This window comes from Pseudomonas sp. GW823-FHT04A03 (assembly GCF_058796615.1).
Map to the genome: position 1 here is coordinate 114818 of NZ_JBXAIV010000013.1, position 57671 is coordinate 172488.

General features: G+C 60.7%; 49 protein-coding genes and 1 tRNA gene (2 of these 50 running past the window's edge). 22 read left to right on the forward strand and 28 right to left on the reverse strand.

Annotated elements, in window-relative coordinates:
• The 9 genes from pqqF to rpsU all read right to left on the reverse strand — a co-directional run.
• Positions 1 to 2032, reverse strand: partial view of a pyrroloquinoline quinone biosynthesis protein PqqF gene (gene pqqF, locus AC1Q9F_RS25145; RefSeq protein ID WP_492621171.1) — the 5' portion only. 395 nt of this gene lie to the left of the window's left edge; the window shows 2032 of its 2427 coding nt (coding positions 1–2032); its start codon is at positions 2030 to 2032; the stop codon falls past the left edge of the window.
• Positions 2033 to 2070: 38 nt separating this feature from the next.
• Positions 2071 to 2865, reverse strand: a complete 795-nt coding sequence (locus tag AC1Q9F_RS25150; protein ID WP_179693490.1) for a carbon-nitrogen hydrolase family protein — start codon at positions 2863 to 2865, stop codon at positions 2071 to 2073.
• 12 nt (positions 2866 to 2877) lie between these two features.
• Entirely contained in the window at positions 2878 to 4560 is a 1683-nt protein-coding gene (locus tag AC1Q9F_RS25155) for a flavin monoamine oxidase family protein (RefSeq protein ID WP_492621172.1), read from the reverse strand.
• Positions 4561 to 4706: 146 nt separating this feature from the next.
• Positions 4707 to 5168, reverse strand: a complete 462-nt coding sequence (locus AC1Q9F_RS25160; RefSeq protein WP_007959884.1) for an Lrp/AsnC family transcriptional regulator — start codon at positions 5166 to 5168, stop codon at positions 4707 to 4709.
• A gap of 56 nt (positions 5169 to 5224) precedes the next feature.
• Positions 5225 to 5301 (reverse strand) — tRNA-Ile (locus tag AC1Q9F_RS25165).
• A gap of 15 nt (positions 5302 to 5316) precedes the next feature.
• Positions 5317 to 9063 (reverse strand): bifunctional diguanylate cyclase/phosphodiesterase, encoded by a 3747-nt coding sequence (locus tag AC1Q9F_RS25170; protein WP_127800234.1) that lies wholly within the window; start codon positions 9061 to 9063, stop codon positions 5317 to 5319.
• Positions 9064 to 9189: 126 nt separating this feature from the next.
• Positions 9190 to 11037 carry an RNA polymerase sigma factor RpoD gene (gene rpoD, locus AC1Q9F_RS25175; protein WP_207984132.1) on the reverse strand — a complete coding sequence of 616 codons (1848 nt, stop codon included), beginning with the start codon at positions 11035 to 11037 and terminating at the stop codon, positions 9190 to 9192.
• A 67-nt stretch (positions 11038 to 11104) separates the two neighbouring features.
• The gene (gene dnaG / locus AC1Q9F_RS25180) at positions 11105 to 13072 is read right to left on the reverse strand and encodes a DNA primase (protein WP_207984131.1); all 1968 of its coding nucleotides are present in this window, start codon (positions 13070 to 13072) and stop codon (positions 11105 to 11107) included.
• 480 nt (positions 13073 to 13552) lie between these two features.
• Positions 13553 to 13768, reverse strand: a complete 216-nt coding sequence (gene rpsU / locus AC1Q9F_RS25185) for a 30S ribosomal protein S21 (protein ID WP_002551877.1) — start codon at positions 13766 to 13768, stop codon at positions 13553 to 13555.
• A gap of 199 nt (positions 13769 to 13967) precedes the next feature.
• On the opposite strand from rpsU, the gene tsaD reads away from it, so the two are divergent.
• Positions 13968 to 14993, forward strand: a complete 1026-nt coding sequence (gene tsaD / locus AC1Q9F_RS25190) for a tRNA (adenosine(37)-N6)-threonylcarbamoyltransferase complex transferase subunit TsaD (protein ID WP_039768071.1) — start codon at positions 13968 to 13970, stop codon at positions 14991 to 14993.
• A gap of 23 nt (positions 14994 to 15016) precedes the next feature.
• On the opposite strand, the gene plsY is transcribed toward tsaD, so the two are convergent.
• Complete coding sequence (gene plsY / locus AC1Q9F_RS25195) at positions 15017 to 15586, reverse strand: glycerol-3-phosphate 1-O-acyltransferase PlsY (protein ID WP_492621173.1); 570 nt, start codon at positions 15584 to 15586, stop codon at positions 15017 to 15019.
• Between the two features lie 74 nt (positions 15587 to 15660).
• On the opposite strand from plsY, the gene folB reads away from it, so the two are divergent.
• Positions 15661 to 16017 (forward strand): dihydroneopterin aldolase, encoded by a 357-nt coding sequence (gene folB, locus AC1Q9F_RS25200; protein WP_064380331.1) that lies wholly within the window; start codon positions 15661 to 15663, stop codon positions 16015 to 16017.
• Positions 16008 to 16526: a 2-amino-4-hydroxy-6-hydroxymethyldihydropteridine diphosphokinase gene (gene folK / locus AC1Q9F_RS25205; RefSeq protein ID WP_007959899.1), complete on the forward strand. Its 519-nt coding sequence runs from the start codon at positions 16008 to 16010 to the stop codon at positions 16524 to 16526. Before folB ends, folK begins: the two co-directional genes overlap by 10 nt.
• Before the next feature lie 39 nt (positions 16527 to 16565).
• Here folK and AC1Q9F_RS25210 read toward each other — a convergent pair whose 3' ends face one another.
• The 11 genes from AC1Q9F_RS25210 to AC1Q9F_RS25260 form a co-directional block, all read right to left on the reverse strand.
• Positions 16566 to 17795 (reverse strand): multifunctional CCA addition/repair protein, encoded by a 1230-nt coding sequence (locus tag AC1Q9F_RS25210; protein WP_492621174.1) that lies wholly within the window; start codon positions 17793 to 17795, stop codon positions 16566 to 16568.
• Positions 17796 to 17858: 63 nt separating this feature from the next.
• Positions 17859 to 19430: a SpoVR family protein gene (locus AC1Q9F_RS25215; RefSeq protein ID WP_007959904.1), complete on the reverse strand. Its 1572-nt coding sequence runs from the start codon at positions 19428 to 19430 to the stop codon at positions 17859 to 17861.
• On the reverse strand, positions 19427 to 20698 hold the full coding sequence (locus AC1Q9F_RS25220; RefSeq protein ID WP_007959907.1) for a YeaH/YhbH family protein: 1272 nt from the start codon (positions 20696 to 20698) through the stop codon (positions 19427 to 19429). Before AC1Q9F_RS25220 ends, AC1Q9F_RS25215 begins: the two co-directional genes overlap by 4 nt.
• Positions 20699 to 20903: 205 nt before the next feature.
• Positions 20904 to 22826, reverse strand: a complete 1923-nt coding sequence (locus AC1Q9F_RS25225; protein WP_007959909.1) for a PrkA family serine protein kinase — start codon at positions 22824 to 22826, stop codon at positions 20904 to 20906.
• 297 nt (positions 22827 to 23123) lie between these two features.
• Positions 23124 to 23453: a thiosulfate sulfurtransferase GlpE gene (gene glpE / locus AC1Q9F_RS25230; protein WP_007959911.1), complete on the reverse strand. Its 330-nt coding sequence runs from the start codon at positions 23451 to 23453 to the stop codon at positions 23124 to 23126.
• Positions 23454 to 23486: 33 nt separating this feature from the next.
• Positions 23487 to 24368, reverse strand: coding sequence for a symmetrical bis(5'-nucleosyl)-tetraphosphatase (locus tag AC1Q9F_RS25235; RefSeq protein ID WP_492621175.1), 882 nt, complete (start codon positions 24366 to 24368; stop codon positions 23487 to 23489).
• On the reverse strand, positions 24368 to 24748 hold the full coding sequence (apaG, locus tag AC1Q9F_RS25240; RefSeq protein WP_064380341.1) for a Co2+/Mg2+ efflux protein ApaG: 381 nt from the start codon (positions 24746 to 24748) through the stop codon (positions 24368 to 24370). The genes AC1Q9F_RS25235 and apaG overlap by 1 nt, the downstream gene beginning before the upstream one ends.
• Before the next feature lie 116 nt (positions 24749 to 24864).
• Positions 24865 to 25683 (reverse strand): 16S rRNA (adenine(1518)-N(6)/adenine(1519)-N(6))-dimethyltransferase RsmA, encoded by an 819-nt coding sequence (gene rsmA / locus AC1Q9F_RS25245; protein WP_492621176.1) that lies wholly within the window; start codon positions 25681 to 25683, stop codon positions 24865 to 24867.
• Positions 25680 to 26669: a 4-hydroxythreonine-4-phosphate dehydrogenase PdxA gene (pdxA, locus tag AC1Q9F_RS25250; protein WP_492621177.1), complete on the reverse strand. Its 990-nt coding sequence runs from the start codon at positions 26667 to 26669 to the stop codon at positions 25680 to 25682. Before pdxA ends, rsmA begins: the two co-directional genes overlap by 4 nt.
• Positions 26666 to 27982, reverse strand: a complete 1317-nt coding sequence (surA, locus tag AC1Q9F_RS25255) for a peptidylprolyl isomerase SurA (RefSeq protein WP_492621178.1) — start codon at positions 27980 to 27982, stop codon at positions 26666 to 26668. Before surA ends, pdxA begins: the two co-directional genes overlap by 4 nt.
• Entirely contained in the window at positions 27963 to 30761 is a 2799-nt protein-coding gene (locus AC1Q9F_RS25260) for an LPS-assembly protein LptD (protein WP_207984123.1), read from the reverse strand. The genes surA and AC1Q9F_RS25260 overlap by 20 nt, the downstream gene beginning before the upstream one ends.
• Before the next feature lie 130 nt (positions 30762 to 30891).
• Between AC1Q9F_RS25260 and AC1Q9F_RS25265 the strand changes: the two genes are divergently transcribed.
• The 3 genes from AC1Q9F_RS25265 to AC1Q9F_RS25275 are packed head-to-tail and all read left to right on the forward strand — an operon-like array spanning position 30892 to position 33348.
• Positions 30892 to 31911 carry an aminoglycoside phosphotransferase family protein gene (locus AC1Q9F_RS25265; RefSeq protein ID WP_492621179.1) on the forward strand — a complete coding sequence of 340 codons (1020 nt, stop codon included), beginning with the start codon at positions 30892 to 30894 and terminating at the stop codon, positions 31909 to 31911.
• Positions 31908 to 32579, forward strand: coding sequence for an N-acetylmuramate alpha-1-phosphate uridylyltransferase MurU (murU, locus tag AC1Q9F_RS25270; protein WP_492621180.1), 672 nt, complete (start codon positions 31908 to 31910; stop codon positions 32577 to 32579). The genes AC1Q9F_RS25265 and murU overlap by 4 nt, the downstream gene beginning before the upstream one ends.
• A 1-nt stretch (position 32580) precedes the next feature.
• A complete protein-coding gene (locus tag AC1Q9F_RS25275) occupies positions 32581 to 33348 on the forward strand; it encodes a TerB family tellurite resistance protein (RefSeq protein WP_207984121.1) in 768 nt (255 codons plus the stop codon).
• A gap of 64 nt (positions 33349 to 33412) precedes the next feature.
• On the opposite strand, the gene AC1Q9F_RS25280 is transcribed toward AC1Q9F_RS25275, so the two are convergent.
• A complete protein-coding gene (locus tag AC1Q9F_RS25280; RefSeq protein WP_492621181.1) occupies positions 33413 to 34402 on the reverse strand; it encodes an alpha/beta hydrolase family protein in 990 nt (329 codons plus the stop codon).
• 73 nt (positions 34403 to 34475) lie between these two features.
• On the opposite strand from AC1Q9F_RS25280, the gene AC1Q9F_RS25285 reads away from it, so the two are divergent.
• The 10 genes from AC1Q9F_RS25285 (at position 34476) to trpE (ending at position 46715) form a co-directional block, all read left to right on the forward strand.
• Positions 34476 to 36872, forward strand: a complete 2397-nt coding sequence (locus AC1Q9F_RS25285; protein ID WP_492621182.1) for a PAS domain-containing sensor histidine kinase — start codon at positions 34476 to 34478, stop codon at positions 36870 to 36872.
• An 85-nt stretch (positions 36873 to 36957) separates the two neighbouring features.
• Positions 36958 to 37587 (forward strand): response regulator, encoded by a 630-nt coding sequence (locus tag AC1Q9F_RS25290; RefSeq protein ID WP_179693504.1) that lies wholly within the window; start codon positions 36958 to 36960, stop codon positions 37585 to 37587.
• A 218-nt stretch (positions 37588 to 37805) separates the two neighbouring features.
• Positions 37806 to 38930 (forward strand): ABC transporter ATP-binding protein, encoded by a 1125-nt coding sequence (locus AC1Q9F_RS25295; protein ID WP_207984118.1) that lies wholly within the window; start codon positions 37806 to 37808, stop codon positions 38928 to 38930.
• A 48-nt stretch (positions 38931 to 38978) separates the two neighbouring features.
• The gene (locus AC1Q9F_RS25300) at positions 38979 to 40022 is read left to right on the forward strand and encodes an ABC transporter substrate-binding protein (protein WP_207863696.1); all 1044 of its coding nucleotides are present in this window, start codon (positions 38979 to 38981) and stop codon (positions 40020 to 40022) included.
• A gap of 197 nt (positions 40023 to 40219) precedes the next feature.
• A complete protein-coding gene (locus AC1Q9F_RS25305) occupies positions 40220 to 41467 on the forward strand; it encodes an ABC transporter permease (protein WP_007959935.1) in 1248 nt (415 codons plus the stop codon).
• A gap of 12 nt (positions 41468 to 41479) precedes the next feature.
• Positions 41480 to 42304: an ABC transporter permease gene (locus AC1Q9F_RS25310; protein WP_085688449.1), complete on the forward strand. Its 825-nt coding sequence runs from the start codon at positions 41480 to 41482 to the stop codon at positions 42302 to 42304.
• A 108-nt stretch (positions 42305 to 42412) separates the two neighbouring features.
• A complete protein-coding gene (locus tag AC1Q9F_RS25315; RefSeq protein ID WP_492621183.1) occupies positions 42413 to 43561 on the forward strand; it encodes an iron-containing alcohol dehydrogenase in 1149 nt (382 codons plus the stop codon).
• 114 nt (positions 43562 to 43675) lie between these two features.
• Positions 43676 to 44350 (forward strand): ribulose-phosphate 3-epimerase, encoded by a 675-nt coding sequence (gene rpe / locus AC1Q9F_RS25320; RefSeq protein WP_007918813.1) that lies wholly within the window; start codon positions 43676 to 43678, stop codon positions 44348 to 44350.
• Positions 44347 to 45165, forward strand: a complete 819-nt coding sequence (locus AC1Q9F_RS25325) for a phosphoglycolate phosphatase (protein ID WP_085688443.1) — start codon at positions 44347 to 44349, stop codon at positions 45163 to 45165. Before rpe ends, AC1Q9F_RS25325 begins: the two co-directional genes overlap by 4 nt.
• Before the next feature lie 71 nt (positions 45166 to 45236).
• Positions 45237 to 46715, forward strand: coding sequence for an anthranilate synthase component I (gene trpE / locus AC1Q9F_RS25330; RefSeq protein ID WP_492621184.1), 1479 nt, complete (start codon positions 45237 to 45239; stop codon positions 46713 to 46715).
• 69 nt (positions 46716 to 46784) lie between these two features.
• Here the strand turns inward: trpE and estP are convergent, their stop codons facing one another.
• Entirely contained in the window at positions 46785 to 48695 is a 1911-nt protein-coding gene (gene estP, locus AC1Q9F_RS25335) for an esterase EstP (protein ID WP_492621185.1), read from the reverse strand.
• Positions 48696 to 49098: 403 nt separating this feature from the next.
• On the opposite strand from estP, the gene AC1Q9F_RS25340 reads away from it, so the two are divergent.
• The 4 genes from AC1Q9F_RS25340 (at position 49099) to AC1Q9F_RS25355 (ending at position 52379) form a co-directional block, all read left to right on the forward strand.
• On the forward strand, positions 49099 to 49692 hold the full coding sequence (locus AC1Q9F_RS25340) for an aminodeoxychorismate/anthranilate synthase component II (protein ID WP_085612915.1): 594 nt from the start codon (positions 49099 to 49101) through the stop codon (positions 49690 to 49692).
• Between the two features lie 9 nt (positions 49693 to 49701).
• Positions 49702 to 50751: an anthranilate phosphoribosyltransferase gene (gene trpD / locus AC1Q9F_RS25345; RefSeq protein ID WP_007956310.1), complete on the forward strand. Its 1050-nt coding sequence runs from the start codon at positions 49702 to 49704 to the stop codon at positions 50749 to 50751.
• Entirely contained in the window at positions 50748 to 51584 is an 837-nt protein-coding gene (gene trpC, locus AC1Q9F_RS25350) for an indole-3-glycerol phosphate synthase TrpC (protein WP_492621186.1), read from the forward strand. The genes trpD and trpC overlap by 4 nt, the downstream gene beginning before the upstream one ends.
• A 96-nt stretch (positions 51585 to 51680) precedes the next feature.
• Entirely contained in the window at positions 51681 to 52379 is a 699-nt protein-coding gene (locus AC1Q9F_RS25355; protein ID WP_492621187.1) for a lipoate--protein ligase family protein, read from the forward strand.
• A gap of 10 nt (positions 52380 to 52389) precedes the next feature.
• Here AC1Q9F_RS25355 and crp read toward each other — a convergent pair whose 3' ends face one another.
• The gene (gene crp / locus AC1Q9F_RS25360; protein ID WP_007956313.1) at positions 52390 to 53034 is read right to left on the reverse strand and encodes a cAMP-activated global transcriptional regulator CRP; all 645 of its coding nucleotides are present in this window, start codon (positions 53032 to 53034) and stop codon (positions 52390 to 52392) included.
• 236 nt (positions 53035 to 53270) lie between these two features.
• On the opposite strand from crp, the gene AC1Q9F_RS25365 reads away from it, so the two are divergent.
• Entirely contained in the window at positions 53271 to 53693 is a 423-nt protein-coding gene (locus tag AC1Q9F_RS25365) for an OsmC family protein (RefSeq protein WP_186620984.1), read from the forward strand.
• A 237-nt stretch (positions 53694 to 53930) separates the two neighbouring features.
• Positions 53931 to 54725, forward strand: coding sequence for an adenosylmethionine decarboxylase (speD, locus tag AC1Q9F_RS25370; RefSeq protein ID WP_007956315.1), 795 nt, complete (start codon positions 53931 to 53933; stop codon positions 54723 to 54725).
• A 61-nt stretch (positions 54726 to 54786) separates the two neighbouring features.
• Here speD and coq7 read toward each other — a convergent pair whose 3' ends face one another.
• The 4 genes from coq7 to AC1Q9F_RS25390 all read right to left on the reverse strand — a co-directional run.
• The gene (gene coq7, locus AC1Q9F_RS25375; protein ID WP_007956317.1) at positions 54787 to 55434 is read right to left on the reverse strand and encodes a 2-polyprenyl-3-methyl-6-methoxy-1,4-benzoquinone monooxygenase; all 648 of its coding nucleotides are present in this window, start codon (positions 55432 to 55434) and stop codon (positions 54787 to 54789) included.
• Positions 55435 to 55541: 107 nt separating this feature from the next.
• On the reverse strand, positions 55542 to 55880 hold the full coding sequence (locus tag AC1Q9F_RS25380; protein WP_007956318.1) for a histidine triad nucleotide-binding protein: 339 nt from the start codon (positions 55878 to 55880) through the stop codon (positions 55542 to 55544).
• 81 nt (positions 55881 to 55961) lie between these two features.
• Positions 55962 to 56750, reverse strand: a complete 789-nt coding sequence (locus AC1Q9F_RS25385) for an SDR family NAD(P)-dependent oxidoreductase (RefSeq protein WP_207984114.1) — start codon at positions 56748 to 56750, stop codon at positions 55962 to 55964.
• Between the two features lie 61 nt (positions 56751 to 56811).
• Positions 56812 to 57671 carry the 3' portion of a DUF805 domain-containing protein gene (locus AC1Q9F_RS25390; protein ID WP_492621188.1) on the reverse strand. It continues 91 nt past the right edge of the window, so the window shows 860 of its 951 coding nt (coding positions 92–951); its start codon lies beyond the right edge, outside the window — the gene reads right to left on this strand; it ends in the stop codon at positions 56812 to 56814.

Here is a 57671-nt window from a genome sequence, read left to right on the forward strand (position 1 = left end):
TGCCGCTGAATACCGCATAGCCGAGTTGCAGTTCGACTCGCAGGCGTTGGTAGAACGGCGTCTGGCACAGGTGGGCGAGCAGGCGCCACGCGGCTTCGTCGGCGATTTCGTGGCTGGCGGTCGGGCAGAACAGCAGCAAGGCGTGTTCGCCGGAATTGCTGCCGATCTGACTCCACCGGAATCCGGCGTTGATGACAGACGATGGGGGAATTTGATTGTCCGGGACGCCGGGGATACGGCTCAGGGCCAGGCCCATGGCTGACTGGGTTTGTGGGCTTAACCCCAAAGCCAGACCGTCCCAGCGGGAAGTTGTCCACAGGTGCGCGGCGTCATCGGATTCGCCTACCGCTGGCAGACACTTTTCCGGCAGTACTTTGAGCAGTTGGCGGATCGGTATCAGCGCAGGTTGCGGCTCGCCTTTCGCGGAGTCGGCGCCCACTTGAGTCAGGGATTTCAGCGCGTGCTCCAGCACAATGGGCAGCGTGTCCTGCAGGCCGGTGAGTTTCAGCAGCCACTGATGACCCGTGGCGCTGAAGGACAATTCGACCCCGGCCTGACGCGCGTCGTCAGAAACCTCCCGCAGACTGCGTTGCAGTTTCGCTTGCAGCTCGGCCGTGGCTGCCGCTTCCGTCTGCCAGCGCACATACACCGCACCTTCGTCACCGTTATCCGGCAGCGCCTGGCTGAATTGCATCGGCGAACGTTCGCGGCGAGTGCGCGAGCGATCCTGAGCAAACGTGCGCAGACCTCGGTGAGCGCTGGTCTGGCCGCGGATGAGGCCGGCGTTGGCCAGCGGTTCGGTAGCGCGCAGGAAAGGATTGGCGGCGGGCAGATGCCAGTGGCTGCTGAAGTTATCCACAGTGCCGATTTTGCCGAGGATTGCTTTGAGCGCCGCAACGACCTCTTCGGAAATTTCATTCTCGAGTTGTTCGCTGTTGAGTCGGGCTAACTGCAATGCACCACTGACCTGCTGCTGTCGTTCAAGCAGCGTTGCGTACTCCTGACGCAACGCCGGCCAGTCCTGCTGCGCTGCGAAGAAACTCAACCAATCCAGGCAATGCTCGCGAATGAGGTCGAGCGAGTCGGAAACTGAGGTGAGCTGAAGATGCAGCAAGGCTTGCCTGCCGAACTGGTACTGCACGCTAGCTTGCAAGACGTCAGCGAGCCCCTGCTGCCGCAAATGCGCGAGCAACCCACCGGGTTTGGCGCTGTTCAGCCAGTGACAAAGAAACGCCAGCGCCTCGGCCGACGACTCCGGCAAGTCCTCCAGTGCGAACAGCAGATTGCCGTGCCGCTCGCCAGCCTGTTGATAACTTTCCTCTGCGTTGCCCATCAAGCGAACGGGGGCAATCTGTGCAGTTTTATCCCCAGGCGTCAGCGCGGCGGCAAACTGTTCGGCCAGCGTGCGCAGTTCTTCAACACTCTGCGGCCCGACCAGACTCAGAGTCATCTGCCCGGTGCGGTAAAACTGCTGATGAAAGTCTTTCAACGCCTGCTGAAAATCCGCTTGTTCTACCGGCAGGCTCTCGCGGTTCCCGGCATGAAATCCGCGCAACGGATGCGCTGCCGACAATCCCTCGAACAGCGCCTCTTTCTGCTGAGCCGCAGCATCCTGCGACCACGCGACAAACTCCGCCTGCAACACTTCCCGTTCCCGCAACTGATCGTCCGGATTCATACGCGGATGAGCGAGCATGTCCGACAGACGCTCCAGTCCACCGCTGAAGGACGCTGGCGGCAACTCAAAGAAGAAATCGGTGGTGCGCTCGCGGGTGCTGGCATTCACCTGGCCGCCGTGACCTTGCACGTAGGCCATCAGCCCTTGCTGTGCAGGAAAACGCTCAGTGCCGAGAAACAGCAAATGCTCAAGGAAATGCGCCAGTCCCGGCCACGCCAACGGCACGTCATGGCTACCGGCAGCCACCCGCAACGCAGCGGCACTGCGCTTCAGACCGGGCACGTGACGCAGGGTCACGTGCAAGCCGTTGGCCAGGGTTTCGGTGTGGGGGCGGGGATGAGTCGGCGCAGGCATGGGCACTTCCAGAACAGTGAAGTGCCAATGCTAGCGGATTAGCGCTTGTTGAGCGCGTCGTAAAGTTCGGGGCGGCGGTCGTTGAAGTAGCGGTTGGCGCTGCGCGAGTCGGCCATCAACTGGCGATCCAGCTCGCCGACGATCAGGGCTTCGTCCAGTCCGGCCTGGGCGATGCGGCTGCCATCCGGCGCGGCAATGCTGCTTTGCCCGCAGTAATGAATGTCGCCTTCGTGGCCGCAGTAGTTGGCGTAAGCCACGTAGCACTGGTTTTCGAACGCGCGGGAGCGCACGGAAACATCGGCAATGAAATCGAAAGGAATCATGTTGGCGGTCGGCACCAGAATCAGCTCGGCGCCTTCAAGGGCCAGGCGCCGGGCGTTTTCCGGGAACTCCAGGTCGTAGCAGATCAGGAAACCGAGCTTCCAGCCGTTGAGCTCGACGATGGGAAATTCACCATCGCCGGGGCTGAACATCGAACGGTCCAGATCACCGAACAGATGCGTCTTGCGGTAATTGCACAGGCGTTCACCGTTCGAATCGATCAACTGCACGGCGTTGTAGATCTGTCCTTCGGCGGTGCGCTCCGGGTAACCGTAGAGAATCGCCAGACCGGCAGCCTTGGCGATTCGTCCTACTTGCTGCGCCCACTCACCGTTGTAGACCTCGGCCAATGTCGCGACCGCCTCCTTGCCGATGTTGTAGCCGGTCAGGAACATCTCCGGCACCACCAGCAGGTCGGCGCCTTTGGCCTCCATCGCCAGTTGTTGCAGGCGCTGGAGGTTGGCGGCGGGCTCCAGGGGCAGCGGTGGACATTGGTAAAGGGCTACACGCATCGAAGATTCCTCTTACTCGGGCAGGGCGATCGGGCCGATGTCGTTGAACACATCACCCGGGCCAGGGTTCTCGTTATGTGTGGACCCGCCGAAGTGCTTCATGATTCCCCACACCGCGTTGAGCGAGGTCTGTACCGCGCCCTCGACCCACGCTGGCGTCCACGACACGTCGTCGCCGGCGATGAAAATCCCGCGCTGCTCCGGCGGCATGTCGTCCTGCATGAAGTGCGCGTACATGCGCTGGTTGTAGCGATAATGGCCGGGCAGGGCGCCCTTGAACGCGCCGAGGAAATGCGGGTCGGCTTCCCACGACACGGTGATCGGATCGCCGATAATCCGCGCGGCGATGTCGACTTTCGGGTAGATCTTCTTCAACGCATCCAGCGCCAGTTTCACGCGTTTTTCCACCGGGTGCGGAAGCATCTTCAAGGCGTCGCTCATCCACGAGTACGACAGGCAGATCACGCCCGGCTTGTCGTCGCCGTTGTCGAACAGATAAGTGCCACGGGTCAGGCGATCGGTGAGGGTCATGCTCATCAGGTCGCGGCCGGTTTCAGGGTCCTTGTCCTTCCAGAACGGGCGGTCAACCATCACGAAGGTCTTCGACGATTGCATGTAGCGAGTGCGGTCCAGCGCCATCCACATCTTCTGCGAGAACAGGCTTTCGTCGCACTCGATCTGGGTGGTCAGCAACCAGCTCTGGCAGGTGGTCAGTACGGCCGCGTATTCGCGGGTGTCGCCGTTGTTGTCGGTGACCGCGAAACGTCCGTCAGGCGCGTGGGCGATTTTCTTCACCCCGGAACGTGGCGCGCCGTGGTGCAGCGACTTCAGGCTGGTGCCTTGCGGCCAGTGCACGCAGCGTTCCGGCGCATGACGCCAGATGCCTTGTGGCACTTGTTCCACACCGCCGACCACCAGATGCTGGTGATCGTCGCAGTTGGTCATCACCACGCGGAAGATTTCCAGCATCGAGTTGGGGAAGTCAGAGTCCCAGCCACCGGTACCGAAACCGACCTGGCCGAACACTTCGCGGTGATGGAACGACAGTTTGGCGAAGGCTTTCGACGTGGCAACGAAGTCGTAGAAGGTGCGGTCGTCCCACAGCGGTACGAGGGTGTTCCACAGTTCTTTGAGGCGTGGCACGTCACGGTCGCGAATCGCTTGCTGGATGTCGGAGAACTGCGAGCCGGCCTCCAAGGCGTCGGCCCAGGCGTCCGCTACTTCCTGGAACAGTGCAGGAAGATCCTTCAGGCTCTGTGCGTAATGTGTTTTGCCTTCCAGGTCGATCACGGTGCTGCCGGAGGCCGGCGTCAGCGGGTTGGGGAAGGGCTTGGTCTCGAGGCCGAGTTTGTCGACGTAGTGATAGAACGCAGTGGAGGACACCGGGAAACGCATGCCGCCGAGCTCGGCGACGATGCCGTCAGTGCCGTTAAAGGCTTGGGAGCGCAGACGGCCGCCAAGCTTCGAGGCCTCATAAACGACAGGTTTCAGGCCGAGCTTCATCAGCTCATAAGCCGCCACCAGACCGGCGATGCCAGCACCGACGATTGCCACCTCTGCACCGTGGCTGTGCTCGGGAATACTGCCCAGACCAGCCGGGTGTTCGATCCAGTCGTCGAAGGCGAAAGGAAAGTCCGGGCCGAAAATGGTAATCGGTTTCTTACCGTCTGCAGGATGGCGATTGTTCTTGTTCATGGCTGACCTTGCTGGCGACCCGACGCGGAATGCGCGTCTGAGTATAGGAAAAGATGCCAGCCATTCTAGGGAGCGTAGAACACGATAATAAGACGCAGAGTGTCGTCGTTTTGAGCGTTAATGCTGCAATCTGACGATATTTTTGGTCAGACTGGATGTCCGCGATCAATCTTGCTGCTGAGGATGATGGACGTCGTGGTCTTTTCCACACCGTCTACGCTGCCGATCTGATCCAGCAACTGGTCAAGCTGCTCCGGTGAGTCCGTCCGCAGCCACGCCACATAATCAAACTCGCCACTCACCGCGCACAATTGCTGTACCTGAGCCATTGCGCTCAAACGGCGCAACACCTCCTTGCCGGAACGTGGCTGCACCTTGATCCCGACATAAGCCTGCAAACCGCCATCCACTACACGCTGACCCAGTCGTACGCCGTAGCCGGTAATGACCTTGGCCTTTTCCAGCCGCGCCAGTCGCGAAGTCACGGTCGTGCGGGCGATCCCCAATTGCCGGGCCAGCATCGCCACGCTTTCGCGGGCGTTGATTTGCAGGGCAGCGATCAGTTGGCGGTCGATTTCATCGAGCACGGGTGGGCGGATGTCGGGCAAGGGACTTCTCCACGCAGGTACGAAAAAGCCGCACATAAGCGCGGCTTTTTCATGTTTGGTGGGCCCACACGGACTTGAACCGTGGACCAAAGGATTATGAGTCCTCTGCTCTAACCAACTGAGCTATAGGCCCTCAGTAGGCCGCGGATTATAGCGACGGTTTCTCGGCTGTGCTATCCGAAAAATCTGATACGGCTATACGAAGAAACGTCGCGGCAAATTCCTCTGGCGGTAGCGGCAGGCTGACGATGTAGCCCTGGATCTGTTCACAGCCTTCGGCGGCGAGGAATTGTTGCTGGGCCTGGGTTTCCACGCCTTCGGCGATCACGGTGAATTGCATGCTGCGGCCCAGGGCGATGATGGCGCGGACAATCGCCGCGTCGTGCGGGTCGTCGGGCAGGCCACGGACGAAAGACTGGTCGATCTTGAGGATGTCCAGTGGCAGGCGCTTGAGATAACTCAGCGAGGAATAGCCGGTGCCGAAGTCGTCGATGGCCAGTTGCACGCCCAGGTGTTTGAGCTGGTGCAGCACCGCCAGTGCTTCTTCAGCCTGGCTCATGATGAAGTTTTCGGTAATTTCCAGTTGCAGTAATTCCGGCCGCAGGCGGTTGTCCTTGAGCAGTTGCTCGATGCGTCCCAGCAGGTTCGGTTGGCGCAGTTGTGCGCCGGCGAGGTTCACCGACAGAGGGCCGAGGGATTCGTAGATCTGGCCCCACTCGAACATTTGCCGGCAGGCGGTTTCCAGCACCCAGTCGCCGATTTGCAGAATCATGCCGTTCTCTTCCGCCAGCGGGATGAAGTGCTCTGGCGGTACGTCGCCGAAGTTCGGATGACGCCAGCGAATCAGGGCTTCGGCGCCGACCAGGCTGTGATCGTCGAGACTGATTTTCGGTTGGTAATAGAGGTACAGCTCCTCACGCTCGATGGCCCGGCGAAGTTCGTGCTCCAGCGCCACACGCTCGCTGGCCTGAGCGGTGAGGTCGCGGGTGTAGCTTTCGACCCGGTTGCGGCCCTTGGCCTTGGAGCGATACATCGCTGCGTCCGCGTTCTTGATCAGGGTCGCGACATCGCAGCCGTCGCGCGGGTAAAGGCTGGTGCCGATGCTGGCGCTGATAAAGAACTCATGCTCACCGGCCTGGAACGGCGCGCCAAAACAGTTCAGCAGTTTGGTGGCGATGTTATCGGCATCGCCGGGCTGCTGCAGGCCGGGCAGCAGAATGATGAATTCGTCGCCACCCAGCCGCGCTACGGTGTCGATGTCGCGCAGTTGCTCCTTGAGGCGCACGGCGATGCCTTTGAGCAGCAGATCGCCGACCGGGTGACCGAGGCTGTCGTTGATGTGCTTAAAACGGTCGAGGTCGAGGAACAGCACTGCGCCCTGACCGCCGTTCTCCTGCTGGCTGTTGAGTGCCATCAACAGGCGACTTTCGAACAGCGTGCGGTTTGGCAGGCCGGTGAGCGGGTCGTGATGCGCCTGATAGTCGAGTTTGGCCTGGGCGTGCTTGAGGCTGGAGATATCGGCAAACACCGCAACGAAGTGGGTGATGAACTTGTCGCGGTTGCGCACGGCGCTGATGGTCAGCCAGCTCGGGTACAACTCACCATTTTTGCGCCGGTTGGAGATTTCGCCCTGCCAGTGACCTTCGTCGGTCAATTGATGCCACATCGCCGCGTAGAACGCGCTGTCGTGCAGGCCGGACGCCAGCAAGCGCGGGGTGTGGCCCAGCGCTTCGCTTTCGCTGTAACCGGTGATTTCTGTGAAGGCCCGGTTCACGGCGCTGATGTGTTGCTGGGTGTCGGTGATCAGCACGCCTTCGGCAGTGCTCTCGAACACGGTCGCAGCCTGTTGCAGTTTTTCCTGCATCAGGTGGCGCTCGGTGATGTCTCGGGCGATGGTCAGCATGCAGTCTTCGTCGCCGATCGGCAGCGGACGGCTGGACACCTCGCAGAGGCGGATCTGCCCGTCGCTGCGGCGGATATGGCAGCTGAAGTCGCGAACGAACCCGTCGCGGTGCAGCAGATCAAGCATTTGCTTGCGTTCGTTGAGGTTGACCCAGATTCCCAGGTCCAGCGCCGAGCGATCCACCGACATGGCGCTGTTGAAACCGGTGATGCGACTGAAACCTTCGTTGACCTCCAGCAGCAGACCATCGCTCTGACGCGACAGCAGCAGACCGTCCGGCGAGGCGTGGAAGGCCTTGGCGAACTTTTCTTCGGAGGTTTGCAGTTGCTGCTGGGTTTCCTTGAGCTGGGTAATGTCGCGCACCACCACGACCAGCGCCGGAGTGGTGTCGAGCTCAAAGGGTTCGGCGGAAATCAGCCCGGTAAACACCTGGCCATTGTTGCGGCGAAAGGGCATCTCCAGGTTGCGAATGCTACCGGCCTGCAGGCGCTGAAGCAGGCCAGGGCCAACCCCGGGAATGCCCCAGATATTGAGTTCGGTGGCGGTCTGGCCAATCACTTCTTCAGCCTTGAGCCCGATCTGTTCCTCAAAAGCTTCGTTAACTTCTAGTAGGCAGCCGTCCGAGAGCCGGGCGATGACCAAGATGTCCGGGCATTGCTGGAACACTGATGCGAACTTCTGTTCCGACAGGCGCAACGCCTCTTCGGTGCGCTTGGTCTCGCTGATGTCGATCATCAGGCCGCGCATCACCGGTTCGTGGCCGTGTTCGATCAGGCTGACGATGTCACGCACCCACAAGCAACGACCGTCAGCGGTGATCACTCGGTAATCGAGGCTGTGATCGCGTCCTGCCAGCACTTCGTGATCGCAAAAACTCTGGGCACGGGTGAGATCCGCCGGGTGAATAATGTTGCGCCAGAAGCCCGGGATCAGCCAATGGGACAGCGGATAGCCGAGCAGATCTTCGGCGTGGGGCGAAACATAGCTGTAGGTGAAATCGCTGATCCGCGCTTCCCAGGCGATGGCCGAGAGACTCTCCACCAGCCCGCGATAGTGGTATTCGCTGCTGCGCAGTTCCTGTTCGAGGTCGATGCGTCGGGCGATTTCCGAGCTCAGGCGCCGGTTGATGCGGATCACCACCGCCAGCACGATGACCAGAAGCGATAGACCTGGTAATCCGTAAATCAGCAGATCCGACCAGAATGTCCGGTGATCGAGGACGTTGCCGACCCAATGCTCCTGAATGCTGCTGATTTCTTCCGGGGACATGTCTGCCAGCACCTTGTCGAGAATCCCCACCAGCATTTTGTTGTCCCGAGGGACGCCCATTGCCAGTTGGTAGCGATAAGGGGTTTCGCCGCTGACGTACAAACCATCCAGCTTGAGCTGGCGCAGGCTCCAGACACTGGAGGCCAGATCGCCGACCACCGCGTCGACTTCATCGGTAGCCAGGGCCTGCAATGCGGAGCTGACGTTGGGCATCGCCACCAGGTTCAGGTCGGGGTGATGGGTGCGCAACAGTTCATGGGGCGCGTAGTTCTCGACCACGGCGATCTTCAGGCCGTAAAGATCCTCGAGTTTGCGCGGTTGCGGGCCGCCGACGTGGGCGAGGATAACGATCGGAAAGTCGAGATAAGGGCGGGTGAATGACAGGTAACTCTGGCGTTCCGGGGTGGACATGATCCCCGGCAGCAAATCGATCGTGCCGTTTTTCGCCTGTTCGAGCACGACCGTCCAGCTCACCGGCTCGATGGGGGTGAGTTTGATCGCCAGGCGTTGGCGAATCACATCGATATAGTCCGCTGCCAGGCCCTGATAGCGGTTCTGGTCGTCGCGGAACTCGAAGGGCGGCCACGACGCATCCACACCCAGGCGCAAGTCCGGGTGAGCCGCCAGCCAGCTACGTTCTTCATCGGTCAGAGTCAGCGCGTCAGCCGTTGCGGTCCAGATCATCAGTGACAGCAAAAAAAGCACGGACGCCAGTCTGGGCATAACGGTCTCGTTATGGCTCGGGGGAATGTTTCGAGTGTAGACGGGCTGTGCGCGGGGGGAGGGTGGTGCGAGGTATTTAATCTGCCGTAAAAACAAAACCCCCGGCCTGGGCCGGGGGTTCTGGTGTCACTCGTCGAGGAAGGAGCGCAGATGCTCGCTTCGCGTCGGGTGGCGCAGCTTGCGCAGCGCCTTGGCTTCGATCTGACGTATCCGCTCACGGGTCACGTCAAACTGTTTGCCGACTTCTTCGAGCGTATGGTCGGTGTTCATGTCGATACCGAAACGCATGCGCAGTACCTTGGCTTCACGGGCAGTAAGGCCGGACAGCACTTCGCGGGTCGCTTCTTTCAGGCTCTCAACAGTGGCGACATCGATTGGCGACTGCATGGTCGAGTCTTCGATGAAGTCACCCAGATGGGAGTCTTCGTCATCACCGATCGGGGTTTCCATGGAGATCGGCTCTTTGGCGATCTTCAATACCTTGCGGATCTTGTCCTCAGGCATTTCCATGCGTTCACCCAGCTCTTCCGGGGTCGGTTCGCGACCCATTTCCTGCAACATCTGGCGGGAAATACGGTTGAGCTTGTTGATCGTCTCGATCATGTGCACCGGAATACGGATGGTGCGGGCCTGGTCGGCGATCGAGCGAGTGATCGCCTGACGGATCCACCAGGTGGCATAAGTCGAGAACTTGTAACCACGACGGTATTCGAACTTGTCCACCGCTTTCATCAGACCGATGTTGCCTTCCTGGATCAGATCGAGGAATTGCAGACCACGGTTGGTGTACTTCTTGGCGATGGAGATCACCAGACGCAAGTTCGCTTCAACCATCTCTTTCTTCGCGCGGCGGGCTTTCGCCTCACCGATCGACATGCGACGGTTGATGTCCTTGATCTCGGCGATGGTCAGGCCGGTCTCGGTTTCCAGCGCGGTCAGCTTCTGCTGGCAACGGATGATGTCCGGTTGCACGCGACCAATGGCTTCGGCGTACTTGCTCTTGCCTTTGGCCAGGGCGTCGGACCAGCTTTCGTCGACTTCGTTGCCAGGGAACTGACGCAGGAAGTCGGCGCGTGGCATACGTGCATCACGTACGCACAGTTGCATGATCGCGCGCTCTTGCTGACGCAGACGATCCAGGGCGCTGCGAACACGCTCGACCAGGGCTTCGAATTGCTTCGGCACCAGTTTGATCGGCATGAACAGCTCGGCCAGGGCCAACAGTTCGGCAATTGCCGCCTTGTTGTTACGACCGTGCTTTTTCAGGGCCTTGCGGGTGATTTCCATCTGGTCGGCGACAGCACCGAAGCGCTGTGCGGCAATGACCGGATCCGGACCGCTTTCGGCTTCTTCTTCGTCATCGGAAGCTTCGGCGTCGTCGTCTTCGGAGTCGTCGTCCGCTTTCGCTGCTTTCGCGTCGATCGGTGGCGGTACTTCGGCGGCAGGCGGCGTAATGCCGTCGTCCGGGTCGATGTAACCACTCAGAACGTCGGACAGGCGACCACCTTCGGTGGTGACGCGAGTGTACTCGGAGAGAATATGGTCAACCGTGCCAGGGAAGTGCGCGATGGCGCTCATCACTTCACGGATGCCTTCTTCGATACGCTTGGCGATTTCGATTTCGCCTTCACGAGTCAGAAGCTCGACCGTACCCATCTCACGCATGTACATGCGCACCGGGTCAGTGGTGCGACCGATATCGGTCTCCACCGCCGCCAACGCAGCGGCTGCTTCTTCCGCAGCGGCCTCGTCGGTATCGGCGTCGGCCAGCATAAGGGCGTCCGCATCCGGAGCACTCTCGTGTACGGGGATCCCCATGTCGTTAATCATGCGGATGATGTCTTCCACCTGCTCCGGATCTGAAATATCCTCGGGCAGGTGGTCGTTGACCTCGGCGTAAGTCAGATACTTCTGCTCACGACCCAGTTTGATCAACTCAATAATACGAGACTGCTGTTGCGCTTTTCCGGACATAACACCCTATCCACTGAAGGTCTTGGCGGGCAAAAAACAAGCCGAGGATTATACCTGAGCTATGACCTCACGCGCCAGTTGAGGTCGGGTTTGATGCGGAAACATTGCGACTTAAAAGGTCGCGCAGTTGATTTTTCTCATCGATGCTCAGTTCGCTTTGACGCGCTTTCCTGAGCAGTTGTTCCAGATTTCGCTCGCGTTGGCGGGCTGACAAGCTAGTAATGGTGTCGAAAAACTGTTGTTCAAGGTTGTCTCCGTCAATCAGCCATTCCTTTTCCGCCAGCGCCTTGAGCAGGCGACCCTGTTCGGTTCCGTGCCATCGCGCGATCAACTGAAATGAGTTTAGCTTGGGATTCTTCTGTACGGCTTCGAGCAGTGCCACCAGCAGCTGTGCGTTGGTCTGATTCTCGTCCGCGAAGTGCCCGGCGTCCTCGACCTTTTCCGCCAGTTGCGGGTGATGCAGCAAGGTTCTCAGGGCGGCCAGGGTCGGTGGTTCGACGGCGGCCGGCACGCGTGGGGCACGGGGCTGGTCGCGATCGCCGCCACGCTTGCCATTCTTGTCCCACGGTTTCTTGTCCCATTTTTTGCCGCCGGCGCCGGATTTCTTCGGCGTCCATTCCTGCTGCGGCACATACATGTCCTGTGCCTGCGGCTGATGGTAGTCGCTGTAGTCCGGCATGGCGTCGTAATCGATGCCCGGGTCGTAGGCCGGCGGTGCTTCCTGAGGAGCGCTCTGGGCCAGTTGGCTGACGCTTTCGCTGCTCAGGCCGGTGATCTCGCTTAGGCGCTGGCGCATCAGGATGCGCAGGTTGGCGCCGGGGACCTTGTCGATCAGCGGTGCTGCGAGCGTGGCCATGTGGGCCTTGCCCTCCAGTGAGCGCGGGTCGGCCTCTTCGGTCAGTTGCTGGAAGAAGTAGTCCGCCAGCGGCTGTGCGTGCTGATTGATCCGCGCGCGGAAGGCGTCAGTGCCCTCGGCGCGAATCAACGTATCCGGGTCTTCGCCTTCGGGCAGAAACAGGAAGCGTGCACGCCGCCCGTCCTGCAGGCTGGACAGTGTTGCTTCCAGTGCACGCCAGGCGGCATTGCGGCCGGCCTGGTCGCCGTCGAAGCAAAACAGCACGTTCGGCACGACGCGAAACAGGCGTTTGAGGTGTTCTTCGCTAGTGGCGGTGCCCAGTGTCGCAACGGCATTGCGCAGGCCTTGCTGGGCGAGGGCGATGACGTCCATATAGCCCTCGACGACGATGATTTCGTCGAGGTTGCGATTGTTCTTGCGTGCTTCATAGAGGCCGTAGAGTTCCTGGCCTTTATGGAAAACCGGAGTCTCCGGCGAGTTCAGGTACTTTGGCTTGTCGTCGCCGAGCACTCGGCCGCCGAAAGCGATGATCCGTCCACGGGTGTCGCGGATCGGGAACATCACGCGATCGCGGAAGCGGTCATAGCGTTTGCCGGTTTCGGCGTTCTCGATCAGCAGGCCGGCGTCGATCATGGCTTTCTGCTGCAAGGTGTCGCTGCTCAAGTGTTTGAACAGGTTGTCCCAGCCCGGCGGTGCAAATCCGAGACCGAAGTCCCGGGCGATCTCGCCGGTCAGGCCGCGACCCTTGAGGTAATCCACTGCTGCCTTGCGTGCCGGATGGCTCTTGAGCGCCTGCCGGTAAAAGTCGGCAGCGGCGGTGAGCAGCGGGTACAGCGGTGAATCGGTCGGCTGGCGCGGTTTGTTCGAGCGGCCGCCTTCTTCACGCGGCACTTCCATGCCGGCGGCTTTGGCCAGATCTTCGACGGCCTGGGGAAAGTCCAGGTTGTCGTGATCCATGAGAAAGCCGAGGGCGTTACCGCCGGCGCCGCAGCCGAAGCAGTAGTAGAACTGCTTGTCTGGGCTGACGCTGAACGACGGGGTTTTCTCTTTATGGAACGGGCAGCAGGCGGTGTAGTTCTTGCCGGCCTTCTTCAATTGCACGCGCGAACTGACCACGTCGACGATGTCGGTGCGGTTCAGAAGGTCGTCAATGAAGCTCTGGGGAATCAGCCCGGCCATGGCGTTCTCGTCTGCGCTGTAATGGATCCGATGCGAAAGGCAGCCGGACGCGGGTCATTGAGTGATGCGCGCACGTGGGGCGGCTCGACCGGTGTCGTTTGCGTAATCGCTGTCGGGAAGTGTATCTGCCGAAAATCCACTGACGTTAGTACTCATCAGTCTTCGACTATTCGAAAATGTTGCGCTGAATCCGCTGACGGCCTGTAATCGGCCTCGGATAGCTCATGAAGCGGGCACGCAAGCAGGTGCCTTGGGCTGATCGTCGTGAGAGGAATCAGTGGGTGTGCTCGTCAGTAGCCTTGAAAGGCTCGTCAGAAAAGACGTGCACCGCTGGCAAAAGAGCCAGGCCTGACGCGGTGAAGCGGGTTTGTCTCGGTCGCATCTGCGGCTTCGACGGTGAAGCATCAAGCGTTTTACGCAAATGCCATTAGCCCGGCTGAGGGCCGGGCTTGGCAGAAGCTTGCTACGATCGTCTGTGTATTAGTACAGACGAACGGCGCGGCGCTGTTCGCGCTGAACTTTCTTGGCGTGACGCTTAACAGCAGCAGCTGCCTTGCGCTTACGCTCAGAAGTTGGCTTCTCGTAAAATTCGCGGCTACGAACTTCAGCCAGTACACCGGCTTTTTCGCAGGAGCGCTTGAAACGACGCAGAGCTACGTCGAAGGGTTCGTTCTCTTTAACTTTGACGGCTGGCATCCAGAGCTACCTTCATTCATTACCGGGGTCAACATCCTCGCGGCAAAAGAGCACTTGAAGACGTCGGTTTTTAAGGGTTGCGGATGTTAACCCCTCATCGCTCGGAATGCAAAGCCTCTGATCGAAAACCGCTGGTCGGGGCATCACGTGGCGACTATTATGCGCGCCTTCGAATTCAGCCTAAACAAGGCGCAAACCCATGCTAGTACTGGGATTAGAAACTTCCTGCGACGAAACCGGCGTCGCTTTGTACGACAGTGAACGCGGCCTGCTGGCCGACGCGCTGTTCAGTCAGATCGACCTGCATCGCGTCTATGGCGGCGTCGTGCCGGAGCTCGCCTCGCGCGATCACGTCAAGCGCATGCTGCCCCTGATTCGTCAGGTGCTGGCCGAGGCCGACTGCGTGCCGACCGAGATCGACGCCATCGCCTATACCGCGGGTCCCGGCCTGGTCGGGGCGCTGCTGGTGGGGGCTTCGTGCGCACAGGCGCTGGCGTTTGCCTGGGGCATTCCGGCGCTCGGCGTGCATCACATGGAAGGCCATTTGCTGGCGCCGATGCTGGAGCCAAAACCGCCGGAATTCCCGTTCGTCGCTTTGTTGGTCTCCGGTGGTCATACGCAGCTGGTTCAGGTCGATGGCATCGGCCAATACAGCCTGCTCGGCGAGACGCTGGACGATGCCGCGGGTGAAGCTTTCGACAAGACTGCAAAAATGATGGGCCTGAATTATCCGGGCGGACCGGAAATCGCCAAGTTGGCAGAGAAGGGCGTCGCAGGACGTTTCACCTTTCCGCGTCCGATGTGTGATCGCCCGGGTCTGGATTTCAGCTTCAGCGGCCTGAAGACCTTCGCCCTCAACACCTGGCAGCAATGCGTCAGCGCCGGGGACGACAGCGAGCAAGCCCGTTGCGACATCGCGCTGGCGTTCCAGCAGGCCGTGGTGGAGACTTTGACCATCAAGTGCAAGCGTGCCCTGAAGCAGGCCGGCATGAAGCGTCTGGTGATCGCCGGCGGCGTCAGTGCCAACAAGGCGCTGCGTGTTTCGCTGGAGAAGATGCTCGGCGACATGAAGGGCGATGTGTTCTATGCCCGTCCCGAGTTTTGCACCGATAACGGCGCGATGATTGCGTTTGCCGGCTGCCAGCGTTTGCAGGCCGGTCAGCAGGAAAGCCTGGCGATCAGCGTGCAGGCGCGCTGGCCGATGGAGCAGTTGTCGGCGCTGTGATGAGCGGCGCTCACGTGCGGTATTTAAAAATGCCGTTCGCGCCCGGTGAACAGGTCGCGTAGATTGCCCCGGTGGCGCCAGACGATCAGCAGTGTCAGCGTGCTCATCGGCAACAGCGCCGCCGGTTCCTGCCAGGCCAGCAACGGCAGGGTCAGCGGAGTGGCGATCAGCGCCGCCAGCGAGCTGGTGCGGGTCAGGTAGAAGGTCAGCAGCCAGGCGCACACGGCCAGCAGCGCGGCGGGTGGATACAGCCCCAGCAGCATGCCGGCCGCCGTGGCAACGCCCTTGCCACCGCGAAAGCGGAAATACAACGGGAACAGGTGACCGATCACGGCGCAGACGCCGATCCACGCCTGATCCTGCAGCGAAAGGCCCATTGCCGAAGCGATCAGCACCGGCAGCAGGCCTTTGCACAGATCACCCAGCAGGGTCAGGATCGCGAGTTTGCGTCCGGCCAGGCGCAGCATGTTGGTGGCGCCGGCATTACCCGAGCCACTCATTCGCGGATCCGGATTTCCGGTCAGGCGGCTGAGCAAAATGGCGAAGGACAGAGAGCCGAGCAGGTAGGCGAGGATCGCCAGTAACCAAAACATGCTAACTATTCCGGGCGAGGACGCCCTGATTCTAACGGCGCATTGCGCCCTTGTCGTGCAGCGGAGAAAAGTGCTTGGACAGAGTGTTTATCGAGGGCCTGGAAGTCGACACCGTGATCGGTGCCTACGACTGGGAGCGCGGCATCCGACAGTGCCTGCGTCTTGATTTGAGCTTCGCCTGGGATAATCGCCCGGCCGCCGCCGGTGACGACCTGACCCTGGCGCTCGATTACGCCAGTGTGTCCACACGGATCCAGGCCTTTGCCGAGCAATCCCGGTATCAACTGGTCGAGACCTTCGCGGAGCGTCTGGTTGAAGTGCTGATGAGTGAATTCAAGATCACCTGGGTGCGCCTGAAGCTGACCAAGCCAGGTGCCGTACCGGCCGCCAAGGGTGGTGTGGGTGTGGAGATCGAGCGCGGATGCCGCTGACCCAGGTCTATCTCGGGCTCGGTAGCAATATCGAGCGCGAAACCCATTTGCAGGCCGGTCTGGATGCCTTGTCCACGTTTCTGGTGGATATCCGCTGTTCGCCTGTGTTCGAAAGCCAGCCGGTGGGAATCAAGAGCGGGCCGTTCTTCAACTTCGTGGTGTCGGCGTTCACCGATCTGCCGTTGATCGAGCTGGATCGCCGATTGAAGTTCATTGAAGCGGACAACGGTCGTTATGCGCCGGATCGCAAGGGCTTGCCGCTGGATATCGACGTGTTGCTGTACGGCGATCTGGCGGGCAACTTCGACGGGCTGATCCTGCCCCGGGCGGAAATCCTGAAAAATGCTTTTGTGCTGTGGCCGCTGTCGCTGATTGCACCGGATCGGGTGCATCCCGGTGTAGGAAAAAGCTTTGCCACATTGTGGGCCGAAGCGCAGATCGATCAGGTGCTGGCACCGGTCGGATTTGAGTGGCGCGGTACTCAACTCACGCCTTCAGATCTGTCTTGAATAGTTTGATCCGCCCTCGCGAGGGCGGATCAGGTGTTTTCAGGACGCCGCCGATTCCTTGTAAACCTTCAACGCCTTGAGCCGTTCGCGCTTGAGTGCCTCGCCCAGTTCCGGGCCTTTGAATCCCTTCTCCAGCAATGGCTGCACCGCCACGCCACGTGCCACATTGGCCGCACCGCGCAGGTAATCCGCCTGTGGGTAACTGCGCTGCTCAAGCCCTTTGCGGCCTCGGGCATCCATCTCGCACGCGACGATGAATTCTTCGAAACGCTGTGGCCGACGGTAAACGTCAAAGCTTTGCAGCAACTCCAGCAAGGTCGAAGCCTTCAGCTCCAGAGCGCGATGCCCGTGGGTGTGATATTGGCCGACCAGCAAGGCCAGTTCCTGACAGTCCTTCGGTGCCTTGAAGCGCTCGTTGACCGCTTTGATCAACTTCAGGCCTTTGTGCTCATGGGCGATGTGCCGTGGCCATTCCTCTTGCGGGGTCAGGCCTTTGCCGAGGTCGTGCAGCAGGCAGGCCCAGCGCACGGTCAGCGGTTGTTTGTGCAGGGCTGACTGTTCAAGCACGCCCAGGGTGTGAATGCCGCTGTCGATTTCCGGGTGGTGGGCTTCCGGTTGCGGCACGCCGAACAAGGCATCGACTTCTGGCATCAGCACCTTCAAGGCGCCGCAATCGCGCAGCACCTGAATGAATACTTGGGGCTGACCTTCCATCAGTGCGCGGGAAATCTCCTTCCAGCTGCGTTCGGCTGTAAGGGCTTCCAGTTCACCCGATTCGCTGAGCTGACGCATCAGCTCCAGGGTCTCGGGCGCTACCTTGAAACCAAGCTCCGCGTAACGGGCGGCAAAGCGCGCAACACGCAGAACCCGGAGCGGATCTTCGGCAAACGCGGGGGAAACGTGGCGCAGAATCCGCTCTTCGAGATCGCGCTGGCCGTGGTAGGGATCGGTCAGATTTTGCTGATCGTCTTCGGCCATGGCGTTGATCGTGAGGTCACGGCGAATCAGGTCTTCTTCAAGCGTGACCTCGGGGCTGGCGTGAAAGGTGAAACCGCCATAACCGCGACCGCTCTTGCGCTCGGTGCGGGCGAGGGCGTATTCCTCGCCGCTTTTCGGGTGAAGAAACACCGGGAAATCCGCGCCGACCGGGCGATATCCCTTGGCGAGCATTTCTTCTGTGGTTGCGCCGACCACCACCCAATCGATATCGGTGACCGGTTTGCCCAGCAGGCGATCACGTACTGCACCGCCGACCTTGTAAATCTGCATAAAAAACCTCCGTTGGCCCGACAGGATAACCCTTGCGTCGGACTTTCGGAGGCCTGAACGGGATCAAAGATGAATGACGGCCAGGTCGAGTCGACCGTAATCCCCCTCGCTGTGTTCGCTGCGAGGTGGAACATGATGGGTCTTCATGATCTGGTCGCCTTGCAGGGTTTCCAGATGAATGTCGAAGCCCCACAACCGGTGCAGGTGTTTGAGAACCTCCTCGGTGGAGTCGCCCAGCGGTTTGCGGTCGTGTTGCTGATGGCGCAGGGTCAGCGAGCGATCGCCGCGACGGTCGATGCTGTAGATCTGCACGTTCGGTTCGCGGTTGCCAAGGTTGTATTGCGCCGCGAGCGTTTCGCGAATGATCCGGTAGCCGCCCTCGTCATGGATCGCGGGCACCAGCAGATCGTCTTTCTGATCATCATCGAGAATGCTGAACAGCTTAAGGTCGCGGATCACCTTGGGTGACAGGTACTGCAGGATGAAACTCTCATCCTTGAAGCTGCTCATGGCGAACTTGATGGTCGACAGCCAGTCGCTGCCGGCGATTTCCGGGAACCAGCGGCGGTCTTCTTCCGTGGGCTCTTCGCACATGCGGCGGATGTCGCGATACATCGCAAAACCCAGCGCATACGGGTTGATGCCGTTGTAATAAGGGCTGTCGAACCCCGGCTGGAACACCACGCTGGTGTGGGACGTCAGGAACTCCATCATGAAGCCGTCCGTCACCAGGCCTTCGTCGTACAGGTCGTTCATCAGCGTGTAGTGCCAGAACGTCGCCCAGCCTTCGTTCATCACCTGGGTCTGGCGCTGTGGATAGAAATACTGGGCGATCTTGCGCACGATCCGCACGATCTCGCGTTGCCAGGGTTCCAGCAGCGGGGCGTGTTTTTCGATGAAATACAGGATGTTTTCCTGTGGTTCAGCCGGGAAGCGCGCGTTGTCCTTGTCGCTGTACTTGTCCGCGCCTTTGGGAATGGTGCGCCACAGGTCGTTGATCTGTTTCTGCAGGTGTTCTTCGCGATCCTTTTGCCGGCGCCGCTCTTCCTCGGCGGAAATCGGGTACGGACGTTTGTAGCGGTCGACACCGTAGTTCATCAGGGCGTGGCAGGAGTCGAGCAGATCCTCCACGGCATCAATCCCGTGGCGCTCTTCGCACTGCATGATGTACTGCTTGGCGAACACCAGGTAATCGATGATCGAACTGGCGTCGGTCCAGGTGCGGAACAGATAGTTGCCCTTGAAGAAGCTGTTGTGGCCGTAGCAGGCATGCGCGACCACCAGTGCCTGCATGCAGATGGTGTTTTCTTCCATCAGGTACGCGATGCACGGGTCCGAGTTGATCACGATCTCGTACGCCAGCCCCATCTGCCCGCGGCTGTAGGATTTTTCGGTGCTGAGGAAGTGTTTGCCGTAGGACCAATGGTGATAGCCCAGCGGCATGCCAACAGAAGCGTAGGCGTCCATCATCTGTTCGGCGGTAATCACTTCGATCTGGTTGGGGTAGGTGTCCAGGGCGTAGCCGGCCGCGATACGGGCGATTTCGCGGTCGTACGTCTGGATCAGCTCGAATGTCCATTCCGAGCCAGTGGAAATGGGTTGGCGCTTCTGCTCTTTGGCGGTCTTGGCGGTCATGTCACTAACCTGCGCTGGAAGAGTTCACGGAAGACCGGATAGATATCCCCGGCCGAGACCAGTTGCTGCTGGGCAAAAGTGTCGGAAAAGGCTTCGGCGATGCGTTCGTACTCGTACCACAAGGCCTGATGTTCGCGCGGGGTGATCTCCACGTAAGTGTAGTACTGCACAAAAGGCATGATCTGGTTGATCAGGATGTCGCGGCAGATCGGCGAGTCGTCGTTCCAGTTGTCGCCGTCGGAAGCCTGGGCGGCGTAGATGTTCCACTCGTTGCTCGGATAGCGCTCGGCCATGATCTCCTGCATCAGTTTCAAGGCGCTGGAAACGATGGTGCCGCCGGTCTCGCGGGAATAGAAAAACTCCTCTTCGTCGACTTCACGGGCGCTGGTGTGGTGACGGATGAACACCACGTCGATCTTGTCGTAGTTCCGCTTGAGGAACAGGTACAACAGGATGAAAAACCGTTTGGCGATGTCCTTGGTCGCCTGGGTCATGGAGCCGGAAACGTCCATCAGGCAGAACATCACGGCTTTCGAGCTGGGGTTCGGCTGCTTGATCAGCAGGTTGTATTTGAGGTCGAAAGTATCGAGGAATGGCACCCGATGGATGCGCGCACTGAGTTTCTCGATTTCCGCCTCGAGATCCTGAATGTCGCCGAAGTTGTCGGGTTCTTCGCGTTTGAGCCGCGCCAGTTCCTCTTTGACTTCGCGCAGTTTGGCGCGGCTGCTGCCCGATAGGGCAATGCGCCGGGCGTGGGCCGAGCGCAGGGTACGGATGATGTTGATCCGCGACGGGTTGCCCTCGTTGCTGATCCCCGCACGCACGGTCTTGAAGGTATCGGTGCCGGTCAGGTTGCGCTTGACCAGGTTGGGCAGTTCGAGGTCCTCGAACATGAATTCGAGGAATTCTTCCTGGGTGATCTGGAAGACGAACTCGTCCATGCCTTCGCCGGAATTGCCGGCCTTGCCCGGCCCACGGCCTCCACCACCTCCCGGCGGACGGGCGATGTGTTCGCCAGCGGTGAATTCCTTGTTGCCGGGATGAACCACGGTCTGCTTGCCGCCGCGACCATGGTGCAGCACCGGTTCGTCGATGTCGCGACCGGGAATGCTGATCTGCTCGCCGTGCTCCATATCGGTGATGGAACGCCGGCTGACCGCCTCTTCGACAGCCTTCTTGATGTGGTCACGGTAGCGCCGCAGGAAGCGCTGACGGTTCACCGTGCTCTTGTTCTTGCCATTGAGACGTCGGTCGATCACATAGCTCATGACTGCTCCTTAGAAGCTGTCCTGCAAAGGGGCGAGCGGTCATGCAGCATTGAACCGAATGCCAAGGGACGTACACGCTCCCCCAAGCGCTTTGGGTGCTGCCTGAACCTCGCTACCGCCTTTCGAACACCTTCCAGAGGCCTGTGTAGCAGAAATTGCGCGCACAGGCCTCGGGCTGACGACAACCGGTCTGACCGGCCGCGGTTTACTGTGATTTTCTGACCCGCAGATACCACTCGGAGAGCAGTCGTACCTGTTTGTCGGTGTAGCCGCGTTCGACCATTCGTGTAACGAAGTCGTTGTGTTTCTGTTGATCCTCTTTGCTGGCCTTGGCGTTGAAGCTGATGACTGGCAGCAGGTCCTCGGTGTTCGAGAACATTTTCTTCTCGATGACCACCCGCAGTTTTTCGTAGCTGAGCCAGGTCGGGTTCTTGCCGTTGTTGTTGGCCCGGGCGCGCAACACGAAGTTGACGATTTCGTTGCGGAAATCCTTCGGATTGCTGATGCCGGCCGGTTTCTCGATTTTTTCCAGCTCCTCGTTGAGGGCGACGCGGTTGAGGATCTCGCCGGTTTCCGGATCGCGGTATTCCTGATCCTGAATCCAGAAGTCCGCATACAGCACGTAGCGGTCGAAGATGTTCTGGCCGTACTCGCTGTAAGACTCGAGGTAGGCGGTCTGGATCTCCTTGCCGATGAATTCGATATAACGCGGTGCCAGGTACTCTTTCAGGTAGCGCAGATAGCGTTCGCGGGTCTCGGCCTGAAACTGTTCCTGTTCGATCTGCTGTTCCAGCACATAGAGCAGGTGTACCGGGTTGGCGGCGATTTCATGCGGATCGAAGTTGAAGACCTTGGACAGGATCTTGAACGCGAACCGGGTCGACAGACCGTTCATGCCTTCGTCGACGCCCGCTGCATCGCGGTATTCCTGGATCGACTTGGCCTTCGGATCGGTGTCCTTGAGGTTTTCGCCGTCATACACCCGCATCTTGGAGTAGATGTTGGAGTTTTCCGGCTCTTTCAGGCGCGACAGCACGGTGAACTGCGCCAGCATCTTCAGGGTGTCGGGCGCGCAATGGGCCTTGGCCAGGGAGCTGTTGAACAGCAGTTTGTCGTAGATCTTCACCTCGTCACTCACACGCAGGCAGTACGGCACCTTGACGATGTAGATCCGGTCGATGAAGGCTTCGTTGTTCTTGTTATTGCGGAAGGTGTGCCACTCCGATTCGTTGGAGTGGGCCAGCAGGATCCCGGTGAACGGAATCGCACCGAGGCCTTCGGTACTGTTGTAGTTGCCTTCCTGGGTGGCGGTCAGCAACGGGTGGAGCACCTTGATCGGTGCCTTGAACATTTCGACGAATTCCATCAGGCCCTGGTTGGCCCGGCACAGCGCACCGGAGTAGCTGTAGGCGTCGGCGTCGTTCTGCGGGAATTCTTCCAGTTTGCGGATATCGACCTTGCCCACCAGCGCGGAGATGTCCTGGTTGTTCTCGTCACCCGGTTCGGTCTTGGCCACGGCGATCTGGTTGAGGATCGACGGGTATAGCTTGACCACCCGGAACTGGCTGATGTCGCCGCCGAATTCGGCCAGGCGCTTGGTGGCCCATGGCGACATGATGGTGTTCAGGTAGCGCCGTGGAATGCCGAAGTCTTCTTCGAGGATCGCGCCATCTTCGGTGGCGTTGAACAGACCCAGAGGCGATTCGAATACCGGAGAGCCCTTGATCGCATAGAAGGGCACTTTTTCGATGAGCTGTTTCAGCTTCTCGGCCAGGGACGACTTGCCGCCGCCCACAGGGCCGAGCAGATAGAGGATCTGTTTCTTCTCTTCCAGGCCCTGAGCGGCATGGCGGAAATACGACACGATCTGGTCGATGCATTCTTCCATCCCGTGGAAGTCTTCAAAGGCCGGATAGCGGCGGATCACCTTGTTGGAAAAGATGCGCGACAGTCTCGAGTTGGTCGAGGTGTCGAGCAGTTCCGGTTCGCCGATGGCCAGCAATAGACGCTCGGCGGCGGAAACGTAGGCACTGCGATCCTTTTTGCACAGTTCCAGGTACTCCTGCAGGGAGAATTCTTCCTGGCGTGTGGACTCGAAGCGTTGTTGGAAGTGGCTAAAGATACTCATGACGTCACCTCGCTCGATACGTGGAGCCGACGCCGGATCACTCAGTCGATGCTGGCAAGCAGCTGCGATGGCAGCTGTTGTTTACCCCCCAGAACACTTCCGCGATCGACAATCGCGAAAGTCACTCCCGATGACCCGTGCGCCGGTGTACCGGCTCTCCCCTGTTTTGGATGGCCTGGGCTTAAGGATAGTTGGGAATTCGGGAGGTAAAGGCGAGATACGTAATTAGTTGTGGCAGACCGTTCGTCTGCCACCGCGCAAGCCCGCGGGAGCCGGGGCCTGCACGTTACAAAAAAATTATTCGGAGGTGCCTTGCGCGGTTTCCGAAGGAAAAGTCGTACGCCACAGTTCGAAGCCGCCGTCCATGCTGTAGACGTCAGAGAAGCCTTGGCTCACGAGGTACGCGGCGGCACCCTGGCTCGAATTGCCGTGGTAGCAGACGACGACGGTGGGTGCATCGAGGTCGGCGCCTTGGATGAAAGCATGGAGGGAATGATTATCCAGATGCTTCGAGCCGCTGATGTGCAGTGCGGCAAATGTTGCCGGGTCACGGACGTCGACGACCACAGCACCTTGCTCGCGCAGGGCCTGGGCCTGTTCCGGGGGGATACGTTTGAATTCGCTCATGGCGGGCTCCTGTGGCTCGGCTGAAAACGCAGTCTAGCGCGGGGCGCTGACGGGAGAAGATTCGGTGATCAGTGGCGCGACGCTGGGCAGGACGGCCCCATGTTCGTCGCATTTGCATGACAGGCGTTCGCCGCTGTCGACATTCATCAGGGTCAGGCTGCCGCCCCAGACGCAACCGGTGTCGAGGGCGCAGATGCCGGGCTCCTGGACGTTGCCTTCCAGCGCCGCCCAGTGACCGAAAATGATCCGCAGGCCACGGGTCTTGCGTTCCTTGTGCTGGAACCAGGGTTTGTAGCCCGGCGGCGCGGTGTCGAGGCCTTCCTTGCTCTTGAGGTCGAGCTTGCCTTCGGCGGTGCAGAAACGCATGCGCGTGAAGTAATTGGTGATGACGCGCAGGCGTGTCACGCCTTTGAGGTCGCTGTCCCATTTCGCCGGTTCGTTGCCGTACATGCCATCGAGGAACATGGGAAGCAGGTTGTCGTCACGCAGCGCGGTTTCGACTTCTTCAGCGTACTTGAGCGCCTTGCGCAGCGACCATTGCGGCGGGATGCCCGCGTGCACCATGGCCACTTCACGCTGTTCGTCGTAGTGCATGAGTTTCTGCTGGCGCAGCCACTCCATCAGTTCGGCGCAGTCCGGCGCTTCAAGGATTTCACGCAGCGTGTCGGACTTCTTCATGCGCTCGATGTTCTTCGCCGCAGCCAGCAGGTGCAGGTCGTGGTTGCCAAGGACGCAGACCAGCGAGTCGCGCATGCCATAAAGGAAGCGCAGGGTTTCCAGCGATTGGGGGCCTCGGTTGACCAGATCACCCACCAGCCACAGGCGATCCAGAGTCGGGTCGAACGCGACCTGCTTGAGCAGGCACTTAAGCGGTTCGAGGCAGCCTTGCAGGTCGCCGACGGCATACGTCGCCATCAGTGCAGGGCTCCGGGAACGGCGAGGCGGAAGGGCTTGATGATCGCATCGAAATGCTTGCCGTCGTCGGCGACCATTTCGTAGGTGCCTTGCATGGTGCCGACCTTGGTGGTCATCACCGTGCCGCTGCTGTAGGTGTGGCTTTTGCCGGCACCGATCAACGGTTGCTGGCCGACCACGCCGGCGCCGCGCACTTCTTCGACATGCCCGTCACCATCGGTGATTACCCAGTGGCGCGACATCAGGCGGGCCGGTTGCTCGCCATTGTTCTGCACGGTGATGGTGTAGGCGAAGGCAAAGCGCTCGTGCTCGGGTTGCGATTGGTCTGCCAGATAGTGGGTAACGACACTGACATCGACCTGGTAGCGAGGATCGGACATGCAAAAGGCCTTAAAAACGAAGCGGGGCGCGGGGCTTAGCTGATTGGGATTCAGTCTAGGCAAGTATCGGGCAGTAGACCAGAGTTGGCGTCCCGCCCGATAGCGATCATTGCCGGTCAGTCGGCTTCAGGTGCTTTCGCCGGCTGTTCGGCGAGCTGGTCGGCCAGGCGCACGAACGCGGCCAGATCGAGTTGCTCCGGTCGCAGGCTGCCATCGACGCCGGCGGCTTCGATTTCGGCGTTGCTCAGCAACTGCTTGAGGGTGTTGCGCAGGGTCTTGCGACGCTGGTTGAAGGCTTCACGCACCACGCGCTCGAGCAGGCGATGATCCTTGGCCGGATGCGGCAGTACTGCGTGCGGTACCAGGCGGACGATCGCCGAGTCGACTTTCGGCGGCGGATTGAATGCGCCCGGGCCGACATTGAACAGGTGTTCGACCCGGCAATGGTACTGAACCATGATCGACAGACGGCCCCAATCGCCGCCACCAGGACCTGCGGCCAGACGCTCGACCACTTCCTTCTGCAGCATGAAGTGCATGTCGCGGATGATGCCGGCGTTGTTCAGCAGGTGGAAAATCAGCGGCGTGGAGATGTTGTACGGCAGGTTGCCGACCACGCGCAGGCTGTTCGGCGCAGCGTTCAGGCTGTTGAAGTCGAACTTCAGCGCATCGCCCTGATGCAGGTTGAAATTGCTCTTGCCGGCAAACTGCTGGTTGAGAATCGGGATCAGGTCCTTGTCCAGCTCCACCACGTCCAGCTGTGCGCCGGAGTTGAGGATGCCGGCGGTCAATGCGCCCTGGCCCGGCCCGATTTCCAGCATACGGTCGCCGGCCTTGGCACTGATGGAGCGCAGGATGCGGTCGATGACGCCGGCATCGTGCAGGAAGTTCTGGCCAAAGCGTTTGCGCGCCTTGTGTTGGTATTGCTCGGTCATAAACGGGTCTCGGCCATCTGGTAGGCGGTTTCCAGGGCGACCTGCAGGCTGCCGGTGTCGATCTTGCCGCTGCCGGCCAGATCCAGGGCGGTGCCATGGTCGACCGACGTGCGGATGATCGGCAGGCCCAGGGTCACGTTGACTGCAGCGCCGAAGCCTTTGTACTTCAGCACGGGCAGGCCCTGGTCGTGGTACATCGCCAGCACTGCGTCGCAGTGCTCCAGATATTTGGGGGTAAACAGAGTGTCGGCAGGCAGCGGGCCACGAAGGTCCATGCCCTCGCCGCGCAGGCGCTCCAATGTGGGTTCGATGATGTCGATTTCTTCATGGCCCAGGTGTCCGCCTTCACCGGCGTGCGGGTTGAGCCCGCAGACCAGGATGCGCGGTTGGGCGATGCCGAATTTTTGTTGCAGGTCGGCGTGCAGAATCCGCGTGACCCGCTCCAGCCGCTCGGGCGTGATCGCATCGGCGATGTCGCGCAAGGGCAGGTGAGTGGTGACCAGCGCCACGCGCAAACCGCGGGTCGCGAGCATCATTACCACCTGGGCGGTGTGGGTCAGGTCGGCGAGAAATTCGGTGTGACCGGAAAACGCGATGCCCGATTCGTTGATCACGCCCTTGTGCACCGGGGCAGTAATCATCCCGGCGAAGTCGCCGTTCAGGCAGCCATTGCCGGCGCGGGTCAGGGTTTCGAGGACGAATGCAGCGTTGGCCTTGTCCAGTTGCCCGGCGACCACGGGGGCGCTGAGCGGGGTGTCCCAGACGTACAGGCTGTTGGCGGGCGCCGGAGCGTCCGGCCAGTTGTCAGGTGCCACTTCCAGCAAGCTGACGGCCAGCCCCAGCTGCGCGGCCCGCTCTTGGAGCAGGTCGCGGCTGGTGATGGCAATCAGGGGGTGTGGCTGGGCTTGCGAGGCGAGCAGCAGGCACAGGTCGGGACCGATGCCGGCCGGTTCGCCGGGTGTCAGCGCGAAACGCTTGGGTTTCACTGCGCTGCCTGGTCTGCACCAGGGAGTTTGATCTCTACGTACGCTTCGTCACGGATCTGACGCAGCCAGGTTTGCAGCTCTTCGTCGTATTTGCGGTTACGCAGTACGGTCATCGCTTGCTGCTCACGGGCCTGTTCGGTGCTGTCGGTGGCGCGGCGGCCAAGGACTTCCAGAACGTGCCAGCCGTACTGGGTCTGGAACGGCTTGGACAGCTGGCCTTGCGGGGCCTTGGCCATCACGGCGCGGAATTCCGGTACCAGTGCGTTCGGGTCGATCCAGTTCAGGTCGCCGCCGTTGAGGGCAGAACCCGGATCTTCCGAATACTTCCTGGCCAGTTCGGCGAAATCTTCACCGGCTTCGATGCGGTTGTAGAGCGACTGAGCCAGTTCCTTGGTCTTGGCTTCGTCGCGAACCGGACTTGGCTTGACCAGAATGTGGCGTACATGCACTTCGTCGCGCATCTGGCTCTCGCCACCACGTTTTTCCAGCAGCTTCAGGATGATGAAGCCACCCGGAGTGCGTGCCGGTTGAGTGATGTCGCCAGCCGTCATGCTGCTCAGTTCGCGGTCGAACGGAGGTGGCAGTTGAGCCGCTTTACGCCAGCCCATATCGCCGCCTTCCAGGGCGTTGTCGCTGGCGGAGTTGGCGACGGCCATCTGACCGAAGTCAGCGCCTTGCTTGAGCTGCTGGTAAATATCCATCGCCTTGCGTGCAGCGCTCTGAATCGCTTCGGAGTTGGCACTTTCCGGGGTCGGAATCAGGATGTTGGCCAGGTGCAACTCTTCGGACAGCTGCATCTTGCCCAGGTCGGAGGCGAGGAAATTCTTCACTTCCTGTTCCGATACCTGGATGCGTTCGGCCACGCGGCGCTGACGTACACGGCTGATGACCATTTCGCGGCGGATCTGCTCACGAGCGTCTTCATACGAAAGACCATCACGGGACAGGGCGACGCGGAACTGATCCGGGGTCATGTTGTTGCGCTGGGCAATGGTGCCGACCGCCTGGTTCAGCTCTTCATCGGTGATGCGGATACCGGAACGTTCGCCGATCTGCAGTTGCAGGTTCTCGACGATCAGGCGCTCAAGCACCTGTTGGTCCAGTACGCCCGGAGGCGGCAAACCGCCGCCACGCTTGGCGATGGTTTGCTGAACTTCGTGGACGCGTTGATCCAGCTGGCTCTGCATGACCACGTCGTTGTCGACGATGGCCACTACTTTATCGATGGACTGCACCGCGGCGTTGGCCGCGGTACCCAGGAACAGCGCGCCCAGCATCAGCGGGCGCAGACAATCAGAAAGCTTGGTCTTCACGTTGACGATAACCTTGGATGCCTTTGTCGAGGAAGCTCTCTACCTTGGCGCCGGTGAGGCCGCCGAGTCCCTTCAGAACAATTTGGAGGAAGACGCCGTGGTCGCCTTTTTCGTTTTGCGGAGCTTCCTGACTGAATTCGTCGTAGGAAACCCAGTAACGGTTGATCAGGCGCAGTTTCCAGCAGCAGTTGTCGTACTCGAAACCACCGAAGGCTTCCAGTGTACGGTTGCGGTTGTAGTCGTACTGCCAGCGGCTGATGGCGCTCCACTGTGGAACGATCGGCCAGATGACCGAGAAGTCATGCTGCTGGATCTTGTAGTAGTCCTTCACGTAGCCAGGTTGGCCCGGTGTGCCGTAGTCACCGCCGCCCACCGACCACTTGCCGGTGTTCTGGTCGTAACGAACCTGGTCATTGCGATAGCGATAGCCGACGTTGACCACCTTGTTCGGGTTGTCTTCAGGCTGGTAGTGGAACATCGCGCTGCCGGAACGCGGGCTGCGGCTGTCCGGATCCCAGTTGTAATCGGCAGTGGTGCGCCAGTCACGGTTCCAGCGGTATTCGTATTCCAGTGCGTATGGCGAGACGCTGGACTTGGCGTCGTCGCGATCGTTGAACGCGATACCCGGAAGTTGAACCTTGCGATCCTTGAAGTACAGCGCCTGGCCGACACTGATGCGTTGACGTTCGAAACCGTCGTCTTCGATCCAGCGACTGGTCACGCCCAGCGACAGCTTGTTCTCGTCGCCGACACGGTCGGAACCGGAGAAGCGGTTGTCACGGAACAGCGACGCGTAGTTGAAGGTGTACTCGCTGGTGTCGAATACCGGAATGTCTTCCTGGTCCACCTCAGGTACGTAGAGGTAGAACAAGCGCGGTTCCAGAGTCTGGCGGTAGTTCTTGCCAAAGAAGGATGTGTTGCGGTCGAAGTACAGGCCACCGTCAATGCTGGCGATAGGTACGCCGCGATTCTGGTTGCTGTCGAACTTGCCGAAGAGTTTCTGGTTCTCCGGCGACAACGCGGCGATATCCGACTTGCCTTTGCTGTCCAGGTCCAGTTGATACTGGGTGTACTGGTACTTCAACGATGGTTTCAGGAAACCATAGGTCCAGTTCATTGGCAGGCTGACGCCTGGCTTCAGATTCAGACGGTCGCCATTGGCGCGAGCGAGGCCGAACACGTTGTTGTCGAGTCGGGTCTCGGTCGTGCCGTCTTCGTTCGTGAAGTCGCCACTTTTCAGATCGCGATCGAACCGAACGATCTCGGTCTCGTAATCGAAATCCAGGCCTTCCGGGTGATATGGCAGCTGACCATTGAAGGTGATCTGCGGCAAGCGGTCATACGGTGTGATGTTCGATACGGTTGCCAGTTGATATGCCTGGGCATTCAAGCGGGCGGTGTAACTGTCGCCACGATAGGTGACCGAGCCCTGCTGGTTCACGTAGTCGGCACTTTTCACGCCGATCTGGTCGGTCTGCAGATCCTGGAAGTAATAAGGATCGCTGATCTTGGTGTAATCCACCTGGGTAAGCACGCGGGAGTCGAGACCACCCTTGTGTTGCCAGTTGTACATGTAGCGAGTCTTGTCGTAGTCGGTCTGGCCCTTGCGCTCGTCGTCCTCGTCGTTGAGGTACGCCGCGCCGAACTGACCTTCGCTCGACTTGGTCAGGTAACGGAACTCGCCTTCCACCAGCATGCCGCGTTTGCTCATGTAACGCGGGTACAACGTGGCGTCATAGTTCGGCGCCAGGTTGAAGTAATACGGGGTTACCAGCATGAAGCCGGTGTCGCTGCCGGTGCCGATGGTCGGCGGCAGGAAGCCCGACTGACGACGGTCGTCGATCGGGAAATAGATGTACGGGGTGTACAGAACCGGAATGTCCTTGACCCGCAGCGTCACGTTGGTCGCGGTACCGAAGCCGGTGGCAGGGTTCAGGGTAATGTTGTTGCCCTTGAGCTGCCAGGCGTTGCTGTTCGGTTCGCACGTGGTGTACGTGCCGTCCTTCAGACGGATGATCGCGTTTTCGGCACGCTTGGCGTACAGCGCGTTACCGCGGATACGCGACTTGTGCATCACGTATTCGGCGTTGTCGACCTTGGCTTCACCGGTGTCCAGCTGCACATCGGCATGGTCGCCGACGATCAGCGCGCCGTTGTCGCGGATACGCACGTTGCCCGCCAGTTCGCCACGGCTTTCGGCCTGATACAGGTTGGCCTCGTCGGCTTCGACCTGCATGCTGCCCTGACGCATGACCACGTCACCGGCCAGACTCGCGACCTGCGAATCCTGCTGATAACGCGACGCCTTGGCGCCGATGAAGGTCGGGGCGTCACTTTTATTCGTCTTGTCATTCATGCCAGGACGAATCGGTTCGATATAGGAACCAGAGCAGTAAGGACCGGTCTCGGCCAATTGGGCGGCGGTGAGCTTCTCGCGCGGAACCCAGTCGAGGTGACTGTAGTCTTCGCTACGGGATTTCAGGCCACGGCCCTTGGACTCGGTAACCAGTACCGGCTTGGGCCCGGACTCCGCGGTGGAGCCGCTCTCGGCCGGGGCTTCGCCAGCGGCACTGACGGCACTGCCGTCATGCACTGGACGCGGCGGCAGGGCAGCGGCCGGCGTTTTCGGCGAGCAGGCCCAGCCTCCCGTTGCCGAGACGGCGCAGTCATACTGCTCGGCGGCAACAACGAATGAACTGGCCAGAGGTTGCATAGCCAGCAGACTGCCGGTTACCAACAACGGAAATTTTTTACGAAACGCGGGGGATTTCAATGCCATCTTATTAGTCCGGGCTTCCTGCGTGCCATCTGCCCGCGGTGTGGGCCGCACGCCTCTCGATGGTCTGAAAAAGATGCTGGATAATAAAGCATGACCCGCTTGACGGCTAGCGCCGTCGGAGACCCTTGCAATGCCTGATCAAGATGTACGCTTGCAACACCTGAAAGTTTGGCTCGATGAACAGTTGGCAACCCTTTTTGCAGATCAGGGCTGGGGAGCCGTACCCCCGGCCACGTTGACCGCGGCCAGCAGCGACGCGAGTTTCCGCCGGTATTTCCGTTGGGAAGGCGCGGGTCGCAGCTTCGTCGTGATGGATGCGCCGCCGCCTCAGGAAAACTGCAAACCGTTCGTGGATATCGCCTTTTTGCTGGCGAAATCCGGCATCAACGTGCCGAAAATTTATGCGGAAGACCTCGAACGCGGGTTTCTTTTGCTCAATGACCTGGGCAACAAGACCTATCTGGACGTGATCGACAGCGAAAATGCCGAACTGTTGTTCAGCGATGCCCTGCAAGCGCTGCTGGCTTTTCAACAGCTGCCGATGGTGGCGCCGCTGCCGAGCTATGACGTCGCGTTGTTGCGCCGCGAGCTGGAGCTGTTCCCCGAGTGGTACGTGAAACGCGAGCTGGGCGTCGAGTTCGATGCAACCCAACAGCAGCAGTGGCAAAAGGTCAGCGAGCTGCTGATCGACAGCGCCCTGGCCCAGCCGAAAGTATTGGTGCACCGCGACTACATGCCGCGCAACCTGATGCTCAGCGAGCCGAATCCCGGCGTGCTGGATTTCCAGGACGCCGTGTACGGCCCGGTGACCTACGACGTGACCTGCCTGTTCAAGGACGCCTTCCTCAGCTGGCCTGAAGAACGTGTGCGCGGCTGGCTGGAAAGCTACTGGCAGCAGGCGTCGGCGCTGAACATCCCGGTGCAGCCGGACTTCGAAGAGTTCCTGCGCGCCAGCGACCTGATGGGCGTGCAGCGCCACCTGAAAGTCATCGGCATCTTCGCCCGCATCTGCCACCGCGATGGCAAACCGCGTTACCTCGCGGATGTGCCGCGTTTCTTCTCTTATATAGAAGCGGTCATCGCGCGCCGTCCCGAGCTGGCGGATCTGCAGGCACTTCTCGCCAGCCTGCGTGGCGGAGTGACGGCATGAAGGCAATGATTCTTGCGGCGGGTAAAGGCGAGCGCATGCGCCCGCTGACCCTGACCACCCCCAAACCGCTGGTGCGAGCTGGCGGCGTGCCGCTGATTGAATATCACCTGCGTGCCCTGGCCGCAGCCGGCTTCAACGAGATCGTGATCAACCATGCCTGGCTCGGACAGCAAATCGAAGATCATCTGGGCGATGGTTCGCAATTCGGCGTGTCGATCCAGTATTCGCCTGAAGGTGAACCACTGGAAACCGGCGGCGGAATTTTCCGCGCCTTGCCGCTGTTGGGCGACGACGCGTTTCTAGTAGTCAACGGTGACATCTGGACCGATTACGACTTCAGCGTGCTGCATCAGCCGATCAACGGCCTGGCACATCTGGTGCTGGCGGATAACCCGGCGCATCACCCGACAGGGGATTTCACCCTGACCGACGGCGAGGTGCGTGATGGCCAGGCCGATGCGGCGACCCTGACCTACAGCGGCATCGCCGTACTGCACCCGCAGTTGTTCGACGGCTGCAGCGACGGTGCCTTCAAACTGGCGCCGCTGTTGCGAAAAGCCATGGCGGACGGGCAGGTGACCGGCGAGCGGCTGAAAGGCCACTGGGTCGATGTCGGTACGCACGAGCGTCTGGCCGAAGCTGAAGCCTTGATAGAAGCGAGTCGCTGATATGTTGTGGCCAGGGACTCTGATTGGAGCCGGAGCGGGTTTTGCTATCGCCAGCATTCCGGGGGCCATGCTTGGTGCTTTGTTGGGACAGGCGCTGGATCGGCGCCTGCATTTGCAGAGCTGGGGGCATTTGCGGGAAAAACTCGGCGGGCGGCCGATGCTGCGCAACGATGAATTGTTGTTCGTGTTGCTCGGGCGTCTGGCCAAGAGCGACGGGCGGGTCACGGACGGTCACATCCAGCAGGCGCGTCAGGAGATGCGTTCGCTGGAAATGAGCGAGCCGGCACAGCGCCGGGCGATTGCCGCGTTCAACCGCGGCAAGTCCGGGAGCGACAATCTGCGTGGTTATCTGCGCCGGTTGAGTGCTCAACCCCACGCGGCCGAAGGCGTGTTGCGCGCCTGCTGGCGAATGGTCTGGGCCGATGGCCGGGCCGGCGTCAGTGAGCGTGAATTGCTGGCGCAGTGGGGCAAGTGGCTGGGCTGGACGACGCACCAGATCCAGGCGCTGGCGGCGGACTACGAGCCGCACAAGCGTCCGATCGTCAGCGCGGCGGTGAGCTATCAGGAGGCGATGCGCCTGCTCGGCGTATCGGCCACCAGTGAACCGGCGCAGATCAAGCGCGCCTATCGACGTCTGCTCAGCCGGCATCACCCGGACAAGGTGGCCGGGACAGGTGCCACGCCGGCGCAGGTGCGCGAGGCCACCGAGAGAACCCGCGAACTGCACAATGCCTACACGTTGATTCGCGAACGGCGGGATTTTCGCTAGGCATAAAAAAATCGCAGCGTCGGGCTGCGATTTTTTTTGTCTGCGTTTTGACAGTCCGGTTTTTTTAGTCCGGGCTTTGCGGATTCAACCAGCCACGCACCCGGCGGAACAATTGCTCCTGTTCGGCCTTGTTGTCCGGCAGGGCCTTGAGTGCGACCTGACTGAACGCGGACGTCTTCAGTCGCTTGCTCGCCTGCAGGCGCTCCAGTGCCGCGTTGCGGTCCAGCGGTTTATCCATATAGAAAATATCCGCTGTCGGCAGCTTCAGGGTCGGCGTCAGTTCCACCAGTTCCGGCTTGGCCTTGGCCGGGGTCTGTGCGGCCACCAGCAGCAGCTTCTCGACCTGCGAGCTTTGTCTCTCGCTCAGGTATCGCGCGGCCCAGTAGGCGCCAGTTCCATGACCGAGGACGACGATGCTGCGCGCGCTCTGTTGTTCGGCGTAGGCCAGTGCTGCGTCGATGCGGGCGAAGATTCGCTCGGCGTCGGCCTTGGACTGTTCCTCGGTGGATTCAGCAACGACCTTGTCGGCCACATCGGCTTCGCCACCGGCGGCTTGTTCGATCGGCTCGGCGGTGGTCGAATCCTTGCTGCCCGGGTCGACGGTTTTCGGCGCGGCGGGTGCTTCGACCACGCGCGGTGCGATGGCATCGCTTTGCAGATCGGGCAGGGTGATACTCAGGCTGCTCCACTCGACGTCCGGCAACTTGCGGCGCAATGGGCCGATCGCCTGAGGCCAGTCGGCGGTTTCGCCAGCACCGGGAATGAGGATCACCGCGCCTTTGGGTTCGGCGGTGTTGGCCGGTTTCCACAGGGCGAGGAAGGTGTCGCTGCCCGCTTGCAGTTGCTGTTGTTCCTGGGCCGGAACCTTGCGTTCGAGTGCCGCGGCTTCTTCCTGACTACGCTCAAGCAGTGGCTGGCGTTCGACCGGTTTTTCTTCGGCGGCTTTTTCTGCGGCGGGGGCGGGCGTTGGATCCGCGGCTTCGACGGAAAACGCACAAGGCAGGATCAGCGACAGGCACAATGCTGGCATTGCCAGGCGATAGACAGGGGGCATCGGTTATTCCAGGCCAGAAGTTATCCCGGCAGCCTAATGGGTTGGTCAGAATTTGTCAGTGTATGAGACTTCAATGATGCGTTTTTGCTGCCTGTGGGTTATCGGCTGTCTGGCGTTTCCCTTGATGGGTTGGGCGGCGCCTGCGCCCCCGAGTCATCTCGCGCGGTTGTCGGCGAGCGAGCAACAGTGGCTCGCACAGCACAACGAATTGCGCGTCGGTCTGGTGTTGCAGGCGCCGTACGCGCAATACGACCGGCGCTTGCAGCGGCTGTCGGGCGCCAACGTCGAGGTGATGAAGGCATTGTCCAGGACGCTGAATGTCGAGCTGAGCTGGCGCAATTTTCAGGATCTGGCCCAACTCGAGGCCGCTGCCCGGGACGGCGAAATCGACATCGCTCCGGGCCTGACCCAGACCCCGGGCGGGCTGCGTCTGTGGCAGTTTTCCGACCCGTACATGCGCGTGCCGCAACTGGTAGTCAGCGACCAGAAAAGCAGCGCGACCGTGGAGCTGGAAAAGCTCGACAGCCAGACCCGCGTCGCCGTGCGCATGCCCGGCGTCACCGCCGATTACCTGCGCGGCAACTATCCCCACCTGAATCTGCAAGGCGTACCAATGGAGCGTCAGGCGCTGCAACTGTTGCTGAGTCAGCAGGCGTCCTACGCGGTGGTCGATGAGGCGCAGCTCGGTCGGCTGTCGGCGGAGCCGGAGTTCGCCGGGCTGGTGGTGGTCGGTGACATCGGTTTGCCGCAACTGCTGCGCATCGGCAGCCGCCGCGACTGGCCGGAGCTGGCCGGGATCGTCGAGAGTGCCTTGCGTGCAATTCCGGCCAAGGATCTGGAACGCCTGCATGCGCAATGGCTGCAACCCAAGTACCCACGGCTTTCCGAATCGCCGGGCTTCTGGCAGAACCTGAGTCTGTTGTTCGCGGTGTTGCTGCTCAGTTGCGTGGCGATTGTGTTCTGGCAACGCCGTCAGCAACGCAGCCTTGAGCAACGCCTGTTCGACGCGCGCGAAGACATCGCCCTGCGTGCTGCCAGCGAAGAGGCCTTGCGCCTTACCCAGTTTTCCATCGATCAGAGCACCGTCGGCATTCTCTGGGTCAATTGGGACAGCCATGTGCGCTACGCCAATCGCGCGGCAGAAAACATGCTCGGTTATCCACAGGGCGCCATCATCGACCGGCCGTTGATCGACTTCGAACCGGGCCTGCACATGGATCGCTGGCTCAACCTGTGGAAACGCGCCCGGGCCAGCGAAGAAGGGCCGCTGAGTTTTGAAACCAACTGTGTGCGCGCCGATGGCAGCGTGCTTCCGGCGGACGTGTCGCTGAGCTTCCTGCGTTTTCGTGATGGCGAGTATCTGGTGGTTTACCTCACCGATGTCACCGAACGCCGTCGTGCCCTGGCTGCGTTGCAGGAAAGCGAGGCGCGGCTGCAAGGCATCGCGGCCAATGTGCCGGGGCTGGTGTTTCGTCTTGAGCGCGCACCGGTCACCGGGCAGATTGACTTCGCCTACATCAGTGAGGGCAGCGAAAGTCTGGTCGGCTACGCGCCGGCCGCCATCGCCCACCGCGACATGGGCCTGCGCAGCCTGGTGCATCCGGATGACCGGGCCGCTTATCACCAGACCCAGGATCAGGCGCTGGACACCGACAGCGACTGGTCGTGGCAGGGCCGGATTCTTACGCGCCAAGGCGAACAGCGCTGGGCCGAAATCAAGGCCATCACTCGTCAACTGGAGGGTGGTGCCTATGTCTGGGACGGTATCGTCTGGGACATCACCGAAAGCAAACGCATCGAACTGGAGCTGGCGGCCTCCCGCGAACAACTGCGCGAACTGTCGGCGCATCTGGAAAGCGTGCGCGAAGAGGAAAAGGCGCGCATTGCCCGCGAGGTTCACGATGAGCTGGGGCAGATGCTGACGGTGCTGAAACTGGAGACGTCGATGTGCGAACTGGCCTACGCGCAACTCGACCCGGGTCTGAACGAACGGCTGAACAGCATGAAGCGCCTGATCGCCCAGTTGTTCCAGCTGGTGCGCGATGTGGCGACGGCATTGCGCCCGCCGATCCTCGATGCCGGGATCGCCTCGGCCATCGAGTGGCAGGCGCGGCGGTTCGAGGCGCGCACGCAGATTCCGTGTCTGGTGCAGGTGCCGGACAACCTTGCACCGCTCAGCGACGCCAAGGCCATCGGCCTGTTCCGCATTCTTCAGGAGGCGCTGACCAACGTCATGCGCCATGCCCAGGCGCATACTGTAGAACTGACGCTGGCGCAGGAAGGCGACGAATTGTGTCTGACGGTCAGCGATGATGGCGTAGGATTTGTCGCCGCTGCCGGCAGGCCGACATCCTTCGGACTGGTGGGTATGCGCGAGCGGGTGTTGATCATGGGCGGGCGGTTGGTGCTTGAAAGTGAGCCGGGGGATGGCACTCGTCTGGTGGTGTGGGTGCCGGTGGATGAGGTCTGATGATTTTGCGGTGTCTGGACTGACGCCTTCGCGGGCAAGCCCGCTCCCACAGGGATTTGTGTTTGCCTGAATCTGGAGAAGAAAATTGATCCGTGTACTGGTAGCCGAAGACCACACCATCGTTCGCGAAGGCATCAAGCAATTGATCGGCCTGGCCAAGGATCTGCAAGTGGTGGGGGAGGCGAGCAATGGCGAGCAGTTGCTGGAAACCCTGCGCAACGTGCCCTGCGAAGTGGTGCTGCTGGATATCTCGATGCCCGGCGTCAACGGGCTCGAAGCGATTCCCCGGATCCGCGCGCTGAACCATCCGCCGGCGATTCTGGTGCTGTCGATGCACGACGAAGCGCAGATGGCCGCCCGGGCGCTGAAGGTCGGCGCCGCCGGGTATGCAACCAAGGACAGCGATCCGGCGCTGCTGCTGACGGCAATCCGTAAGGTCGCAGCGGGCGGGCGCTACATCGATCCGGAACTGGCCGACCGGATGGTCTTCGAGGTCGGCTTGACCGATACGCGACCGCTGCATTCGTTGTTGTCGGAGCGTGAGTTTTCCGTGTTCGAGCGCCTGGCCCAGGGCGCCAACGTCAACGACATCGCCCAGCAACTGGCCCTGAGCAGCAAGACCATCAGCACCCACAAGGCGCGGCTGATGCAGAAACTCAACATCACGTCACTCGCCGAACTGGTGAAGTATGCGATGGAACACAAGCTCCTCTAACGCCCATATCCAATAACGACAGGCGCTTTTGCCGGTTCCTGCGGCTGGAACTTCAGCGCTTGCGCCTGACGTGTCCAAACGCGCCATCCTTGTAGGGCAATCCCTACCCTCGGCCTTCCATCCGGCTGAGGCGATTCTCTCCTGCGCCCCGATTTGCGTGACTGCGAGCAGCCACTAGGCTTAATCCCACAGCAGTCATCAATAACAAAGGTGTGGGTATGAGCCAGGTCGAATCAAACACAGGGGCCAGCGATGTGCTGGTCAGCTTTCGTGGAGTGCAGAAGAGCTACGACGGCGAGAACCTGATCGTCAAAGACCTCAACCTGGAAATCCGCAAGGGCGAATTCCTCACCTTGCTCGGGCCGTCCGGCTCGGGCAAGACCACCAGCCTGATGATGCTCGCCGGTTTCGAAACCCCGACCGCCGGTGAAATCCTCCTGGCCGGTCGGGCGATCAACAACGTGCCGCCGCACAAGCGAGACATCGGCATGGTGTTCCAGAACTACGCGCTGTTCCCGCACATGACCGTTGCCGAAAACCTCGCGTTTCCGCTGACCGTGCGTGGCCTGAACAAGAGCGATGTCAGCGACAAGGTCAAGAAAGTCCTGAGCATGGTCCAGCTCGACGCGTTCGCATCGCGTTATCCCGCGCAACTGTCCGGCGGCCAGCAACAACGTGTGGCCTTGGCCCGCGCGCTGGTGTTCGAGCCGCAACTGGTGTTGATGGACGAACCCCTCGGCGCCCTCGACAAACAACTGCGCGAACACATGCAGATGGAAATCAAACACCTGCACCAGCGTCTCGGCGTGACCGTGGTCTACGTGACTCACGACCAGGGCGAAGCCCTGACCATGTCCGATCGCGTCGCCGTATTCCACCAGGGCGAGATCCAGCAGATCGCGCCACCGCGCACCCTTTACGAAGAACCGAAAAACACCTTCGTCGCCAACTTCATCGGCGAGAACAACCGCCTCAACGGTCGCCTGCTCAGCCAGAACGGCGAGCGCTGCGTGGTCGAGCTGGGGCGTGGGGAAAAGGTCGAGGCGCTGGCGGTCAACATCGGCCAGACCGGCGAGCCGGTCACTCTGTCGATCCGTCCGGAGCGCGTCAGCCTCAACGGTTCGAGCGACCAATGCGTCAACCGCTTCTCCGGGCGGGTGGCCGAATTCATCTATCTGGGCGACCACGTCCGGGTGCGCCTGGAAGTCTGCGGCAAGACTGACTTCTTCGTGAAACAACCGATTGCCGAGCTCGATCCAGCGCTCGCGGTCGGCGACGTGGTTCCGCTTGGCTGGCAGGTCGAGCACGTTCGCGCACTCGACCCACTTCTAGAGGCGCATTGATCGCCCCGGCAATACCAACACCAACCCTGCACGTGGAGAGAACAATAAATGTTGAGATCCCTGAAGTTCACAGCCCTGACCCTGGGCCTGATGGGTGCGGCAAGCGCAATGGCCGCTGGGCCGGATCTGACCGTGGTGTCGTTTGGCGGGGCGAACAAGGCGGCGCAAGTCAAAGCCTTCTACGCACCGTGGGAAGCGGCGGGTAACGGCAAGATCGTCGCCGGCGAATACAACGGTGAGATGGCCAAGGTCAAAGCCATGGTCGACACCAAGAGCGTGTCCTGGGATCTGGTAGAGGTTGAATCGCCGGAACTGTCCCGTGGCTGCGACGAAGACATGTTCGAACAACTGGATCCTGCGCTGTTCGGCAAGACCGAAGACTACGTCAAAGGCGCGATCCAGCCATGCGGCGTGGGTTTCTTCGTGTGGTCGACCGTGCTGGCCTACAACGCCGACAAGCTGAAAACCGCACCGACCAGTTGGGCGGATTTCTGGGACACCAAAAAATTCCCGGGCAAGCGCGGCCTGCGCAAAGGCGCCAAGTACACCCTCGAATTCGCACTGATGGCCGATGGCGTTGCGCCGAAAGACGTCTACAAGGAACTGGCCAGCAAGAACGGCCAGGACCGCGCGTTCAAGAAACTGGATGAGCTGAAACCGAACATCCAGTGGTGGGAAGCCGGCGCCCAGCCACCGCAATACCTCGCTTCCGGTGACGTGGTCATGAGCTCGGCCTACAACGGTCGTATTGCTGCCGTGCAGAAAGAATCCAACCTGAAAGTGGTGTGGAACGGCGGTATCTACGACTTCGACGCCTGGGCCATCCCGAAAGGTCTTGACGCCAAGCGTGCCGAAGCGGCGAAGAAATTCATCGCGTTCTCGGTGCAGCCACAACAGCAGAAGACCTACTCGGAAAACATCGCCTACGGCCCGGCCAACTCCCAGGCAGTGCCATTGCTGGACAAGGCGATCCTGAAAGACATGCCGACCACCCCGGAAAACATCGCCAACCAGGTGCAGATCGACGTCAGCTTCTGGGCTGACAACGGCGAGCAACTGGAGCAGCGCTTCAATTCCTGGGCTGCGAAGTAAGCGCACGACCCTGCAAGGGCGGGCTCGCCTCACCCTTGTGGGAGCGAGCTTGCTCGCGATGAGGCCAACCCATTCAACATCTTCGTTGATTGAACGACCGCATTCGCGAGCAAGCTCGCTCCCACAGGTTGCGGTGTTCCAACACAACAGAGACGGTTTCCCACCTCTGTAACGATCAAAGATTTGCGGAGTACGTCATGGCCATCGCCGTTCCCCTGAACGAGGGCAACAGCCCCACCTTGAAGCAGCGGCTCAAGCACGCCGAGCGGGTCAACCGCTGGAAGGCCCAGGCGCTGATCGCGCCGCTGGTGCTGTTTCTGTTGCTGGTGTTCCTGGTGCCGATCGTGGCGCTGCTCTATAAAAGCGTCGGCAACCCGGAAGTGGTCGGCGGCATGCCGCGCACCGTGACCGCGATTGCTGCGTGGGACGGCCGAGGCCTGCCCGCAGAACCGGTTTATAAAGCCGCCAGCGAAGACCTCGCCGAAGCGCGCAAAAATCAGACTCTGGGCGATCTGTCCAAGCGATTGAACATGGAGTTGGCCGGCTATCGCAGCCTGCTGACCAAAACCGCCCGTTCGCTGCCATTCGCCAGCGAACCGGCCTCTTATAAAGAAGCGCTGGAGGGCCTCGACGAGCGTTGGGGCGATCCGGCCTACTGGCAAGCGGTGAAGCGCAACACCAGCAGCATCACCCCGTTCTATCTGTTGGCGGCGGTGGATCACCGCATCGACGACCTCGGCGAAATTGCCCCGGCCACCCCGGATCAGGCGATCTACCTCGACATCTTCGCCCGGACTTTCTGGATGGGCCTGATCATCACCGTGATCTGCCTGGTGCTGGCCTATCCGCTGGCGTACCTGCTGGCCAACCTGCCGTCGCGTCAAAGCAACCTGCTGATGATTCTGGTGCTGCTGCCGTTCTGGACCTCGATTCTGGTGCGAGTCGCCGCGTGGATCGTGTTGCTGCAATCCGGCGGATTGATCAACAGCGCGCTGATGGCGATGGGCATCATCGATAAACCGCTGGAGCTGGTGTTCAACCGCACCGGGGTCTACATCTCGATGGTGCACATCCTGCTGCCGTTCATGATCCTGCCGATCTACAGCGTGATGAAAGGCATCTCGCCGACCTACATGCGCGCCGCGATCTCGCTGGGCTGCCATCCGTTCGCCAGTTTCTGGCGGGTGTACTTCCCGCAGACCTACGCCGGTGTCGGCGCCGGTTGCCTGTTGGTGTTCATCCTCGCCATCGGCTACTACATCACCCCGGCGCTGCTCGGCAGCCCGAATGATCAGATGGTCAGCTACTTCGTCGCGTTCTACACCAACACCAGCATCAACTGGGGCATGGCCACTGCACTCGGCGGGCTGTTGCTGCTGGCGACCGTGGTGCTTTATCTGATCTACAGCTGGTTGGTGGGCGCCAGTCGCCTGCGCCTGAGCTAAGGGGAATTTGAAATGCTGAGTCCTTATATGTCGCCCGTCGAGCGGGTGTGGTTCTACAGCTTGCGGATCCTCTGCGGCTTGATCCTGCTGTTCCTGATCCTGCCGGTGCTGGTGATCGTGCCGCTGTCGTTCAACTCGGGCAGTTTTCTGGTGTACCCGCTGCAGGGCTTTTCGCTGCACTGGTATCAGGACTTCTTCGCCTCGGCGGAATGGATGCGCTCGCTGAAGAACAGCATCATCGTCGCCCCGGCCGCGACCGTGCTGGCAATGGTGTTCGGCACGCTCGCTGCCATCGGCCTGACCCGTGGTGACTTCCCCGGCAAGCCGCTGGTGATGGCGCTGGTGATTTCGCCGATGGTGGTGCCGGTGGTGATCATCGGCGTGGCCAGTTACCTGTTCTTCGCGCCGCTGGGCCTGGGCAACAGTTTCTTCTCGCTGATCGTGGTGCACGCGGTGCTCGGTGTGCCGTTCGTGATCATCACGGTGTCGGCGACGTTGCAGGGCTTCAACCATAACCTGGTGCGGGCGGCGGCCAGTCTTGGCGCCTCACCGCTGGTGACGTTCCGCCGGGTGACCTTGCCGCTGATTGCGCCGGGGGTGATTTCCGGTGCGCTGTTTGCCTTTGCGACGTCGTTCGATGAAGTGGTGGTGACGCTGTTCCTCGCCGGGCCTGAGCAGGCGACGTTGCCACGGCAGATGTTCAGCGGGATTCGCGAGAACCTGAGTCCGACGATTGCGGCGGCGGCGACTCTGCTGATTGCCTTCTCGGTGATTCTGTTGCTGACGCTGGAATGGTTGCGTGGGCGGAGTGAGAAGCTGCGTACTGCTCAGGTCTGACGACTGCACGATCCGGGTTGTCTGCCATTCATGCGCTGAATGACAGACAACCCGAATTCCCCAGCTACGCTTGTGCTCAGCTCCCACATCTATAAGAGGCTGCGCACGATGAGTCTTTCCTCGTTCAAGATTGCTCACAAACTGATCACCGGCGCCGGGGCCATCGAGCAACTCGCGGCCGAACTCACGCGGCTGGACATCGACAACCCGCTGATCGTCACCGATGCCGCGCTGGTCAAGTCCGGCACGGTGGAGCTGGCGCTGGCGCAGATTGGCGAGCGCGAGTACGAAATCTTCGACCGCGTGCTGCCCGATCCGGAAATCGCCATCGTCGAAGATTGCATGCGTGTCTACCGAGAGGGCGGGCATGACGGCTTGATCGGTCTTGGTGGCGGCAGTGCGATCGACATCGCCAAGAGCGTCGCGGCGTATGCCGGTTATCACGGTGCGCTGGAGGATCTGTTCGGCGTCGATCAGGTTCCGCGCAAAGGCCCGCCGCTGATCGCCATCCCGACTACCGCCGGCACCGGTTCCGAAGTGACCAATGTCGCCATCCTCTCGGACAAGGTCGCCCAACTGAAGAAAGGCATCGTCAGCGACTACCTGTTGCCGGACGTGGCGCTGGTCAGCCCGCAGATGACCCTGACCTGCCCGCGCAGTGTCACCGCCGCCAGTGGCGTCGATGCGCTGGTGCATGCCATCGAGTCCTATCTGTCGCTGAATGCCTCGCCGATCACCGATTCGCTGGCTATCGGCGCGATCAAGTTGATCGCCCGGTCATTGCCCAAGGCCTACGCCAACCCGTCCAACCTGCAGGCCCGGGAAGACATGGCCACCGCCAGCCTGATGGCCGGCATGGCGTTCGGCAATGCCGGGGTCGGCGCGGTGCATGCGCTGGCGTATCCGCTGGGCGGGCGCTTCAACATTGCGCACGGCGTCAGCAATGCGTTGCTGCTGCCGTATGTCATGACCTGGAACAAGATGGCCTGCGTCGAACGGATGCAGGATATTGCTGAAGCCATGGGGGTGAAGACCGCTCATCTGAGTCTCAATGAAGCCGCCGACTGCGCCGTCGCGGCGATGACCGAACTGTGTGCGGCGGTGGAAATCCCGCTGGGCTTGCGCAGTTTCGGCGTGCCCGAAGAGGCGATCCCGGCCATGGCGGTAGAGGCCGTGGGAATCGAGCGCCTGATGCGCAACAACCCCCGCAAGCTCAGCGCCGCCGACATCGAGAAGATCTACCGGGCGGCGTACTGAGAATCCGCCGGTCATCGGTCATGGCACAACCCAATCATCGCGGTCACGGTGCGCGCGCGGAAACTTGAGGTATACAATGCGCGCCATCGTGATTTAGCTCAGAAAAGGTGCGTCATGCAGCCCTTCGTTATTGCTCCGTCGATTCTCTCCGCCGACTTCGCCCGCCTGGGCGAGGAAGTGGACAACGTTCTGGCCGCCGGTGCCGACTTCGTCCACTTCGATGTCATGGACAACCACTACGTACCGAACCTGACCATCGGCCCGATGGTCTGCGCCGCGCTGCGCAAGTACGGCGTGACCGCGCCGATCGACGCGCACCTGATGGTCAGCCCGGTGGATCGCATCGTCGGCGACTTCATTGAAGCCGGCGCCACCTACATCACCTTCCACCCGGAAGCCACGCTGCACGTCGATCGTTCGCTGCAACTGATCCGTGAAGGCGGCTGCAAATCCGGCCTGGTGTTCAACCCGGCGACCCCGCTGGACGTGCTCAAGTACGTGATCGACAAGGTCGACATGGTCTTGCTGATGAGCGTCAACCCGGGCTTCGGCGGGCAGAAGTTCATCCCTGGCACTCTCGACAAGCTGCGCGAAGCGCGCGCGATCATCGATGCCTCGGGCCGTGACATCCGCCTGGAAATCGACGGCGGCGTCAACGTCAACAACATCCGCGAAATCGCTGCCGCCGGCGCCGACACCTTCGTGGCCGGCTCGGCGATCTTCAATGCGCCGAACTATCAGGAAGTCATCGACAAGATGCGTTCCGAACTGGCGCTGGCTCGCCCATGAGTGGTTTTGAGCAGCTGTTCCCGGGGCAACTGCCGCGGTTGGTGATGTTCGATCTGGATGGCACGCTGATCGACTCGGTACCCGACCTGGCGGCGGCTGTGGATAACATGCTGCTCTCCCTCGGGCGCAAGCCTGCCGGTATCGAGTCGGTGCGCGAATGGGTCGGCAACGGTGCGCCGGTGCTGGTGCGCCGCGCGTTGGCCGGCGGCATCGATCATTCCGCCGTGGATGACGTCGAAGCCGAGCATGCGCTGGAGGTTTTCATGGAAGCCTACGGCGCCAGCCATGAGCTGACCGTGGTCTATCCCGGCGTGCGCGACACTCTGAAATGGCTGCACAAGCAAGGCGTGGCCATGGCGCTGATCACCAACAAGCCGGAGCGCTTCGTCGCGCCGCTGCTGGATCAGATGAAGATCGGCCGCTACTTCAAGTGGATCATCGGCGGCGATACCCTGCCGCAGAAGAAGCCCGATCCGGCGGCTCTGTTCTTCGTCATGAAGATGTCCGGCATTCCGGCCTCGCAATCGCTGTTCGTCGGCGATTCGCGCAGCGACGTGCTGGCCGCGAAAGCGGCGGGGGTCAAATGTGTTGCGCTGAGTTATGGCTACAACCATGGCCGACCGATTGCCGAGGAATCCCCGGCGCTGGTGATAGACGATCTGCGCAAGCTAATTCCCGGTTGCCTGGATACGGCCGCTGAGATAACGTTGCCCGACGCTTCTCAATCCCCTTCTGGAAACGCCATCGTGGTGGTCACCCGCAAACTCTGGATGAAAGTCATCAAGGCCCTGGCCCGCTGGCGTTGGCGCGCCTGACTTGTTCCTGGCCGGCCTGCCGGCGCGTTTGCACACCTGACTGATTTGCCCCTCACACCACGAGGCACCCTATGATCCGCGAAGAATTCCTGCGTCTGGCCGCTGACGGCTACAACCGCATCCCGCTGGCCTGCGAAACCCTGGCCGACTTCGACACGCCGCTGTCGATCTACCTGAAACTGGCCGACCAGCCCAACTCCTACCTGCTCGAATCGGTGCAGGGCGGCGAGAAGTGGGGCCGTTACTCGATCATCGGCCTGCCGTGCCGCACCGTGCTGCGGGTTCATGATCATCACGTCAGCATCACCGTCGATGGCGTCGAGACCGAAAGCCATGACGTCGAAGACCCGCTCGCCTTCGTCGAAACCTTCAAGACCCGCTACAACGTGCCGACCATTGCCGGTCTGCCGCGCTTCAACGGCGGTCTGGTCGGTTATTTCGGTTACGACTGCGTGCGTTATGTAGAGAAGCGCCTCGGCAAATGCCCGAACCCGGATCCGCTGGGCGTGCCGGACATTTTGCTGATGGTCTCCGATGCGGTGGTGGTGTTCGACAACCTCGCCGGCAAGATGCACGCGATCGTGCTGGCCGACCCGGCGCAGGCCGATGCCCACGAGCAGGGCCAGGCGCAATTGCAGCAACTGCTGGAAAAACTGCGTCAGCCGATCACCCCGCGCCGTGGCCTGGATTTCAGCAAGCAGCAGGCGGCCGAGCCGGTGTTCCGCTCCAGTTTCACCCAGGACGACTACGAAAAAGCCGTCGACACCATCAAGGAATACATCCTCGCCGGTGACTGCATGCAGGTCGTGCCGTCCCAGCGCATGTCGATCGACTTCAAGGCTGCACCGATCGATCTGTACCGAGCACTGCGTTGCTTCAACCCGACGCCGTACATGTACTTCTTCAACTTCGGCGATTTCCACGTCGTCGGCAGTTCGCCGGAAGTGCTGGTGCGGGTCGAAGACAATCTGATCACCGTACGCCCGATTGCCGGCACCCGCCCTCGCGGGGCCACCGAAGAAGCGGACGTGGCGCTGGAAGAAGACCTGCTGTCCGACGACAAGGAAATCGCCGAGCACCTGATGCTGATCGACCTCGGTCGCAACGACACCGGGCGCGTATCGGAAATCGGCTCGGTGAAGCTCACCGAGAAGATGGTCATCGAGCGTTATTCCAACGTGATGCACATCGTTTCCAACGTGACCGGCCAGTTGAAAGCCGGTCTGACCGCCATGGATGCATTGCGGGCGATCCTGCCGGCGGGCACCCTGTCCGGCGCGCCGAAGATCCGTGCGATGGAAATCATCGACGAGCTGGAGCCGGTCAAGCGTGGCGTGTACGGTGGCGCGGTCGGTTACTTCGCCTGGAACGGCAACATGGACACCGCGATTGCGATCCGTACCGCCGTGATCAAGAACGGCGAGCTGCACGTGCAGGCCGGTGGCGGCATCGTCGCCGACTCGGTGCCGGCGCTGGAATGGGAAGAAACCATCAACAAGCGTCGGGCCATGTTCCGCGCTGTTGCACTGGCCGAGCAAACCCCGGACTGAGTGATTGATGACTCAGCCATAAAAAACGCGGCGCCTGTGAGGGCGCCGCGTTTTTTTATGGCCTGCGAATCAGAAGTCGAGCGCTACGCCGACGTTGATCCCTTGCTGGGTAAAGTCGTCATCCTTGCGAATGTCGTAGCTGGCGCGCAATGCCAGATCCTTGGTGAGGTTGTGGCTCACACCCAGGTTCAGGCGGTTCAGGTTGGTCTGAGGGGTATAGCCAGCCAGGGTGTAGCGGTTGTTCGGCAGGCTGTTGAGGTTCATCGTCACATTCTGGGTGTCATCGTTGTACTCGCGCTCATGGGCCAGTTCGCCGAACACCTGGGTCTGCGAGGTGATCTGGTACTTGCCCTGGATCCCGAGGCCGAGACGCCGGGAGATACGCGACTGGTCATCGAACGTCAGCGCGGTGGAGTCGGCGCCGTTTTCCGAGTAACCGTCGACTTCAACCTTGGCGAAGTCGGCACTGACGAACGGCGACAGGTGCCATGGGCTGCTCGCTTCTGGCGCAATGTCGTAACCCACGCGTCCGCTGAAGGCCAGAACATAGCCGTCGGTGTCGCCTTTTTCGCCGCGTTCGTTGACCCCCAGCTGGAATTTACGCTTGAGGCTGTCGTAATCCAGATGCCCGGCGGTCACGGCGGCGTCACCCCACCAGCGGTTCTGCTGGTACTGGGCGAACGCAGTGCCGAGGTAGGTGTTCAGCTTGTAGTCCGAGTCGTTGTCGCCGGCCTCGAGCTTCTGATTGTAGAAACCGGCCGCTACGCCCACGCGCCAGGCGTCGTTGAGGCGGTAGCTGCCGCCGATGTTCAGGTTGTAACCATTGCCGTCGGCGCTGGCGCCGCTGCGTTGGCTGTCGAAGTCCTGATGCTGGCCGCCGCCGGCGACAATCGCCCGCCATTGGCCAACGGCCTGCCAGTTTTCCCAATCCGCCAGCCACTGGTTGCGCAGTTCATCCTGATGCGAGCGCAAGGTGCCTTGAGCCATTTGCGGCAACAGGGTCGCTTCCCATGGCGCGGCCAGCAGCGAGTAGGCGTAATCGGCAATCAGGCGCTGCCCGGCTTCGGTCGGGTGGACGGCGTCGTTGTAGATCAGCTTGGTCGGATCCGGGGTGGCGCTGTTGATCCCGTACCGCGCGTTCTCCGTGCAGCTGTTGCCGCTGAAGCAGGTGCCGACCAGATTCTGGTCAGTTGCCAGGCCGAACTGCGCCGGATTGGCGAATGCCTCCTTGAGCAGAACCGGGACGTTCAGCGGGATGACGTTGGCGTTGACGCTCTGCAACTGGCTGACCAGTTCGGTGTTGAACTGGGCGCTGAGTTGCGAGGTGAAGGCTTGCAGCGGCGAACCATTGATGGCCGGAGTCAGGCCGATGTCCGGCAGCAGCCAGACCATGATGTAGCGGGCGCCGGCGCCTTGCAGCGTGCGTACGCTGTCGACCAGTCGATCGGCGGCGGCATTCGCCTGCGGAAGACTGGTGACGCGGCCCTGCAGGAAGTCGTTGCCGCCCCCGGTCAGGTAATACAGGGCATTCGGGTCGGCACGGAAGCCGTTCGACGGCAGATAACCGGCGCGGGTACGTTCGCCGGTGGCGGACTGGCTGGTGATCGAGTCGAGAATCTGGTCGGTACGGTAGCCGCCGACAGCCCAGTTGTTGCCATCCGGCAAGCCTTGGTCGGGGCGTACTGTAGAAGACGAGGCGGCGGTCTGGTCCGGGGTGAAGCCGAGACGGCCGCCGAGCAATTGGGTGGCGTTGAGTGAGTAGAACTCACCGCTGCCGTCCTGATAGTTCGGGCCCGTGCGGTTGGTGAAGCGTTTGCCCGACCCGGCGGGGCCGCCGCTGTCGGTGAAGGTCCCCGCATCGCTGAGGCTGTCGCCGAAGACCACGAAATTCGAATAAGGATTGGGTGCGGCGTTCGCCTGGGCGCAGGCCATGGCGAGCAGGCATCCGGCGAGCGGTACAAACAACGTCTGTTTGATCATGAGCAAGTCCGTTTATTTATTGTTGTAGTGAACGAAACGACAGTACCAAAAACTTCCGGCGTTTTGCCATCGGTCGTCAACCCTCCCATTGTTTTATCCCCCACGGCCCCGGCCATATTGCACGCTCCGCCCAGCTAAGTTACTGTGCCGAAACGTATGAACGAGACCTTCCCCGTGTTGATCACCAGCAAACTTCTGGATCAAGTCATCAAGGCACACGCCCGCTGGCGTTGGCGCGCCTGAATCTTTTCTGCCGGCCCCGCCGGATCTGTATCGCTTTGCCTTCCTTGCCTGTTTGAAATGCCGCTGTGCCGATGCGACCTGCGCGTCCGACAGTGAGCAGCGCCCTGGCAAGTCATCCGAAGGCTGTCTTCAAGTCAGAATTCAAGAGGTTCGAAACGCCATGTTGCTGATGATCGACAACTACGACTCCTTTACTTACAACGTTGTGCAATACCTCGGCGAGCTGGGTGCCGAGGTCAAGGTGGTGCGCAACGACGAACTGACCATCGCCGAAATCGAAGCGCTCAAACCTGAGCGCATCGTCGTATCCCCGGGCCCGTGCACACCGACCGAAGCCGGTATCTCCATCGAAGCCATCAAGCATTTCGCCGGCAAACTGCCGATCCTCGGCGTCTGCCTCGGTCACCAGTCCATCGGCCAGGCTTTTGGCGGCGATGTCGTCCGCGCCCGGCAGGTGATGCACGGTAAGACTAGCCCGGTATTCCATGAGGACAAGGGCGTGTTTGCCGGTCTGAACCGTCCGCTGACCGTCACCCGCTATCATTCCCTGATCGTCAAACACGAAACGTTGCCCGATTGCCTGGAGCTGACCGCGTGGACCCAGCACGATGACGGTTCGGTCGACGAAATCATGGGCCTGCGTCACAAGACCCTGAACATCGAGGGCGTACAGTTCCACCCGGAATCGATCCTCACCGAACAGGGCCATGAACTGTTTGCCAACTTCCTCAAACAAACCGGCGGCACGCGCTAAGGACTTTCCATGAATATCAAGACAGCCCTGAGCCGTATCGTCGATCACCTCGACCTCAGCACCGATGAAATGCGCGACGTGATGCGCGAAATCATGACCGGCCAATGCACGGACGCGCAGATCGGCGCGTTCATGATGGCCATGCGCATGAAGAGCGAAAGCATCGACGAGATCGTCGGCGCCGTGTCGGTGATGCGCGAACTGGCGGACAAGGTCGAACTCCAGACTCTCGACCGCGTGGTCGATGTGGTCGGCACCGGCGGTGACGGGGCGAACATTTTCAATGTGTCGACCGCGTCTTCCTTCGTGGTTGCCGCGGCTGGCTGCACCGTGGCCAAACACGGTAACCGCGCGGTGTCGGGCAAGAGCGGCAGCGCCGATCTGCTGGAAGCCGCCGGCATCTACCTCAACCTGACCCCGGTTCAGGTGGCGCGCTGCATCGACAACGTCGGCATCGGTTTCATGTTTGCCCAGACTCACCACAAAGCCATGAAGTACGCCGCCGGCCCGCGTCGCGATCTCGGCCTGCGCACCCTGTTCAACATGCTCGGCCCGCTTACGAATCCGGCCGGTGTGAAACATCAGGTGGTGGGCGTGTTCACCCCGGCGCTGTGCCGGCCGTTGGCTGAAGTCTTGCAACGTCTGGGCAGCAAGCACGTGCTGGTGGTGCATTCGAAGGACGGTCTGGACGAGTTCAGTCTGGCGGCGCCGACGTTTGTCGCCGAGCTGAAGGACGATCAGATCACCGAATATTGGGTCGAGCCGGAAGATCTGGGCATGAAGAGCCAGAGCCTGCACGGTCTGTCGGTCGAAGGCCCGGAAGCGTCGCTGGCGCTGATCCGCGATGCACTGGGCAAGCGCAAGACCGAGAACGGTCAGAAGGCTGCCGAAATGATCGTGCTCAATGCCGGTGCGGCGCTGTACGCCGCCGACCTGGCGACAAGTCTGAAAGAGGGCGTGGCGCTGGCCCACGACGCTCTGCACACCGGTCTTGCTCGGGAAAAACTCGAGGAGTTGGGTGCCTTTACCGCGGTATTCAAAGTGGAGAATGAGGGATGAGTGTACCGACGGTTCTGGAAAACATTCTGGCCCGCAAGGTTCAGGAAGTCGCCGAGCGTAGCGCTCGTGTGAGCCTGAGCGAGCTGGAACGTCTGGCCAAGGCGGCCGATGCACCCCGTGGTTTTGCCCAGGCATTGCTGGCGCAGGCCAAGAAGAAACAACCGGCAGTGATCGCCGAAATCAAGAAGGCGTCGCCGAGCAAGGGCGTGATCCGCGAGAACTTCGTTCCTGCCGACATCGCCAAAAGCTACGAGAAGGGCGGGGCGACCTGCCTGTCTGTACTGACCGATATCGACTACTTCCAGGGCGCCGATGCCTACCTGCAGCAGGCCCGCGCGGCGTGCTCGCTGCCGGTGATCCGCAAGGACTTCATGATCGATCCGTACCAGATCGTCGAAGCCCGTGCCCTGGGCGCCGATTGTGTGCTGTTGATCGTCTCCGCGCTGGATGACGTGAAAATGGCCGAACTGGCTTCGGTCGCCAAAGACGTCGGCCTCGATGTGCTGGTGGAAGTGCACGACGGCGATGAGCTGGAACGCGCGTTGAAAACCCTCGACACGCCGCTGGTCGGGGTCAACAACCGCAATCTGCACACCTTTGACGTCAGCCTGGAAACTACCCTCGACCTGCTGCCGCGCATTCCGCGCGATCGTCTGGTGATCACCGAGAGCGGCATTCTCAACCGTGCCGATGTCGAGCTGATGGAAATCAGCGATGTTTACGCGTTCCTGGTCGGCGAAGCGTTCATGCGCGCCGAAAGCCCGGGCATCGAACTGCAGCGTCTGTTCTTCCCTGAGCGCGGCGTTCCGGTGAGCGGTTCGACCCTCGACTGATTGAGTCTTCGCAGGCGCCCGTCCCCTTGTGGGAGCGGGCTTGCCCGCGAAGGCGGCATAAGATTCACCTCAGACTCAACGTCCTATGGAAACCTTATGATCCCCACTTCCCTGACCATCGAAGCCGGCCTCCAAGCCGAACAGGATCTGCTGGCCTCGGTCTGCGCTGGTGATGCCGAATTCGGCTTGCTGTTCTGGCAGCCCAGCGATCGCGCTTTGGTCATGCCGCGCCGTTTGAACCGCTTGCCTGGATTCGATCACGCCTGCGAAGTCTCCGCTGCTGCCGGTTGGCCGGTGTTGCTGCGTGAAACCGGCGGCGAACCTGTTCCGCAATCGGCTTCCACCATCAACATTGCACTGGTCTACGCACCGCCTCGCAGCGAAGGCGATCTGAACCGCATCGAAACCGGTTACCGGCGGCTGTGCGATCCGATCTGTGAGTTGCTGGATGAGTTGGGTGGCACTTCGTCGTTGGGTGAAATCGACGGTGCGTTCTGCGATGGGCGCTTCAACGTCAATCTCGACGGTCGCAAGATGGTCGGCACCGCTCAGCGCTGGCGCCAGAGTCAGGGCGGTCAGCGTCCAGTGGGGTTGGTGCACGGTGCGATGCTGGTGGATGACGAACGTGAGTCGATGGTCGCGGCGGTCAACCGCTTCAATGAGGCGTGTGGTCTGGAGCAACGGGTACGTGCCGCCAGCCACACCGCGCTGCATGAGAAATTCCCGGCGCCCCATGCACTGGCGCGTCTCGATGAACTCTTTCGTTTGATGCTGGCGCAGATCTACGCCGCCTGAGCTTTCGAACTCAGCGAGTGCCGAAGACCACCATGGTCTTGCCTTTCACATCCACCAGGTTGCGTTCCTCAAGATCCTTGAGCACGCGACCGACCATCTCTCGCGAACAGCCGACAATCCGGCCGATTTCCTGACGGGTCACCTTGATCTGCATGCCGTCCGGGTGAGTCATCGCATCCGGTTGTTTGCACAGCTCCAGCAAACAGCGAGCGACACGACCGGTGACATCGAAGAACGCCAGGTCGCCGACCTTGCGGGTGGTGTTGCGCAGGCGTTGTGCGATTTGTCCGCTGAGGACGTAAAGAATGTCTGGATCCTGTTGCGACAGTTCGCGGAACTTGGTGTAGCTGATCTCCGCGACTTCGCATTCAACCTTGGCCCGCACCCAGGCGCTGCGTTGCTGTTCCTGGCCGGCTTCTTCGAACAAACCCAGCTCGCCGAAGAAGTCCCCGGCATTCAGGTACGCGATGATCATCTCGCGGCCGTCGTCGTCCTCGATCAGGATCGTGACCGAACCGCGGATGATGAAGTACAGCGTGTCGGAACGATCCCCGGCGCAGATGATGTTGCTCTTGGCCGCGTGACGCCGGCGCTGACAATGCATCAGCAGCTTGTCGAGGTTCTTGATTTTGGGTGTGGGGGTAATACCAACCATGGTTGTATCCCGAAAAGACTGCACGGTTATATTTGGTTTTTATATGAGGCGCTGAGGCGGTCACTACACAGTCTGGCAAAGGCGCCAGTGAATTGGCGCCAGCTTACCAGACACTTCGTCGAAATTTCGAGAAATCACCTACGTTAAAGGTGCATTCGTCCCAGGAACGTGCTCGCTGTCCGGGCGGGGCCCTGTGCTAAGCTGGCGACCCTTTTTTCTACAGTGGAGTCTTGGCGATGAAGGCACGCATCCAATGGGCTGGCGAAGCCATGTTCCTCGGCGAATCCGGCAGCGGTCATGTCGTGGTCATGGACGGTCCGCCGGACGCCGGTGGTCGTAACCTGGGTGTCCGCCCGATGGAAATGCTCCTGCTGGGCGTCGGCGGTTGCAGCAATTTCGACGTGGTCAGCATTTTGAAGAAGTCCCGTCAGGCCGTTGAAAGCTGCGAAGCCTTTCTGGAAGCCGAACGCGCGACCGAAGATCCGAAAGTGTTCACCAGGATCCACATGCACTTTGTGGTCAAGGGCCGTGGCCTGAAAGAAGCCCAAGTCAAACGCGCGATCGAACTGTCTGCCGAGAAGTATTGCTCGGCCTCGATCATGCTCGGCGCAGCCGGCGTAGCGATCACCCACGACTACGAAATCGTTGAACTCGGCTGAGCCGACATTCAACTATCATAAAAGCAGTGCAGACTCTGGCGATCCCCCGCTGACGTCTGCATAATGCGCCACTTTTTTCAGGGCCGTGATCAGTCAACCGACGGGTCATCCGCCTGAACAGATAACCAAAATCGCCATCGCGAAGAGGTGTTAACCGTCCTACGCAGGTGCGTTGTTCGCACTTGACGGGCATGCTTGATCACGCGGCCGTGCCGCATACATAGAGAGTTTTTAACGGTGAAAAGCAAACTCAAGCTCCACGGGTTCAATAACCTGACAAAGACCTTGAGCTTCAACATCTATGACATCTGCTACGCGGAAACCCCGCAAGACCAGCAGGCTTACGTCGAGTACATCAATCAAGAGTACAACGCCGAACGCCTGACGCAGATCCTCACGGAAGTTGTCGAAATCATTGGTGCCAACATTCTGAACATCGCGAGTCAGAACTATGAGCCTCAGGGTGCCAGCGTCACGATTCTGATCTCGGAAGAGCCGGTGACCCCGACCGAAAGCCAGATCGAAGAGTCCCCGGGCCCGTTGCCCGAAATCATCCTGGCCCACCTCGACAAGAGCCACATCACGGTGCACACCTACCCGGAAATCCATCCGGACGCCGGTATCGCGACCTTCCGTGTGGACATCGACGTGTCGACCTGTGGTGTCATTTCACCGCTCAAAGCGCTCAATTTCCTCATTCACCAGTTCGATTCGGACATCGTGACCGTGGATTACCGTGTGCGCGGCTTCACCCGTGACGTTGAAGGCAACAAGCACTTCATCGACCACGAGATCAACTCGATCCAGAACTACCTCTCCGAAGACACCCGCGACGCGTACCAGATGACCGACGTGAACGTGTACCAGGAAAACCTGTTCCACACCAAAATGCTGCTGAAGAACTTCGAACTGGACAACTACCTGTTCGGCGATGCCACCAGCAATCTGTCCTCCGAGCAACGTGCTCAGGTGACCGAGCGTGTGAAACACGAAATGCTGGAAATTTTCTACGCGCGCAATATGCCGAGCTAAGAAATCCGGGCACAAAAAAAGGCGACTGCTTTGCGGCAGTCGCCTTTTTTATGAGCGTTTTTCAGATCCGGTAAGTGCTCTTGGTCATCACTTTGGCCAACAGGCTCATGCCGAACTTCACCGGCGCCGGGAAACGGAAACCGCCGGCCTCCAGCGCACTTTCCGCGTGATGTTCTTCATCTATACGCATCTGTTCCAGAATCGCCCGGGATTTTTCGTCCTCGGCCGGCAGTTGCTCCAGATGCTCGTTCAGATGCTTGCAAACCTGATGCTCGGTGGCGGCGACAAAACCGAGGCTGACCTTGTCGCTGATCAGTCCGGCGACTGCGCCGATGCCGAACGACATACCGTAGAACAGTGGGTTGAGCACACTGGTGTGGCTGCCCAACTGGTGAATGCGCTGTTCGCACCAGACCAGATGATCGATCTCTTCTTCGGCTGCATGCTCCATGGCCTCGCGCACCTGTGGCAGCTTGGCGGTCAGCGCCTGGCCCTGATACAGCGCCTGGGCGCAGACTTCACCGGTGTGGTTGATGCGCATCAGACCGGCGACGTGTCGGGTGTCCTCATCGCTCATCTGCACATCGGGCTGCACGATTGCCGGCGACGGACGGTACGGCTGGCCGCTGAAGGGCAGCAAGGTACGCATCGCGGCATCGGCTTGCAGCAGAAGACGATCAATGGGCGAGTAGTGACGTTGGGTAGTCATGCTGACCTCCGGGAAGAATCTCGGCGGCCAGTTTAACCGAATCGGCCGGGGAAGGTTTGCGCTGGGTCATGTGGGAGCAGGGCGCTCCCACATATCTCTGGGTTCGATCAGCCCGGAGGCCAGTTCATCTGGCGTTGACCGAGCACGTGCATGTGAATGTGGTAGACCGTCTGCCCGCCCATTTCATTGCAGTTCATCACCACCCGGAAGCCTTCCTCGCAACCCAGCTCCAGCGCCAGACGCTGGGCGGTGAACAGAATATGCCCGGCCAGTGCCTTGTCGTCTTCCGTCAGGTCGTTGAGAGTACGCACCGGTTTCTTCGGGATCACCAGAAAATGCACCGGTGCCTGTGGGGCGATATCGTGGAACGCCAGAACCTGGTCGTCCTCGTAAATGATCTTCGCCGGGATTTCCCGGTTGATGATCTTGGTGAACAGAGTATCCACAGCTGTTTTCTCCGTTGTTTGGGCTGGCCTGAGTGTACTCATAGGAGGATTAGCCCGCCCAGTGTTTTGCCGTAGGGCTTTTCAGCGCGGGCAGTAAGCCTTGTTGACCATGCCGACAATCGTTCGATTGAGCCAGCGCGAACCGAGCCGAGGCAGAAAGGCGAACCAGCGGTTTCGGCGTCCGGGAATGATGATTGCGCGGTTTTTCTCCAGGGCGCGCACGGTATATAGCGCAACCTCCTCGGGACTCATCATCAGTTTGCTGGCGTTGAGTTTGTCGTTGTTCAGTTGCGCGGTGCGAAAGAACGCGGTGCGGGTCGGGCCGGGGCAGAGCACCGACACCTTGACCGCACACTTCTTCAATTCCACCCGCAGTGCTTCCGAGAAGTGCAGAACATACGCCTTGCTGGCGTAGTAGGTGCTCATCCAGGGCCCGGGGTTGAAGGCGGCCACCGACGCGACATTGAGAATCTGCCCGCCACCCTGCAACGCCATGCTGTTGCCGATGGCATGGCAGAGGCGGGTGAGGGCGAGGATGTTCACTTCGATCAGGTCCTGTTCGGTCATCCAGTCCTGCGCCAGGAACGGGCCGCAAGTGCCGATGCCGGCGCAATTGACCAGCAGATCGATTTGCCGATCGCCTTCTTCAAGCTCCAGCAGGAAACCGGACAGGCGCAGCGGCTCACCCAGGTCACAGGCGCGAAACAGAACCTCCACGCCGAAGCGCTGGGTCAGTTCAATCGCAATGCTTTCCAGCTGATCACGCTGGCGAGCCACCAGAATCAGGCTGCGGCCACGGCGCGCCAAGGCTTCGGCCATGGCCAGGCCGATGCCGCTGGAGGCGCCGGTGATCAGTGCGTAACGGGTCATGCAAATCTCCATCGCAACAGCGCCGCGCCGTGGACGCAGGTGTCACGGCGGGGAGCGTTGTTCATTCTTTCGCAGAGTCTACAGGGGCGAGGGCGGCTTCGGCTGCATCGTCTGCCGAATTCGTGGCGGGCTCGACTTCGACATCGATTTCATCGGTGGTCACCGAACCGCTCTCGTAGCTGCTTTCAAGGCTGCTTTCATATTCCTGCTGGATGGCGGTAATTCCGCCCAGCATGCCGCCCATGAAAAACAGCCCGATAAACACGATCCACAGCGAACACAGCACTTTGACTGCCGTGCTGTTCGGCGGAGGTGGTGGGCCATAGCGGTTGGCGCCGGTATTGCCCGGCACGACCATAATCACCAGCGGGAAGAAACTGCCTACGAATGGCACCAAAGTCAGCAGCCAGAGCCACCCCGACCAGCCGATATCGTGCAAGCGCTGGATGCTGAACAGGATCCCGACAATCGCGAAGGCCAGAAACAGGAAGAAGGCGAGGAGGCCGCCGATGATCAGGCCGGTGGTCGAGTCGGCGCTCACCAGGCCCAGGCCGATCAGTGCGAACACGCTGACGATTGGCAGGGCGACGAGGCTCAACACCATCGACCATGCCAGGTAACGCAAGCGGCCGATCCGGCCTTCAACACTGAACGGCTTGAGAGGCGCGAATGCCGGCAGGTTTTCACCGACGGCGGCGCGAGGAGGCGCATATGGCGAGTCAGGCTCCGCGACGGCGGCGCCTTGCTCGTGGACATCCGACAGATTCAGCTCAATGGTCGTTTCCGTTTCGATCCGGGCATCGATCCCGGTCTTGCCCAGCGCTTGCAGATAAGTCTGCGCATCGCTGTGGGACAAGTCACGCTTGAGCGCGACGGTGCGGCCATTGAACAGGCGCTCGATGGCGGCGACATCGCTTTTGA

Coding starts and splice junctions, on each gene's coding strand:
- AC1Q9F_RS25340 (WP_085612915.1), top strand. CDS start 49,099: ATGTTGCTGATGATCGACAACTACGACTCCTTTACTTACAACGTTGTG.
- tsaD (WP_039768071.1), top strand. CDS start 13,968: ATGCTAGTACTGGGATTAGAAACTTCCTGCGACGAAACCGGCGTCGCT.
- AC1Q9F_RS25355 (WP_492621187.1), top strand. CDS start 51,681: ATGATCCCCACTTCCCTGACCATCGAAGCCGGCCTCCAAGCCGAACAG.
- folK (WP_007959899.1), top strand. CDS start 16,008: ATGCCGCTGACCCAGGTCTATCTCGGGCTCGGTAGCAATATCGAGCGC.
- trpE (WP_492621184.1), top strand. CDS start 45,237: ATGATCCGCGAAGAATTCCTGCGTCTGGCCGCTGACGGCTACAACCGC.
- rpoD (WP_207984132.1), bottom strand. CDS start 11,037: ATGTCCGGAAAAGCGCAACAGCAGTCTCGTATTATTGAGTTGATCAAA.
- AC1Q9F_RS25385 (WP_207984114.1), bottom strand. CDS start 56,750: ATGACCCGTTACGCACTGATCACCGGCGCCTCCAGCGGCATCGGCCTG.
- AC1Q9F_RS25365 (WP_186620984.1), top strand. CDS start 53,271: ATGAAGGCACGCATCCAATGGGCTGGCGAAGCCATGTTCCTCGGCGAA.
- AC1Q9F_RS25305 (WP_007959935.1), top strand. CDS start 40,220: ATGGCCATCGCCGTTCCCCTGAACGAGGGCAACAGCCCCACCTTGAAG.
- dnaG (WP_207984131.1), bottom strand. CDS start 13,072: ATGGCCGGGCTGATTCCCCAGAGCTTCATTGACGACCTTCTGAACCGC.
- AC1Q9F_RS25260 (WP_207984123.1), bottom strand. CDS start 30,761: ATGGCATTGAAATCCCCCGCGTTTCGTAAAAAATTTCCGTTGTTGGTA.
- AC1Q9F_RS25155 (WP_492621172.1), bottom strand. CDS start 4,560: ATGAACAAGAACAATCGCCATCCTGCAGACGGTAAGAAACCGATTACC.
- murU (WP_492621180.1), top strand. CDS start 31,908: ATGAAGGCAATGATTCTTGCGGCGGGTAAAGGCGAGCGCATGCGCCCG.
- AC1Q9F_RS25210 (WP_492621174.1), bottom strand. CDS start 17,795: ATGCAGATTTACAAGGTCGGCGGTGCAGTACGTGATCGCCTGCTGGGC.
- AC1Q9F_RS25235 (WP_492621175.1), bottom strand. CDS start 24,368: ATGGCGACGTATGCCGTCGGCGACCTGCAAGGCTGCCTCGAACCGCTT.
- AC1Q9F_RS25150 (WP_179693490.1), bottom strand. CDS start 2,865: ATGCGTGTAGCCCTTTACCAATGTCCACCGCTGCCCCTGGAGCCCGCC.
- AC1Q9F_RS25275 (WP_207984121.1), top strand. CDS start 32,581: ATGTTGTGGCCAGGGACTCTGATTGGAGCCGGAGCGGGTTTTGCTATC.
- AC1Q9F_RS25315 (WP_492621183.1), top strand. CDS start 42,413: ATGAGTCTTTCCTCGTTCAAGATTGCTCACAAACTGATCACCGGCGCC.
- AC1Q9F_RS25280 (WP_492621181.1), bottom strand. CDS start 34,402: ATGCCCCCTGTCTATCGCCTGGCAATGCCAGCATTGTGCCTGTCGCTG.
- estP (WP_492621185.1), bottom strand. CDS start 48,695: ATGATCAAACAGACGTTGTTTGTACCGCTCGCCGGATGCCTGCTCGCC.
- trpD (WP_007956310.1), top strand. CDS start 49,702: ATGAATATCAAGACAGCCCTGAGCCGTATCGTCGATCACCTCGACCTC.
- AC1Q9F_RS25300 (WP_207863696.1), top strand. CDS start 38,979: ATGTTGAGATCCCTGAAGTTCACAGCCCTGACCCTGGGCCTGATGGGT.
- glpE (WP_007959911.1), bottom strand. CDS start 23,453: ATGAGCGAATTCAAACGTATCCCCCCGGAACAGGCCCAGGCCCTGCGC.
- apaG (WP_064380341.1), bottom strand. CDS start 24,748: ATGTCCGATCCTCGCTACCAGGTCGATGTCAGTGTCGTTACCCACTAT.
- AC1Q9F_RS25225 (WP_007959909.1), bottom strand. CDS start 22,826: ATGAGTATCTTTAGCCACTTCCAACAACGCTTCGAGTCCACACGCCAG.
- AC1Q9F_RS25215 (WP_007959904.1), bottom strand. CDS start 19,430: ATGACCGCCAAGACCGCCAAAGAGCAGAAGCGCCAACCCATTTCCACT.
- trpC (WP_492621186.1), top strand. CDS start 50,748: ATGAGTGTACCGACGGTTCTGGAAAACATTCTGGCCCGCAAGGTTCAG.
- AC1Q9F_RS25295 (WP_207984118.1), top strand. CDS start 37,806: ATGAGCCAGGTCGAATCAAACACAGGGGCCAGCGATGTGCTGGTCAGC.
- crp (WP_007956313.1), bottom strand. CDS start 53,034: ATGGTTGGTATTACCCCCACACCCAAAATCAAGAACCTCGACAAGCTG.
- AC1Q9F_RS25220 (WP_007959907.1), bottom strand. CDS start 20,698: ATGAGCTATGTGATCGACCGACGTCTCAATGGCAAGAACAAGAGCACG.
- AC1Q9F_RS25265 (WP_492621179.1), top strand. CDS start 30,892: ATGCCTGATCAAGATGTACGCTTGCAACACCTGAAAGTTTGGCTCGAT.
- AC1Q9F_RS25170 (WP_127800234.1), bottom strand. CDS start 9,063: ATGCCCAGACTGGCGTCCGTGCTTTTTTTGCTGTCACTGATGATCTGG.
- plsY (WP_492621173.1), bottom strand. CDS start 15,586: ATGTTTTGGTTACTGGCGATCCTCGCCTACCTGCTCGGCTCTCTGTCC.
- AC1Q9F_RS25325 (WP_085688443.1), top strand. CDS start 44,347: ATGAGTGGTTTTGAGCAGCTGTTCCCGGGGCAACTGCCGCGGTTGGTG.
- rsmA (WP_492621176.1), bottom strand. CDS start 25,683: ATGACCGAGCAATACCAACACAAGGCGCGCAAACGCTTTGGCCAGAAC.
- coq7 (WP_007956317.1), bottom strand. CDS start 55,434: ATGACTACCCAACGTCACTACTCGCCCATTGATCGTCTTCTGCTGCAA.
- AC1Q9F_RS25285 (WP_492621182.1), top strand. CDS start 34,476: ATGATGCGTTTTTGCTGCCTGTGGGTTATCGGCTGTCTGGCGTTTCCC.
- rpe (WP_007918813.1), top strand. CDS start 43,676: ATGCAGCCCTTCGTTATTGCTCCGTCGATTCTCTCCGCCGACTTCGCC.
- rpsU (WP_002551877.1), bottom strand. CDS start 13,768: ATGCCAGCCGTCAAAGTTAAAGAGAACGAACCCTTCGACGTAGCTCTG.
- AC1Q9F_RS25310 (WP_085688449.1), top strand. CDS start 41,480: ATGCTGAGTCCTTATATGTCGCCCGTCGAGCGGGTGTGGTTCTACAGC.